General features: G+C 57.9%; 48 protein-coding genes and 4 pseudogenes (2 of these 52 only partly in view). 37 read left to right on the top strand and 15 right to left on the bottom strand.

What is annotated here, in order from left to right; genetic code table 11:
* The 14 genes and pseudogenes from ACJBF3_RS02450 to ACJBF3_RS02385 form a co-directional block, all read left to right on the top strand.
* Positions 1-302 (top strand): annotated as a pseudogene (locus ACJBF3_RS02450) (DMSO/selenate family reductase complex A subunit); it begins 2077 nt to the left of the window's first position.
* Positions 299-928 (top strand): DMSO/selenate family reductase complex B subunit, encoded by a 630-nt coding sequence (locus ACJBF3_RS02445; protein ID WP_045326037.1) that lies wholly within the window; start codon positions 299-301, stop codon positions 926-928. Before ACJBF3_RS02450 ends, ACJBF3_RS02445 begins: the two are co-directional and overlap by 4 nt.
* Positions 921-1697 carry a DmsC/YnfH family molybdoenzyme membrane anchor subunit gene (locus tag ACJBF3_RS02440; RefSeq protein ID WP_045326034.1) on the top strand — a complete coding sequence of 259 codons (777 nt, stop codon included), beginning with the start codon at positions 921-923 and terminating at the stop codon, positions 1695-1697. Before ACJBF3_RS02445 ends, ACJBF3_RS02440 begins: the two co-directional genes overlap by 8 nt.
* Complete coding sequence (locus ACJBF3_RS02435; RefSeq protein ID WP_045326032.1) at positions 1697-2572, top strand: 4Fe-4S binding protein; 876 nt, start codon at positions 1697-1699, stop codon at positions 2570-2572. The genes ACJBF3_RS02440 and ACJBF3_RS02435 overlap by 1 nt, the downstream gene beginning before the upstream one ends.
* 121 nt (positions 2573-2693) lie before the next feature.
* Positions 2694-3125, top strand: coding sequence for a nucleoside-diphosphate kinase (gene ndk / locus ACJBF3_RS02430; protein WP_045326029.1), 432 nt, complete (start codon positions 2694-2696; stop codon positions 3123-3125).
* 169 nt (positions 3126-3294) lie between these two features.
* A complete protein-coding gene (locus ACJBF3_RS02425) occupies positions 3295-4461 on the top strand; it encodes a bifunctional tRNA (adenosine(37)-C2)-methyltransferase TrmG/ribosomal RNA large subunit methyltransferase RlmN (protein WP_014171168.1) in 1167 nt (388 codons plus the stop codon).
* 293 nt (positions 4462-4754) lie between these two features.
* Positions 4755-5771: a cytoskeleton protein RodZ gene (rodZ, locus tag ACJBF3_RS02420; RefSeq protein ID WP_045326027.1), complete on the top strand. Its 1017-nt coding sequence runs from the start codon at positions 4755-4757 to the stop codon at positions 5769-5771.
* A gap of 26 nt (positions 5772-5797) precedes the next feature.
* The gene (gene ispG, locus ACJBF3_RS02415; RefSeq protein ID WP_023308814.1) at positions 5798-6916 is read left to right on the top strand and encodes a flavodoxin-dependent (E)-4-hydroxy-3-methylbut-2-enyl-diphosphate synthase; all 1119 of its coding nucleotides are present in this window, start codon (positions 5798-5800) and stop codon (positions 6914-6916) included.
* 80 nt (positions 6917-6996) lie between these two features.
* Complete coding sequence (hisS, locus tag ACJBF3_RS02410; RefSeq protein ID WP_045326022.1) at positions 6997-8271, top strand: histidine--tRNA ligase; 1275 nt, start codon at positions 6997-6999, stop codon at positions 8269-8271.
* 13 nt (positions 8272-8284) lie between these two features.
* Positions 8285-8905, top strand: a complete 621-nt coding sequence (locus tag ACJBF3_RS02405; RefSeq protein ID WP_045326020.1) for a YfgM family protein — start codon at positions 8285-8287, stop codon at positions 8903-8905.
* 10 nt (positions 8906-8915) lie between these two features.
* Positions 8916-10094 (top strand): outer membrane protein assembly factor BamB, encoded by a 1179-nt coding sequence (gene bamB, locus ACJBF3_RS02400; RefSeq protein ID WP_045326015.1) that lies wholly within the window; start codon positions 8916-8918, stop codon positions 10092-10094.
* 112 nt (positions 10095-10206) lie between these two features.
* On the top strand, positions 10207-11679 hold the full coding sequence (gene der / locus ACJBF3_RS02395; RefSeq protein ID WP_023308811.1) for a ribosome biogenesis GTPase Der: 1473 nt from the start codon (positions 10207-10209) through the stop codon (positions 11677-11679).
* A gap of 299 nt (positions 11680-11978) precedes the next feature.
* Positions 11979-13520, top strand: coding sequence for a peptide MFS transporter (locus tag ACJBF3_RS02390; protein ID WP_045326012.1), 1542 nt, complete (start codon positions 11979-11981; stop codon positions 13518-13520).
* Positions 13521-13578: 58 nt separating this feature from the next.
* The gene (locus ACJBF3_RS02385; protein ID WP_045326011.1) at positions 13579-13800 is read left to right on the top strand and encodes a zinc ribbon domain-containing protein; all 222 of its coding nucleotides are present in this window, start codon (positions 13579-13581) and stop codon (positions 13798-13800) included.
* On the opposite strand, the gene ACJBF3_RS02380 is transcribed toward ACJBF3_RS02385, so the two are convergent.
* From ACJBF3_RS02380 to xseA, 3 genes are read right to left on the bottom strand one after another with little or no spacing between them, the layout of a single operon-like run.
* Positions 13797-14147, bottom strand: coding sequence for a protealysin inhibitor emfourin (locus ACJBF3_RS02380; protein ID WP_045326008.1), 351 nt, complete (start codon positions 14145-14147; stop codon positions 13797-13799). The two genes, ACJBF3_RS02385 and ACJBF3_RS02380, sit on opposite strands and share 4 nt — an antisense overlap.
* A complete protein-coding gene (locus ACJBF3_RS02375) occupies positions 14148-15167 on the bottom strand; it encodes a M4 family metallopeptidase (protein ID WP_047716106.1) in 1020 nt (339 codons plus the stop codon). It abuts the gene before it with no gap.
* A gap of 57 nt (positions 15168-15224) precedes the next feature.
* Complete coding sequence (gene xseA / locus ACJBF3_RS02370; RefSeq protein WP_045326004.1) at positions 15225-16598, bottom strand: exodeoxyribonuclease VII large subunit; 1374 nt, start codon at positions 16596-16598, stop codon at positions 15225-15227.
* 159 nt (positions 16599-16757) lie between these two features.
* Between xseA and guaB the strand changes: the two genes are divergently transcribed.
* Entirely contained in the window at positions 16758-18224 is a 1467-nt protein-coding gene (gene guaB / locus ACJBF3_RS02365) for an IMP dehydrogenase (RefSeq protein WP_008502128.1), read from the top strand.
* A gap of 68 nt (positions 18225-18292) precedes the next feature.
* A complete protein-coding gene (guaA, locus tag ACJBF3_RS02360; RefSeq protein WP_045326002.1) occupies positions 18293-19870 on the top strand; it encodes a glutamine-hydrolyzing GMP synthase in 1578 nt (525 codons plus the stop codon).
* Positions 19871-20016: 146 nt separating this feature from the next.
* Here guaA and ACJBF3_RS02355 read toward each other — a convergent pair whose 3' ends face one another.
* On the bottom strand, positions 20017-20235 hold the full coding sequence (locus tag ACJBF3_RS02355) for a hypothetical protein (protein ID WP_045325990.1): 219 nt from the start codon (positions 20233-20235) through the stop codon (positions 20017-20019).
* An 815-nt stretch (positions 20236-21050) separates the two neighbouring features.
* Between ACJBF3_RS02355 and ACJBF3_RS02350 the strand changes: the two genes are divergently transcribed.
* The 5 genes and pseudogenes from ACJBF3_RS02350 to ACJBF3_RS02330 all read left to right on the top strand — a co-directional run bounded on the left by ACJBF3_RS02350 (position 21051) and on the right by ACJBF3_RS02330 (position 25892).
* Complete coding sequence (locus tag ACJBF3_RS02350) at positions 21051-21401, top strand: hypothetical protein (RefSeq protein ID WP_406544670.1); 351 nt, start codon at positions 21051-21053, stop codon at positions 21399-21401.
* A 155-nt stretch (positions 21402-21556) separates the two neighbouring features.
* Positions 21557-22810, top strand: a pseudogene (locus tag ACJBF3_RS02345) (HlyD family secretion protein).
* Positions 22810-24990 (top strand): peptidase domain-containing ABC transporter, encoded by a 2181-nt coding sequence (locus ACJBF3_RS02340; protein ID WP_080351123.1) that lies wholly within the window; start codon positions 22810-22812, stop codon positions 24988-24990. The pseudogene ACJBF3_RS02345 and the gene ACJBF3_RS02340 overlap by 1 nt, the downstream one beginning before the upstream one ends.
* A 140-nt stretch (positions 24991-25130) precedes the next feature.
* Positions 25131-25292 (top strand): annotated as a pseudogene (locus ACJBF3_RS02335) (IS21 family transposase); the annotation flags it as partial.
* A gap of 219 nt (positions 25293-25511) precedes the next feature.
* Positions 25512-25892 carry a DUF1641 domain-containing protein gene (locus tag ACJBF3_RS02330; RefSeq protein ID WP_045325988.1) on the top strand — a complete coding sequence of 127 codons (381 nt, stop codon included), beginning with the start codon at positions 25512-25514 and terminating at the stop codon, positions 25890-25892.
* Positions 25893-25974: 82 nt separating this feature from the next.
* Here the strand turns inward: ACJBF3_RS02330 and ACJBF3_RS02325 are convergent, their stop codons facing one another.
* Positions 25975-26808 (bottom strand): MurR/RpiR family transcriptional regulator, encoded by an 834-nt coding sequence (locus ACJBF3_RS02325; protein WP_045325987.1) that lies wholly within the window; start codon positions 26806-26808, stop codon positions 25975-25977.
* Positions 26809-27100: 292 nt separating this feature from the next.
* On the opposite strand from ACJBF3_RS02325, the gene ACJBF3_RS02320 reads away from it, so the two are divergent.
* From ACJBF3_RS02320 to iolB, 10 genes are all read left to right on the top strand, one after another.
* Positions 27101-28606, top strand: coding sequence for a CoA-acylating methylmalonate-semialdehyde dehydrogenase (locus ACJBF3_RS02320; protein ID WP_045325986.1), 1506 nt, complete (start codon positions 27101-27103; stop codon positions 28604-28606).
* Positions 28607-28617: 11 nt separating this feature from the next.
* Positions 28618-30543, top strand: coding sequence for a 3D-(3,5/4)-trihydroxycyclohexane-1,2-dione acylhydrolase (decyclizing) (iolD, locus tag ACJBF3_RS02315; RefSeq protein WP_045325985.1), 1926 nt, complete (start codon positions 28618-28620; stop codon positions 30541-30543).
* Between the two features lie 301 nt (positions 30544-30844).
* Positions 30845-31831, top strand: a complete 987-nt coding sequence (gene iolG / locus ACJBF3_RS02310; RefSeq protein ID WP_045325983.1) for an inositol 2-dehydrogenase — start codon at positions 30845-30847, stop codon at positions 31829-31831.
* A 31-nt stretch (positions 31832-31862) separates the two neighbouring features.
* Complete coding sequence (locus tag ACJBF3_RS02305; RefSeq protein WP_045325982.1) at positions 31863-32792, top strand: sugar ABC transporter substrate-binding protein; 930 nt, start codon at positions 31863-31865, stop codon at positions 32790-32792.
* A 48-nt stretch (positions 32793-32840) separates the two neighbouring features.
* Positions 32841-34388, top strand: coding sequence for a sugar ABC transporter ATP-binding protein (locus tag ACJBF3_RS02300; RefSeq protein WP_045325981.1), 1548 nt, complete (start codon positions 32841-32843; stop codon positions 34386-34388).
* Positions 34389-34399: 11 nt separating this feature from the next.
* Positions 34400-35428 carry an ABC transporter permease gene (locus ACJBF3_RS02295; RefSeq protein ID WP_045325980.1) on the top strand — a complete coding sequence of 343 codons (1029 nt, stop codon included), beginning with the start codon at positions 34400-34402 and terminating at the stop codon, positions 35426-35428.
* Positions 35429-35436: 8 nt separating this feature from the next.
* Positions 35437-36570, top strand: a complete 1134-nt coding sequence (locus ACJBF3_RS02290) for a Gfo/Idh/MocA family protein (protein WP_045325979.1) — start codon at positions 35437-35439, stop codon at positions 36568-36570.
* A gap of 12 nt (positions 36571-36582) precedes the next feature.
* Positions 36583-38487, top strand: coding sequence for a 5-dehydro-2-deoxygluconokinase (gene iolC, locus ACJBF3_RS02285; protein ID WP_045325977.1), 1905 nt, complete (start codon positions 36583-36585; stop codon positions 38485-38487).
* An 11-nt stretch (positions 38488-38498) separates the two neighbouring features.
* Entirely contained in the window at positions 38499-39389 is an 891-nt protein-coding gene (gene iolE / locus ACJBF3_RS02280) for a myo-inosose-2 dehydratase (protein ID WP_045326131.1), read from the top strand.
* Positions 39390-39399: 10 nt separating this feature from the next.
* Positions 39400-40263 (top strand): 5-deoxy-glucuronate isomerase, encoded by an 864-nt coding sequence (gene iolB, locus ACJBF3_RS02275; protein WP_045325975.1) that lies wholly within the window; start codon positions 39400-39402, stop codon positions 40261-40263.
* Here the strand turns inward: iolB and ACJBF3_RS02270 are convergent.
* Positions 40190-41404 carry an MFS transporter gene (locus tag ACJBF3_RS02270; RefSeq protein WP_045325974.1) on the bottom strand — a complete coding sequence of 405 codons (1215 nt, stop codon included), beginning with the start codon at positions 41402-41404 and terminating at the stop codon, positions 40190-40192. The genes iolB and ACJBF3_RS02270 overlap by 74 nt on opposite strands.
* Before the next feature lie 114 nt (positions 41405-41518).
* On the opposite strand from ACJBF3_RS02270, the gene ACJBF3_RS02265 reads away from it, so the two are divergent.
* Positions 41519-41962, top strand: a complete 444-nt coding sequence (locus tag ACJBF3_RS02265) for a helix-turn-helix domain-containing protein (RefSeq protein WP_045325972.1) — start codon at positions 41519-41521, stop codon at positions 41960-41962.
* A 13-nt stretch (positions 41963-41975) separates the two neighbouring features.
* On the opposite strand, the gene ACJBF3_RS02260 is transcribed toward ACJBF3_RS02265, so the two are convergent.
* The 4 genes and pseudogenes from ACJBF3_RS02260 to ACJBF3_RS02245 form a co-directional block, all read right to left on the bottom strand.
* Positions 41976-42719, bottom strand: a complete 744-nt coding sequence (locus ACJBF3_RS02260) for an alpha/beta fold hydrolase (protein WP_045325969.1) — start codon at positions 42717-42719, stop codon at positions 41976-41978.
* An 11-nt stretch (positions 42720-42730) separates the two neighbouring features.
* Positions 42731-43198: a DUF6130 family protein gene (locus tag ACJBF3_RS02255; protein WP_045325967.1), complete on the bottom strand. Its 468-nt coding sequence runs from the start codon at positions 43196-43198 to the stop codon at positions 42731-42733.
* Positions 43199-43249: 51 nt separating this feature from the next.
* Positions 43250-43468 (bottom strand): annotated as a pseudogene (locus ACJBF3_RS02250) (MFS transporter); the annotation flags it as partial.
* Between the two features lie 27 nt (positions 43469-43495).
* A complete protein-coding gene (locus ACJBF3_RS02245) occupies positions 43496-43684 on the bottom strand; it encodes a YfgG family protein (protein WP_052672178.1) in 189 nt (62 codons plus the stop codon).
* Between the two features lie 352 nt (positions 43685-44036).
* Between ACJBF3_RS02245 and ACJBF3_RS02240 the strand changes: the two genes are divergently transcribed.
* Positions 44037-46277, top strand: coding sequence for an EAL domain-containing protein (locus ACJBF3_RS02240; protein WP_045325964.1), 2241 nt, complete (start codon positions 44037-44039; stop codon positions 46275-46277).
* A 4-nt stretch (positions 46278-46281) separates the two neighbouring features.
* Here ACJBF3_RS02240 and ppx read toward each other — a convergent pair whose 3' ends face one another.
* The 4 genes from ppx to purM form a co-directional block, all read right to left on the bottom strand.
* Positions 46282-47820: an exopolyphosphatase gene (gene ppx, locus ACJBF3_RS02235; RefSeq protein WP_045325963.1), complete on the bottom strand. Its 1539-nt coding sequence runs from the start codon at positions 47818-47820 to the stop codon at positions 46282-46284.
* 3 nt (positions 47821-47823) lie between these two features.
* The gene (ppk1, locus tag ACJBF3_RS02230) at positions 47824-49884 is read right to left on the bottom strand and encodes a polyphosphate kinase 1 (RefSeq protein WP_045325961.1); all 2061 of its coding nucleotides are present in this window, start codon (positions 49882-49884) and stop codon (positions 47824-47826) included.
* Positions 49885-50088: 204 nt separating this feature from the next.
* Positions 50089-50730 carry a phosphoribosylglycinamide formyltransferase gene (gene purN / locus ACJBF3_RS02225; protein ID WP_045325960.1) on the bottom strand — a complete coding sequence of 214 codons (642 nt, stop codon included), beginning with the start codon at positions 50728-50730 and terminating at the stop codon, positions 50089-50091.
* Positions 50727-51764, bottom strand: coding sequence for a phosphoribosylformylglycinamidine cyclo-ligase (gene purM / locus ACJBF3_RS02220; protein WP_047716102.1), 1038 nt, complete (start codon positions 51762-51764; stop codon positions 50727-50729). Before purM ends, purN begins: the two co-directional genes overlap by 4 nt.
* Before the next feature lie 266 nt (positions 51765-52030).
* Here purM and ACJBF3_RS02215 point away from each other — a divergent pair, with 266 nt between their 5' ends.
* The 4 genes from ACJBF3_RS02215 (at position 52031) to ACJBF3_RS02200 (ending at position 56476) form a co-directional block, all read left to right on the top strand.
* Complete coding sequence (locus ACJBF3_RS02215; protein ID WP_045325955.1) at positions 52031-53461, top strand: 6-phospho-beta-glucosidase; 1431 nt, start codon at positions 52031-52033, stop codon at positions 53459-53461.
* Between the two features lie 216 nt (positions 53462-53677).
* Positions 53678-54304: a uracil phosphoribosyltransferase gene (gene upp / locus ACJBF3_RS02210; protein WP_045325953.1), complete on the top strand. Its 627-nt coding sequence runs from the start codon at positions 53678-53680 to the stop codon at positions 54302-54304.
* 86 nt (positions 54305-54390) lie between these two features.
* Positions 54391-55680, top strand: coding sequence for a uracil permease (uraA, locus tag ACJBF3_RS02205; RefSeq protein ID WP_045325951.1), 1290 nt, complete (start codon positions 54391-54393; stop codon positions 55678-55680).
* Positions 55681-55774: 94 nt separating this feature from the next.
* Positions 55775-56476: a DnaA inactivator Hda gene (locus ACJBF3_RS02200; protein ID WP_166792068.1), complete on the top strand. Its 702-nt coding sequence runs from the start codon at positions 55775-55777 to the stop codon at positions 56474-56476.
* An 81-nt stretch (positions 56477-56557) separates the two neighbouring features.
* Here ACJBF3_RS02200 and ACJBF3_RS02195 read toward each other — a convergent pair whose 3' ends face one another.
* Positions 56558-57671 carry the 3' portion of a leucyl aminopeptidase family protein gene (locus ACJBF3_RS02195; RefSeq protein WP_406544686.1) on the bottom strand. It continues 305 nt past the right edge of the window, so the window shows 1114 of its 1419 coding nt (coding positions 306-1419); its start codon lies beyond the right edge, outside the window; its stop codon occupies positions 56558-56560.

Here is a 57671-nt window from a genome sequence, read left to right as displayed (position 1 = left end):
GGTTAATTGAAGCACAGCAGCAAAAGCTGTGGATTAACCCTCGGGACGCGCAAAAGCGCGGCATTGCGCAGGGAGATATCGTCCGTATCCATAACGCACGCGGCATTTGTGAAATTCCGGCGGAGGTTACGCCGCGCATCATTCCTGGGGTGGTCGCCATGCAGGCAGGCGCCTGGTGGCAGCCGGACGAGAGGGGGATTGATAAAGGCGGCTGCGCGAACGTGCTCAGCTCGGCCCGGATCACAGCCCTGGCGAAAGGGAATTCACATCAAACCATGCTGGTGGAGGTAGCAAAAGCATGAGTCAGTTTAAACACTACGCGCCAGTGAGCGACAAGCAGCTGGGCTTTTATATCGACTCGTCACGCTGCTCAGGGTGTAAAGCCTGTCAGGTAGCGTGTAAAGACAAAAATAATCTGGAGCCAGGACGTCGTTTTCGCCGCGTGTATGAAGTTCACGGCGGCAGCTTCATTTCGACCGGGCAGGGCGGCGTGAGCAACAACGTTTTTGCCTACACCCTCTCCATCTCCTGTAACCACTGCGCCGATCCGATCTGCACGAAAAACTGCCCGACGACCGCCATGCACAAGCGGCCGGGAGACGGCATCGTGCGTGTTGATACGGACAAATGCGTCGGCTGTGGCTACTGCGCCTGGTCGTGTCCGTACGGCGCGCCACAGCTCAACGAACAGACCGGGCAGATGTCAAAATGTGATTTCTGCGTGGATCTGCAGGCGAAGGGGGAACAGCCGGTCTGCGTGGCAACCTGTCCGCTGGAGGCGATCAAGTTTGGTCCCGTTGATGAACTGCGGGCGAAATACGGTGCGGTTTGTGATGTGAAAGGATTGCCTGATTCCTCCATCACTAAACCGAATCTGGTGATTACGCCGCATCAGGGTGCAGAGAAAGAGGGGAAGCATCATGCATGAGTTACCGCTGCTGATTTTTACGCTGTTCCTGCAGGGATCGGTCGGCGTGACGCTCTGGCTGGCAGTTGGCGCAGCGGGTGCTCCACAGCGCAGCGTGTTGGCTGCCGCCGTGGGGGCGTTTGTCCTGGCCAGCGTCGGGCTGCTTTCCTCGGCGATGCATATGGGCTACCCGCTTAATGCTCTGAACGCGCTGCGTCATGTGTCCAGCTCCTGGCTCAGCCGTGAAATCGTCTTTGCCAGCCTCTTCCTGGCGGCCGTCGGCCTTGCGATCCTGCTGCTGCTCGCGAAGAAGCCCGGCTGGAAGCCGCTCCTGGCGGTCGCCGGCCTGGTCGGGCTGGTGGATGTGTTCTGCATGGCGCAAATCTACATGCATGCCTCCGTCGTGACGTGGCAGCATATCAATACGCTGGTGTTGTTTCTCGGCTCGGTGGGCATTATCGGATCGGCTTTGATGGCGGTGAGGGGCCAAAACCGCAGCGCGGTGGTGATTGTCGCTCTGCTGGTGCTGGCGCGCCTGCTGATGCAGCCCCTCTGGCTGGCCGACATCCATGCGGCTGATACCGGCGCTGTGACCTTCCCTCACGCTCCGCTGCAGATGCTTGAACAGCTGCGCACGGTGCACCTTATCGGCGACTGCGTCTCAGTCCTGGGAATGCTCTGCTTTGCCGCGGGTGGGCTGAGGTCAACGCGGGGGACGATGCTGGCGGGAAGCGCGCTGCTGATTGTCGGCGAAGTCATGCTGCGTTTCGTCTTCTTCAGTATCGGCTGATGGTGAATCAAGCCTCTCTTCCGGCGATGGACGTGACGCATGCATGCGTCCGTCGCCGCTTTCGACACGTCTCCTGTCGTGCCTGTGCGGATGCGTGCCCCATGCAGGTGTTCTCGTTTACGGATGCCGGCGTGCGGGTTGATGAAAGCCGCTGTATTGAATGCGGTGACTGCCTGTTTGTCTGCCCTGCAGAGGCGATAGTCGGCATCGCGCCGCAAAAACGCTGTCGTCAGGGAGATACCCTCGTGGGGCCATTTACCCGGCGCGCGCCCGCGCTTAACGAACTTCTCCTCTGGCACACGGTGCAGGGCATTCGCGCTATCAGTCTTGAAGCAGAGCAGTCGTCCGCCTGGATGGCGGAGCTCGCCGGGCTTAACCTTGTCCTCCGTCGACGCGGTGAAGCGGCCTGGAATTTCCGGCCCTGGGTTAAAAAAGAGATCGATTCCGCGCGGCGCGCGCTGATTCATATTCCGCAAGAGGATGTGACGGCCTGTTCGGTGCAGCCGGGCGTGCGGATGCTGCGCAAAGCGTTCGCGAGCGTCAGTGAAGCGGACATCGCGCTCGACGGCGAAAGATGCGTTCTGTGCGGTGCCTGCTGGCGAAGCTGTCCGGAAAATGCCATTCGCTTTGAGCAGGACGCGCTGGTTATTGAGGCTGCACGCTGTACCGGATGCGGCGGATGCGAGGCGGTATGTCAGCACCGCGCGCTGAAGGTGATGAAAAAAGAAGCTCCGGCCAGCGTCATCGTTCACCGGGCGCATGCGGCAACCTGCAGCGCATGCCATCGTCCATTCTGGTCATTTCAACGTGAAGAAAAGCAGTGCGCGCTGTGTGTGCGTCACTTGCACGGCATGCGAAACCCGGACTGTTGCTAATCTTCGTCTCATTTTAAAAAAATGTTATGCAGAACCATAGGCAATGGCGCTATTGCTCATTATAATCCGCGCCACACCATACTCAGGTATGCAAAACAACAGAACATTGACAGAGGTTATCATGGCTATTGAACGTACTTTTTCCATCATCAAGCCAAACGCGGTGGCAAAAAACGTTATTGGCAGCATCTTCTCGCGCTTTGAATCAGCAGGGTTCAAAATTGTTGGCACCAAAATGCTGCACCTGACCGTTGAGCAGGCTCGCGGCTTCTACGCTGAGCACGAAGGTCGTCCATTCTTTGACGGCCTGGTGGAGTTCATGACCTCCGGTCCTATCGTGGTCTCCGTGCTGGAAGGCGAAAACGCAGTACAGCGTCACCGCGACCTGCTGGGTGCAACCAACCCGGACAACGCGCTGGCCGGTACCCTGCGCGCTGACTACGCGGACAGCTTCACCGAGAACGGCACCCACGGTTCTGACTCCGTTGAATCTGCTGCACGCGAAATCGCTTTCTTCTTCGCAGAAGGCGAAGTGTGTCCACGTACCCGTTAATTTAACGGTTTCGTTTACACATTATTTTCGTAAATGCCGCGTCCAGACGTGGCATCCCTGCGTCAGACTTTGTACAATGCAACGCCCCGGACGAGCAGACCGCTTTCCGGGGCGTTTCTATTCAACCCTCCATGGGCCATAACGTGTAACAACGAGGCCGGTAAATATTATGTCTGAATTAGTGAATACCTCCGAAGTCGCCATTCCTGCGGTTCCCAATAAAAATGGAAAAATCAACCTGCTGGATCTGAACCGTCAGCAGATGCGCGAGTTCTTTAAAGAGATGGGCGAAAAGCCGTTTCGTGCCGATCAGGTCATGAAGTGGATGTACCATTACTGCAGCGACAATTTTGATGACATGACTGACATCAACAAGGTCCTGCGCAACAAGCTTAAAGAAGTGGCTGAAATCCGCGCGCCGGAAGTGGTGGAAGAGCAGCGCTCGGCAGATGGCACCATCAAATGGGCGATTGCCGTAGGCGATCAGCGCGTTGAAACCGTCTACATCCCGGAAGAAGACCGCGCCACGCTGTGCGTCTCCTCTCAGGTTGGCTGTGCGCTGGAGTGCAAATTCTGCTCTACCGCGCAGCAGGGCTTTAACCGTAACCTGCGCGTATCCGAAATTATCGGCCAGGTCTGGCGCGCCGCGAAAATCGTGGGTGCGGCAAAAGTGACCGGCACGCGTCCTATCACCAACGTGGTGATGATGGGAATGGGTGAACCGCTGCTGAACCTGACCAACGTCGTTCCGGCGATGGAAATCATGCTGGATGACTTTGGCTTTGGTCTGTCCAAGCGTCGCGTCACGCTGTCGACGTCGGGCGTTGTGCCTGCGCTGGACAAGCTTGGCGACATGATTGACGTCGCGCTGGCGATCTCCCTGCACGCGCCAAACGACGAAATTCGTGACGAAATTGTGCCGATCAACAAAAAGTACAATATCGAAACCTTCCTCGCTGCCGTGCGCCGCTATCTGGAGAAATCCAACGCCAACCAGGGCCGCGTCACCATCGAGTACGTGATGCTTGACCACGTCAACGACGGCACCGAGCATGCGCACCAGCTGGCTGAACTGCTGAAAGATACGCCGTGCAAAATCAACCTGATCCCGTGGAACCCGTTCCCGGGCGCGCCGTATGGCCGTAGCTCAAACAGCCGTATCGACCGCTTCTCGAAGGTGCTGATGGAGTATGGTTTCACCACCATCGTGCGTAAAACCCGCGGTGATGATATTGATGCCGCATGCGGTCAGCTGGCAGGTGATGTCATTGACCGTACCAAGCGCACCCTGCGTAAGCGCATGCAGGGCGAGACGATCGCGGTTAAAGCTGTTTGATTCTTATGCACTCACGGCGCATTATCTGCGCCGTGAGTGCATAACCTTACTGAATAATCAGTCAGAATCGTGATGACTGATCAATAATTACGGTGCGTTTCATCCGACTTTCGGGCAGTATGTAACGACGTAACAACAGTTTAGCCGTACGGGCAGGGCTGTACTGTCATCTCCGGGCTGACAGTCTTATACTCTCTGTTCGAGGCTAACTGACCAGAAGTTTCGCGGTGCGGGTGGCATTGTGACTCACCGGCGCCTGAACCCTTTTTTTCACGTACCAGTAGTTGTAGCGAATGAATACTGAAGCCACTCACGACCAACATGAAGCACTCTCCACTGGCGTTCGTCTTCGCAACGCCCGTGAACAACTCGGACTCAGCCAGCAAGCCGTTGCGGAACGCTTGTGCCTGAAGGTTTCCACGGTTCGCGATATTGAAGAAGATAAGGCGCCTGCCGATCTGGCTTCAACATTTCTGCGCGGTTATATCCGCTCTTACGCAAAACTGGTTCACATCCCCGAAAACGAATTACTGCCAATGATGGAGAAGCAGGCCCCGGTCCGTGCAGCAAAAGTTGCGCCGATGCAGACCTTCTCCCTGGGGAAACGTCGTAAAAAACGTGATGGCTGGCTGATGAGCTTTACCTGGCTGGTGCTGTTTGTCGTGGTCGGTCTGACCGGCGCATGGTGGTGGCAAAACCACAAGGCGCAGCAGGAAGAGATCACCACCATGGCCGATCAATCCTCCGCCGAGCTCAACCAGGCCGGTAATGACAACGCCCAGAGCGTGCCGCTGAATACCGACGGTGCGGCGTCCTCCAGCGAGCCACAGACCGCCGCGCCAGACGCGTCGGCGAACGGTGCAGCGCAGGCTCCGGCAGCAACGGCTAACACCGCTGCACCTCAGTCTCAGGATCAAAACGCGGTGGTTTCTCCTTCTCAGGCGAATGTGGATACTGCGGCGAACGCGCCTGCTACCACCCAGCCTGCAGATAATAGCGCTGCGACTCTGCCAACCAGTCCGGCAGGAACGGCGACAACAGCCGCCGATCCTAACGCGCTGGTGATGAACTTCAGCGCCGACTGCTGGCTGGAAGTGACTGACGCAACAGGTAAAAAACTGTTCAGCGGCCTGCAGCGTAAAGATGGCACGTTAAACCTAACCGGCCAGGCTCCTTATAAACTTAAAATCGGCGCTCCGGCAGCGGTACAGATCCAGTATCAAGGAAAACCTGTCGACCTGAGCCGCTTTATCAGAACTAACCAGGTTGCGCGTCTTACCGTTAATGCCGAACAATCAGCAGCACAGTAACAGACGGGCAAAGCGGGAGATTTTTCATGCATAACCAGGCTCCGATTCAACGTAGAAAATCGAAACGGATTTACGTTGGGAATGTGCCAATCGGCGATGGGGCACCTATCGCCGTTCAGTCGATGACCAACACGCGCACCACGGATGTGGAAGCGACGGTTAATCAAATCAAAGCATTAGAACGTGTAGGCGCGGACATTGTTCGCGTTTCCGTCCCGACCATGGATGCCGCTGAGGCGTTCAAACTGATTAAACAGCAGGTCAGCGTTCCGCTGGTGGCTGATATCCACTTCGACTACCGCATCGCACTGAAAGTGGCCGAATACGGCGTCGATTGCCTGCGCATTAACCCGGGCAACATCGGTAACGAAGAGCGTATCCGCATGGTGGTGGACTGCGCCCGCGACAAGAATATTCCAATCCGTATCGGCGTTAACGCCGGTTCCCTGGAAAAAGATCTGCAGGAAAAGTACGGCGAGCCAACGCCCCAGGCGCTGCTTGAATCTGCTATGCGCCATGTCGATCATCTGGATCGTCTTAACTTTGATCAGTTTAAGGTCAGCGTAAAAGCGTCAGACGTATTTCTCGCGGTTGAATCTTATCGCCTGCTGGCAAAACAGATCGACCAGCCGCTGCACCTCGGGATCACCGAAGCGGGCGGCCTGCGCAGCGGCTCTGTAAAATCCGCGATCGGTCTGGGGCTGCTGCTCTCTGAAGGGATCGGCGACACCCTGCGCGTTTCGCTGGCGGCCGATCCGGTCGAAGAGATCAAGGTCGGTTTCGATATTCTGAAGTCACTGCGTATTCGCGCGCGCGGGATCAACTTTATTGCCTGCCCAACCTGCTCGCGTCAGGAGTTTGACGTGATCGGTACGGTGAATGCCCTGGAGCAGCGTCTGGAAGACATTATTACCCCGATGGACGTCTCCATCATCGGCTGCGTGGTAAACGGTCCGGGTGAAGCTCTGGTCTCAACGCTGGGCGTCACCGGCGGTAACAAGAAAAGTGGTCTCTATGAAGATGGCGTTCGTAAAGATCGTCTGGATAATAGCGACATGATCGACCAGCTTGAAGCCCGCATCCGCGCCAAGGCCGCGATGATGGACGAGACACAGCGTATCAGCGTTCAGCAGGTTGAAAAATAACGTGATGGGAAGCCGTGAGCTTCCCATGTATGATTGAACCCATTCTTTGGGTTTTTTTTGTATATAGAAAGAGAATAAACGTGGCAAAAAACATTCAAGCCATCCGCGGCATGAACGATTATCTGCCTGGCGAAACCGCCATCTGGCAGCGCATTGAAGGCACGCTCAAGCAGGTGCTCGGCAGCTACGGTTACAGCGAAATCCGTTTGCCGATTGTAGAGCAGACCCCGTTATTCAAACGCGCGATTGGTGAAGTTACCGACGTGGTTGAAAAAGAGATGTACACCTTCGAGGACCGCAACGGCGACAGCCTGACCCTGCGCCCGGAAGGTACGGCGGGCTGCGTACGCGCCGGCATCGAACATGGTCTTCTGTACAATCAGGAGCAGCGCCTGTGGTATATCGGCCCGATGTTCCGCCACGAACGTCCTCAGAAAGGGCGTTATCGCCAGTTCAACCAGCTGGGTGTGGAAGTCTTTGGTCTGCAGGGCCCGGACATCGACGCCGAGCTGATTATGCTGACCGCCCGCTGGTGGCGCGCGCTCGGTATCGCTGATCACGTTTCCCTGGAACTGAACTCTATCGGCTCTCTGGAAGCGCGTGCTAACTATCGCGATGCTCTGGTGGCGTTCCTAGAACAGCATAAAGAGAAGCTGGACGAAGACTGCAAACGTCGCATGTACAGCAACCCGCTGCGCGTTCTGGATTCCAAAAACGCCGACGTTCAGGCACTGCTAAACGATGCGCCTGCGCTGGGCGACTATCTGGACGATGAGTCTCGCGAACACTTCGCGGGTCTGTGCAAGCTGCTTGAAGCGGCGGGCATCGCCTATACCGTTAACCAGCGCCTGGTGCGCGGTCTGGACTACTACAACCGTACCGTGTTTGAGTGGGTGACGAGCAGCCTCGGCTCTCAGGGCACCGTGTGCGCGGGCGGCCGTTACGATGGTCTGGTAGAGCAACTTGGCGGTCGCGCAGCGCCTGCGGTTGGCTTCGCGATGGGCCTTGAGCGACTTGTTTTGCTGGTTCAGGCAGTCAATCCGGAATTTAAAGCAGATTCCGTTGTCGATATATACCTGGTGGCCTCAGGCGCGGAAACGCAGTCTGCGGCAATGCAGCTTGCCGAACGCGTGCGCGATGCGCTGCCGGGCGTTAAGCTGATGACCAACCATGGCGGCGGCAACTTCAAAAAACAGTTTGCTCGTGCCGATAAGTGGGGCGCAAGTATCGCACTGGTGCTGGGTGAGTCCGAAGTGGCCAACGGCGAAGTGGTGGTGAAGGACCTGCGCTCTGGTGAGCAGACAACGGTAACGCAGGACGGCGTTGCGGCGCACTTGCGCACTCTATTGGGCTAAGGAGAAGGACTGCGTGGAAATTTACGAGAACGAACACGATCAGGTCGACGCGATTAAACGCTTCTTTGCTGAAAACGGCAAAGCGCTGGTTGTTGGGGTTATTTTAGGTGTCGGTGCGCTGGTGGGCTGGCGTTACTGGAACAATCATCAGGCGGATTCCGCGCGCGGCGCGTCTCTCTCCTATGAAAATACCGTGAGCGCAATTCGTGCCGATCAGCCGCAAACGCTGACGGCGGCAGAGAAATTTGCGGCTGACAACAAAAATACCTACGGTGCACTGGCGGCGCTGGAAGTGGCTCAGCAGTACGTTGATAAGAACGAACTGGATAAAGCCGCTGCTCAGCTCTCTCAGAGCCTTGCTGCGGCCAGCGATGAAAACCTGAAAGCGGTAATCAATCTGCGCCTGGCACGTATTCAGGTTCAGCAGAAAAAAGCTGACGATGCGCTGAAAACGCTCGATACCATCAAAGGCGAAGGTTTTGCTGCCATCGTTGCCGATCTGCGCGGTGAAGCACTGCTGAGCAAAGGTGACAAAGCGGGCGCGCGTAAAGCGTGGCAAGCCGGCGTAGAGAGCAATGCTTCACCTGCGCTGAGCGAAATGATGCAGATGAAAATAAATAATTTGTCCGTCTGAGAGGGACCCGATGCAATTGCGTAAATTACTTCTGCCAGGACTGCTTTCTGTTACGTTATTGAGTGGTTGTTCACTGTTCAGTGGCGAAGAAGACGTTGTGAAAATGTCCCCGCTGCCAACGGTTGAAAACCAGTTTACCCCCTCCACCGCGTGGGATGTCTCCGTGGGCAATGGGATTGGTGATTTCTATTCCAACCTTCATCCGGCCTATGCAGACAGCGTTGTGTATGCCGCTGACCGCAAAGGTACCGTAAAAGCGGTGAACGCGGATGACGGAAAAGAAGTATGGTCCGTTAACCTGGCGGAAAAAGACGGCTGGTTCTCGCGTAAATCTGCACTGCTGTCGGGCGGTCTGACCGTTGCCGGTGGTCATGTCTACGTAGGCAGCGAAAAAGCGCAGGTATATGCGCTTAACAGCAGCGACGGCTCCATTGCCTGGCAAACAACCGTGGCGGGTGAATCTCTGTCGCGTCCGGTAGTAAGCGACGGCCTGGTGCTGATTCATACCAGCAACGGCCAGCTGCAGGCGCTGAACGAAGCGGACGGCCTGGTGAAATGGACCGTTAACCTGGACATGCCTGCGCTCTCTCTGCGCGGCGAATCCGCACCGGCTACCGCGTTTGGTGCTGCCATTGTGGGCGGTGACAACGGTCGCGTAAGCGCCGTGCTGATGCAGCAGGGCCAGATGATCTGGCAGCAGCGTATCTCTCAGGCCACAGGCTCAACGGAAATTGACCGTCTGAGCGACGTGGACACAACGCCGGTCATCGTTAACGGTGTGGTTTACGCGCTGGCCTATAACGGCAACCTGACCGCGCTGGATCTGCGCAGCGGCCAGATCATGTGGAAACGTGAGCTGGGCTCGGTGAATGATTTCGTCGTGGAAGGTAACCGTATCTATATGGTTGACCAGAACGACCGTCTGCTGGCGCTGAGCACCGAAGGTGGCGTGACGCTGTGGACGCAAAGCGATCTGCTGCACCGCCTGCTGACCGCACCGGCGCTGTACAACGGTAGCCTGGTGGTCGGTGACAGCGAAGGGTATATGCACTGGATCGATCCGGAGAATGGCCGCTTTGTTGCACAGCAAAAAGTCGACAGCTCTGGTTTCCTGACCGATCCGGTTGTGGCCGACGGCAAACTGCTGATTCAGGCAAAAGACGGCACGCTGTACGCGATCACGCGTTAATTACCCGGCGGTTGTAGTATACTAAACGGCTCCTGTTCACTCAGGAGCCGTTTTGACATTTTTAAAAACGCCGCGAAAGCGACGTTATTTTGAATTTTATGAGGCTTCAAACATGGTACCTGTGGTCGCGCTTGTCGGGCGCCCTAACGTTGGAAAATCCACTCTTTTTAACCGTTTAACACGCACCCGTGATGCGCTGGTTGCGGATTTCCCGGGGCTGACGCGTGACCGTAAGTACGGTCGTGCAGAGGTGGAAGGACGCGAGTTCATCTGTATTGATACCGGTGGTATTGACGGCACAGAAGACGGCGTGGAAACCCGCATGGCGGAACAGTCGCTGCTGGCGATTGAAGAAGCAGATGTGGTGCTGTTTATGGTGGATGCGCGCGCTGGCCTGATGCCGGCGGACTCCGCTATCGCAAAACACCTGCGTTCACGCGAAAAGCCGACCTTCCTGGTGGCGAACAAAACCGACGGCATTGATGCCGATCAGGCCGTCGCGGACTTCTGGTCCCTGGGCCTGGGTGAAATCTACCCGATTGCGGCATCGCACGGCCGCGGAGTGACCAGCCTGCTGGAAACCGTTCTGCTGCCGTGGGTTGACGAAGTGAACCCGCCGGAAGAGGTGGACGAAGACGCTGAATACTGGGCGCAGTTCGAAGACGGAGAAGAGGGCGAAGAAGAGCCTGAAGACGACTTCAACCCGCAGGATCTGCCGATCAAGCTGGCTATCGTGGGTCGTCCAAACGTAGGTAAGTCTACGCTTACTAACCGTATTCTGGGTGAAGAGCGCGTGGTCGTTTACGACATGCCGGGCACCACCCGCGACAGCATCTACATCCCGATGCAGCGCGATGAGCGTGAGTATGTCCTTATCGACACCGCCGGGGTGCGTAAGCGCGGAAAAATCACCGATGTGGTGGAAAAATTCTCCGTTATCAAAACCCTGCAGGCGATCGAAGATGCCAACGTCGTGCTGCTGGTTATCGACGCACGCGAAGGGATCTCCGATCAGGACCTCTCTCTGCTCGGCTTTATCCTCAATAGTGGGCGCTCGCTGGTTATCGTGGTCAACAAATGGGATGGCCTGAGCAACGAAGTGCGTGAGCAGGTGAAAGAGACCCTCGACTTCCGTCTGGGCTTTATCGATTTTGCCCGCGTGCACTTTATCTCTGCGCTGCACGGCAGCGGCGTGGGTAACCTGTTCGAATCCGTGCGTGAAGCTTACGACAGCTCCACCCGTCGTCAGAGCACCGCCATGCTGACCCGCATCATGAATATGGCAGCGGAAGACCATCAGCCGCCGCTGGTGCGCGGTCGTCGCGTGAAGCTGAAATATGCCCATGCCGGTGGCTATAACCCGCCAATCGTGGTGATCCACGGCAACCAGGTGAAAGATCTGCCGGATTCCTACAAGCGCTACCTGATGAACTACTTCCGCAAGTCGCTGGACGTGATGGGCACGCCTATCCGTATCCAGTTTAAGGAAGGGGAAAACCCGTTCGCTAACAAGCGCAACACCCTGACGCCGAACCAGATGCGTAAGCGTAAGCGCCTGATTAAGCACATTAAGAAAAGCAAATAAGCTTTTCCAGTCTCACGAAAGCCCGCGATTATCGCGGGCTTTTTTTTGCCCAATCATACCGCCGGTTTTCCCGGTGTGATGTCAATCACTATTCACTTTTAACCAAGTTTAAATCTAAGAAAGTAGACAATCGTCGAATTTTCATCTTAAAGTCCAGGGTCCGGTACTAGACAAACCTGGCGCCGGGTTATCAAATGGTTAACTCACTTTTCGCCGCATGTAAAAAATCGGCCAGATACGTAACTGGCCGGCGTACCTGCTGGTGTTTACAAGCACGACACATACCTTTCGGGAGAATTATGCAATCCTCTGTTAATCAAAAAGAGAGCCGGACGTTCTTCGGCCATCCGTATCCGCTCGGTTCGCTGTTCTTCACCGAGATGTGGGAGCGTTTCTCGTTTTACGGCATTCGCCCGTTACTGATCCTGTTTATGGCCGCCACCGTCTATGACGGCGGGATGGGCCTGGCGCGTGAAAACGCCTCCGCGATTGTCGGTATCTTTGCCGGTACCATGTACCTGGCCGCGCTGCCGGGCGGCTGGCTGGCGGATAACTGGCTCGGCCAGCAGAGAGCCGTCTGGTACGGTTCGATCCTGATTGCGCTCGGTCACCTGTCGATTGCGCTCTCGGCTATCATGGGCGACGACCTGTTCTTTATCGGCCTGATGTTTATCGTGCTCGGCTCCGGGCTGTTCAAGACCTGTATCTCGGTCATGGTAGGTACCCTGTATAAAAAAGGCGACGCGCGTCGTGACGGCGGTTTCTCGCTGTTCTATATGGGCATCAACATGGGCTCGTTCATCGCGCCGCTGATTTCCGGCTGGCTGATTAAAACTCACGGCTGGCACTGGGGCTTTGGCATTGGCGGCATCGGGATGCTGGTGGCGCTGATCATCTTCCGCGTGTTTGCCGTTCCGGCAATGAAGCGCTATGACGGCGAAGTCGGCCTCGACTCCACCTGGAACAGCCCGGTGGTGAAGCGTAACGGCGTGGGCGTGTGGCTGCTGGCGCTGGCGGCAGGCGTGGCAACGATCGTGACGCTGATTGCGCAGGGCGTGATTGTGATTAACCCGGTCGCGGTAGCCAGCGTGCTGGTCTACGTCATTGCGGCGTCCGTTGCCCTCTACTTTATTTATCTGTTTGTTTTTGCGGGCCTGAATCGTAAAGAGCGCGCCAGGCTGCTGGTCTGCTTTATTCTGCTGATCTCCGCGGCGTTCTTCTGGTCCGCGTTCGAACAGAAGCCAACCTCGTTCAACCTGTTTGCCAACGACTACACTAACCGCACGATCGGCGATTTCGAAATCCCGGCGGTGTGGTTCCAGTCCATCAACGCCCTGTTCATCATCCTTCTGGCACCGGTGTTCAGCTGGGCGTGGCCGAAGCTGGCGAGCATGAACATTCGCCCGAGCAGCATCACCAAGTTTGTTATCGGTATTCTGTGTGCGGCGGCGGGCTTTGGCCTGATGATGCTGGCGGCGCAGAACGTGCTGAGCAGCGGTGGGGCGGGCGTGTCGCCGTTCTGGCTGGTAGGCAGTATCCTGATGCTAACGCTCGGCGAACTGTGTCTCAGCCCGATTGGCCTGGCGACCATGACGCTGCTGGCGCCGGAGAGAATGCGCGGCCAGATGATGGGTCTGTGGTTCTGCGCGAGCGCGCTGGGTAACCTGGCGGCAGGGCTGATTGGCGGCCACGTGAAGGCCGACCAGCTGGATATGCTGCCGGATCTCTTTGCGCGCTGCTCCATCGCGCTGCTGATTTGTGCCGCGGTGCTGATCGTCCTCATTGTTCCGGTGCGCCGCATGCTGGAAAATGCGCAGACTAAACCGGCAGCTGAAGCCTGATCGTATTCAGCCTACCGGGGCGCTTTTCCTGCCCCGGTAAAATTCAACAGGAGAGTGTATGTCGATAACCTGCCCGGATTGCCAGGCTACGCTTGAGCCCCTGAACGGGGTAGCACACTGCGAGCGCTGCAATAAAGATATTGCGCTTGAAGCCCGTTGCCCGGAGTGCCATCAGCCGCTCCAGGTTTTAAAAGCCTGCGGGGCGGTGGACTATTTCTGCCAAAACGGCCACGGCTTGATCTCTAAAAAACGCGTGGAGTTTGTTCCGGTCGAAGGTTAATCGCACACGCAGCCTTCGCCTTTCTTCCACAGCTCGACCAGCGACTCGGGGGCTTCCTGCTCCGGCACCAGCACGATGATATCGGCGTAGTGCGCCTGATTTTGTCCGGTCCAGATAATCTGGATGCGGAAATAGCGCTGGTCGCCGCTGCCGGGTGACGCGGCTTGCCCGGGCGGCTGGCCGCGTGGAAACGCCTGCTCCAGGATGCTCACCAGGCGCTGGCGCTGGGCCTCATTGAGCGAGGCGAGCGCGATGGTGCGCTGCCCGCTCAGCTTGGGAATAAAAGCGACGCCGCCTTCCCGGGCCAGTTCAACCACGGCGTCATCCGTCAGTTCCGGAACCTGCATTTACAACACTCCCACCTGTTCCCAGGCTTGTTTAATGGCCGCCCCAACGTCGCCGCCGGAGCGCTTCTCTCCGTGCGCGATCGTCAGTTTTGCGAAGGCCTCAAAATCCGCATCCTGCGCCAGATTGCGATCGCAAACCGTGTCGTACCAGGCATAACCCGCTTTTTCCCACGCGTAGCCGCCAATCGCCGTCGCGGCCAGGTAGAATGCCCGGTTAGGGATGCCGGAGTTCAGATGCACGCCGCCGTTATCCTCGCGCGTTTTAATGAAATCCTTCATGTGCGCAGGCTGTGGGTCTTTGCCGAGCAGCGGATCATTGTAGGCGGTACCCGGTTCAGACATGGAGCGCAGCCCTTTGCCGTTGATCCCTTTCGCCAGCAGCCCTTCACCAATCAGCCAGTCCGCCTTATCGGCGGTTTGCTTGAGATGGTACTGTTTCACCAGCGAGCCAAACACGTCAGAGAGAGACTCGTTCAGCGCGCCGGACTGCTCAAAGTAGATGAGCCCGGCTTCGGTCTCGGTCACGCCATGGCTCAGCTCGTGCGCTACCACGTCGATGGCGATGGTAAAGCGGTTAAATATTTCCCCGTCGCCGTCGCCGAACACCATCTGCTGACCGTTCCAGAAGGCGTTCTGATATTCCCTGCCGTAGTGCACGGTGCCGGTTAAAATAAGCCCTTTATTATCGAGCGAATCGCGCTGATATTCTTTCCAGAAGAAATCGTGGGTAACCCCTAAATAATCGTAGGCTTCATCGACCGCCACATCGCCATTCGACGGCTGGCCTTCATAACGCACCTGCGTACCCGGCAGCTCCTGGGTTTGCTTCGCATCGTAGATATCACGCTCCAGCTGTCCGGCTTTATTCACGTGCGGCGCGGCGGGTTTGCCCGGCATATGGGCCATCAGCGTCTGGACATGGGTTAAGGTCTGGCGGGCACAGCGCTGCTGCGGCTCGGAACCGCTTTCGATAATACGACGCAGAATATACGGGGGAATAACGCTATAAAGATGGGTCATGCTGCTCTCCTTATTAAAAAAGGAATAGCAGCAGTATAGTAAGTAACCGGCGAAGAATTATCCGGTTTTACGCTGGCGCGTCTTTTTCACCGGTTTTATTGATTTCACTTCGCTTTCGACCCAGCCGTCTGAAAGACGCGTCGTCAGCACATCGCCGGTATTGACCTGTTTGGTTTGCTTGAGCACCTTGCCGTCCGTTGCCGTCGTCACGCTATAGCCGCGCGCCAGCGTGGAAAGAGGGCTGACCGCTTCAAGATGGGTCACCGCATTGCCAAAGCGTTCGCGGGTGGCGCTGAGACGGGCACGCAGGTTTTCCGCCAGACGGTACTCCAGCTGCTGGAGCCGCGTTTGCGCGCGATAAATTTTCGGCTGCGGGTTCTGCTGGTTCAGGCGCTGATTTACGCGCTGCTGGCGCGATACCGCGCGCTTGAGCTGCGCGTCCATCGCAAAATTCATGCGCTGGCGCAGACGCTCCAGCACCGTCTGCTGACGCGCCAGGCGCAGCTGCGGGTGCTGCTGCTGCAGACGATGATGCAGCTGGGTAAAGCGCCGGGTCCGGTTGGCGAGGTAGTAGTCCATCGCCATCTCAAGACGCTGCTGGCCGCTCTGGATTTGACGCAGCAGCTCCAGCTGGTTGCGGCTGACCACTTCCGCCGCAGCGGACGGCGTAGGGGCACGCAGATCCGCGACAAAATCGGCTATCGTCACGTCCGTTTCGTGCCCGACGGCGCTCACCACGGGGATTAGGCTGGCAAAGATTGCCCGCGCCACGCGCTCGTCGTTAAAGCTCCAGAGATCTTCCAGCGAGCCGCCGCCGCGCCCGACGATGAGGACGTCGCACTCCTGACGGGCGTTCGCCAGCTCAATGGCTCGCACAATCTGGCCCGGCGCATCGTCGCCCTGAACGGCGGTCGGGTAGATAATGACGGGCAGGGAAGGGTCGCGACGCTTCAGCACGTGCAGAATATCGTGCAGCGCAGCACCGGTTTTCGAGGTGATGACGCCCACGCAGTGGGCAGGCGAGGGCAGCGGCTTTTTGAACTGCTGGTCAAAAAGTCCCTCTTCGGAGAGCTTCGCCTTTAACTGCTCGTACTTCTGCTGCAGCAGGCCTTCGCCCGCTGGCTGCATGCTCTCGACGATAATTTGATAATCACCGCGCGGCTCGTACAGGGTAATATTGGCGCGCACCAGAACCTGCTGGCCGTGCTGCGGACGGAACGTTACGCGGCGGTTGCTGTTGCGGAACATTGCGCAGCGCACCTGGGCGGTATCGTCTTTTAGGGTAAAGTACCAGTGGCCGGAAGAGGGCTGCGTGAAGTTAGAGATCTCACCGCTGATCCAGACCTGCCCCATTTCCTGCTCAAGCAGCAAACGCACCGTCTGATTCAGGCGGCTGACGGTATAAATTGAGGGGGATTGAGAGGATAACATGTGAGCGGGATCAAATTCTAAATCAGCAAGTTATTCAGTCGATAGTAACCTGCTGAGAGGTGAGCGCAAGCATTTTTTTTAAAAAAGTGTGGATGCAATCGGTTACGCTCTGTATAATGCCACGGCAATATTTAACCACCCAGGTCAGAGATATTGCCCATGCTACGTATCGCTAAAGAAGCACTGACGTTTGACGACGTCCTCCTCGTTCCCGCTCACTCCACCGTTCTGCCGAATACTGCCGACCTCAGCACGCAGTTGACGAAAACCATTCGCCTGAACATTCCTATGCTCTCCGCGGCAATGGACACCGTGACTGAAGCGCGCCTGGCTATCGCCCTGGCACAGGAAGGCGGCATTGGCTTTATCCACAAAAACATGTCCATCGAGCGTCAGGCGGAAGAAGTTCGCCGCGTGAAGAAACATGAATCCGGCATTGTGTCTGACCCGCAGACCGTTCTGCCAACCACCACCCTGCACGAAGTGAAAGCTCTGACCGAGCGTAACGGCTTCGCCGGTTACCCGGTGGTGACCGAAGAGAACGAGCTGGTCGGCATTATTACCGGCCGTGACGTGCGTTTCGTGACCGACCTGAACCAGCCCGTCAGCGTATACATGACGCCAAAAGAGCGTCTGGTTACCGTTCGCGAAGGTGAAACCCGCGACGTTGTGCTGGCAAAAATGCACGAAAAACGCGTTGAAAAAGCGCTGGTTGTTGACAGCAACTTCCACCTGCGCGGCATGATCACCGTTAAAGATTTCCAGAAAGCAGAACGTAAACCGAACGCCTGTAAAGACGAGCATGGCCGTCTGCGCGTTGGCGCTGCGGTTGGCGCAGGTGCCGGTAACGAAGAGCGCGTTGACGCGCTGGTTGCGGCGGGCGTTGACGTCCTGCTGATTGACTCCTCTCATGGCCACTCCGAAGGCGTTCTGCAGCGTATTCGTGACACCCGTGCCAAATACCCTGACCTGCAGATCATCGGCGGTAACGTGGCCACTGGGGCAGGCGCTCGTGCGCTGGCTGACGCCGGCTGCAGCGCGGTGAAAGTGGGTATCGGTCCTGGCTCAATTTGTACTACTCGTATCGTCACCGGCGTGGGCGTTCCGCAGATCACCGCCGTGTCTGACGCGGTTGAAGCGCTGGAAGGCACCGGCATTCCGGTTATCGCCGACGGCGGTATCCGCTTCTCTGGCGACATCGCCAAAGCGATCGCCGCGGGCGCCGCTGCCGTCATGGTAGGCTCCATGCTGGCCGGTACCGAAGAATCCCCGGGTGAGATCGAACTCTACCAGGGCCGTTCTTACAAATCTTACCGCGGCATGGGCTCTCTGGGCGCGATGTCCAAAGGTTCCTCTGACCGTTACTTCCAGACCGATAACGCCGCCGACAAGCTGGTGCCGGAAGGTATCGAAGGTCGCGTTGCCTATAAAGGCCGCCTGAAAGAGATCATTCACCAGCAGATGGGCGGCCTGCGCTCATGTATGGGTCTGACCGGCTGTGGTACCATTGACCTGCTGCGTACCAAAGCGGAATTCGTACGCATCAGCGGTGCGGGTATCCAGGAGAGCCACGTTCACGACGTGACGATCACCAAAGAGTCTCCGAACTATCGTTTGGGCTCCTGATTTTCTTCGCCCGACCTTGTGTCGGGCGATTTATTTAATCTGTTTCACTTGCCTCGGAATTAGCGTCAATGACGGAAAACATTCATAAACATCGCATTCTCATCCTGGACTTCGGTTCGCAGTACACTCAGCTGGTGGCGCGTCGCGTACGTGAACTGGGCGTTTACTGTGAGCTGTGGGCGTGGGATGTCACGGAAGCACAGATTCGCGAATTCAATCCAAGCGGCATCATCCTGTCCGGCGGCCCGGAAAGCACCACCGAAGAGAACAGCCCGCGCGCGCCGCAGTACGTGTTCGAAGCGGGCGTGCCGGTATTCGGCGTCTGCTACGGTATGCAGACCATGGCAATGCAGCTGGGCGGCCACGTAGAAGGCTCTAACGAGCGCGAGTTTGGCTATGCGCAGGTAGAAGTGGTAAACGACAGCGCGCTGGTGCGCGGTATCGAAGATTCCCTGACCGCAGACGGCAAACCGCTGCTGGACGTGTGGATGAGCCATGGCGACAAAGTTACCGCCATCCCATCTGACTTCGTGACCGTTGCCAGCACCGAGAGCTGCCCGTTCGCCATCATGGCGAACGAAGAAAAACGCTTCTACGGCGTGCAGTTCCACCCGGAAGTAACCCACACCCGTCAGGGTATGCGCATGCTTGAGCGCTTCGTTCGCGACATCTGCCAGTGTGAAGCCCTGTGGACCCCGGCTAAAATCATCGACGACGCCGTGGAGCGTATCCGCCAGCAGGTAGGCGATGACAAGGTCATTCTCGGCCTTTCCGGCGGCGTGGACTCCTCCGTGACTGCGATGCTGCTGCACCGCGCCATCGGCAAAAACCTGACCTGCGTCTTCGTGGATAACGGCCTGCTGCGTCTGAATGAAGCCCAGCAGGTGATGGACATGTTTGGCGACCACTTCGGCCTGAACATCGTTCACGTGGAAGGCGAGCAGCGCTTCCTGGACGCGCTTAAAGGCGAGAACGATCCGGAAGCGAAACGTAAGATCATCGGCCGCGTGTTCGTGGAAGTGTTCGACGAAGAAGCGCTCAAGCTGGAAGACGTGAAGTGGCTGGCGCAGGGCACCATCTACCCTGACGTGATCGAGTCTGCGGCCTCCGCGACCGGTAAAGCACACGTCATCAAATCTCACCACAACGTGGGCGGCCTGCCGAAAGAGATGAAGATGGGCCTGGTTGAACCGCTGCGCGAGCTGTTCAAAGATGAAGTGCGTAAGATCGGGCTGGAACTGGGTCTGCCGTACGACATGCTCTACCGTCACCCGTTCCCGGGCCCGGGTCTGGGCGTGCGCGTGCTGGGCGAAGTGAAGAAAGAGTACTGCGACCTGCTGCGTCGCGCGGACGCTATCTTCATTGAAGAGCTGCACAAAGCTGACCTGTACAACAAGGTAAGCCAGGCGTTCACCGTGTTCCTGCCGGTTCGCTCCGTCGGCGTGATGGGCGATGGCCGTAAGTACGACTGGGTTGTTTCCCTGCGTGCGGTGGAAACCATCGACTTCATGACCGCGCACTGGGCGCACCTGCCGTATGACTTCCTGGGCCGCGTGTCTAACCGCATCATCAACGAAGTGAACGGCATTTCCCGCGTGGTGTATGACATCAGCGGTAAACCACCGGCTACGATTGAGTGGGAATGATTTCCCAACCGGAAACGTCTGGTACTAACAGGTTCTAAATTATCTCTAAGCCCGCGGATTGCGGGCTTTTTTTTGGACAAAGGCTGGCAACACCATGTCAGGTGAGTGCCAGGTGCGGGCACAATGTAAGGCTATCCATTAAATCCTTATTCGATGCGTTCCACATTTGGATGACGATCGGTTGCGGCTTCATGGAAAATGTCACTCAGCCAGCCGGCAATCTCGCCTTCAGCCATATCGTCTGGAATAGCGATGTCATAGAGTCGAGAAAACTTTCTCTCCGTCAGGTCAGCACGAAATACCAGCCACCGATCATTCTTACGTTGAACGCCAATATGCCGTCCAAAAACGTTATATATCAGCATATGCAATCTCCGATCATGCCAGTGAGTTCCTGTATCTATGATACATACGTCAGAGCAGGCCAGAGAGTAAATCGTAAATTGCGGCGCGCGGAATATACATGAAGAAGAGTATAAAACGGGGCTCAGGGCATGCAAACCATCGGAGCCGTGAAGCGGTGACGCTCGCCCTGAAAGGACGCCACTGGCTCGGTTTACATTTCATGCTGAACGGAGCGTCAGATTAGGTTGCGATCTTTACAGGTGTATTCTGAATAGTCCGCCTACAAATATAAGTAGTTGTAAAATAGATGGAGTTGAGCAGTGGTGTCTTTTAAAACTATAAGTTGTGAATAAGTATTAAACTTACAAAAGTTTACAAATATTCACTATTCATCCACTTTTAGTGCGTGCAATAGTGAGTAGAGGAAATAACGCAAAAAATGGATTTAATAGAATTCATCGGAGCTATTAGTATAACTATGTTCGCATTAGGCGGGAATGAAAAATAACGCTTTAAGTTCCTCGCTAATATTCCATTATCAGAACCTAACTCAGCCATTAATCGTATTCTTATAATAGAATGCGGGATGTTTGAATTAATAATCTTTTACGAAGGTTAAAGGTGAAAAAGTGTCATTCTTGATGCCCGCTAAAGAACGCAAAAGAAACATAAAACTATTTATTATTCTTGAGGTAATAGCAATTTTACTTTGTATCCCATTAGCTTTTCTCATAGAGAGAGTTAATAGCCTGGAGGCGTACTCTACAGAAATCATTTTATTGTATGTAGGGTTATCTATAGTCGTTGTCGATTTTATTTCAAAGGAAAGAAAAAAATGAATAATATCATAGAATTAAGTGTGGATGACATTTCAGCGGTGAGTGGTGGAGGTAACTCAGGTGACCATGAACATTGCTGGAACTCTGTTAAGAACGATGCATTGCATGGTGCCATAGCTTCTGGTTACGCCGGAATGATAGCTGGAGGTATATCAGGAATACCTGGGGGAGTTCCTGGCGTTGTAGGGGGGGGCACAACTGGTTTTGTACGTGGAGCAATAAGAGGCGCGGCTGTCGATGGCATCAAGTCTTATATGCAAAACTGCCTGAAACCTGGCGGTAGTGAGCGAGGTGGTGGCTGGCATGATACCAACCCTGGTGGTATGTCAGGGGAGTGTCGGTGGTGATTTTCTGATGTAAAAAATACTTTTCATTTAAATCATTATCCACCAAATGATTTTTTACCATATTTTATGATGCAGCGCGTGAGGTTATTATTGCTGAATCACATTGTGCTGCATTGTGTGATTATAAAATGAACTAAAAAATATAAAGATTAACAATGAAAATATTCAGGGATGAAGCGCTTAACTATCAAAAAGAGTCAGAATATGGAACCATTATATTGCCGGCATCCTTTTCGCTAACAATATTTTCTGTAGCAGCTCTCTTCATGCTCTTGAGCATATCGTTATTTGTTTATTTTGGTCACTACACCCGTAAGGCACATCTGGTGGGGATCGTTATGCCCTCATCCGGCCTGGTAAAGATTACACCGCAGTATGCCGGATATGTAACTCATCTAATGGTTTCAGAAGGCCGCCATGTTGACGCAGGCGAATCCCTTTATATTATAAGTGGTGAGCATTTTAACGGGTTGGGAACCGGTACCCTGGCGAATGAAAGTCTTTCCCTGAAAACACAATATTCCATGCTGGCCTCTCAGCAGATTCTAGAGTCGCGGGATAACCAGCAACAACAGGAAGCTGTGCGGCAGCGAATTGTCTCCCTGCAGCCACAGGTGAAAAGTGCTGAGCAACGTCTGATGCTGGCTGAACGGCAGGTCCAGCTGACCACCGCAGTCATGGGACGCTATAAAAAACTGGCCGGTACGCATTACGTTTCGGATATCGAATTCCAGCAGAAACAAATCGATGACTCTGCGGCACAGCAAAACGCAGAGGATCAGCGTCAGGCGCTTTTGCAGTTGAATACCACAATAAAAGCGGCTGAAGACGAGCTAAATCACCTAATCGTCCAGGGAGAAAGCCGGAGAGCTGAACTGGACAGACAGCTTCAGGGGATCAAACAATAGCAGGAGGAACTGGCTGGACAGGAGAAGTTCACCCTGACGTCGCCCGTATCCGGCACTGTTGCGGCAGTGCTTGTCAGACAGGGACAGTCTGTCAGAGCATCGGAGCCGGTGACGACGGTAGTGCCTGACAACGCAAGCCTGCAGATTGAACTCTACGCCACAAGTCAGCATGCCGGGTTCATTCAACCAGGGCAGCGTGTGGCTTTGCGGTTCGCAGCCTTTCCCTATCAGAAGTTTGGCGTTCAGTACGGCACTATACGTGAAATCAGCCGCACAACGCTGAGCCCATCGGATTTGCTCTCTGTTTCTCCTGTCACCTGGAAGGAGAATGAAGGGCACTATCGCGTCATAGTCGTACCGGATAAATCCTTCATCTTGGCTTATGGAAAAAAAGAAACCCTGCGTCCCGGTATGACACTCGAGGGGGATGTCAGTCTGGATACTCGTCATTTATGGGAGTGGATGACAGAACCGCTCTGGAGCCTGAAAGGAAAACTGTAGTGGGATCGCTAAACTGGACAAGCAAAAGACGGCTTCACCTGATTCGTCAGACAGAGTCAGCGGAATGTGGCCTGGCGTGCCTGGCGATGATGGCCTGCTGGCATGGTCTGCAGACGGATTTACCCACACTGCGTGAACGCTTTAGTACCAGTACTCAGGGGATGACACTTCAAAGGCTGATCGAGTGCGCAGCAGATATTAGGCTGTCTTCCCGTGCCGTCAGGTTAGAACCGGAAGATCTGAAGTCCTTATCCTTACCGTGTATTCTCCACTGGAATATGAATCATTTCGTTGTGCTCCACAGCGTTCGCGGGAGACATCTCATTATCTATGATCCCGACAAAGGAAAGGTCACACTCTCCCTGCAGGAGGCAGGAAAGCACTTCACCGGCGTTGCTTTGGAGTTGATGCCAGCCAGCGATTTCACGGTCAAGGATGAAAGAAAAAAAATACGCCTTCGCCAGCTTATAGGTAAGACGAGCGGCCTGCTTCCTGCAATATCGCGGATTATGATTTTTTCCCTGGCACTTGAAATCATGACGCTGGCAAGTCCTCTTCTCAACCAGTTGGTTATCGATGAGGTCCTTGTGGCCGCAGATCGAAGCCTGTTAACCGTCATCATCATTGCCCTGCTGCTGCTGTCACTGACTCAGATGCTGCTGTCGCTGGCCCGCCAGTGGGCAAGCATCACACTCTCCGTCAATTTTAATATGCAGTGGACCGCCAGGGTATTTCATCATCTGGTGCGTCTCCCTTTATCCTGGTTCGATGCACGCAGTAAGGGGAGTATTAATGCACGTTTTGATGCAGTAAATGCTATCCAACAGGCGCTGACCTCGCAGTTACTGGAAGGTATTCTTGATGTGCTGCTTGTGGTAACCGCCCTCTTCATGATGTTGCTGTACAGTCCTGAAATGACGGTGATCGCGGTGCTGGCTGCCGCCATTTACGGTGTACTGAGAGCGTTGTGGTATCCATCCCTGCGGCAGTCGGCGGAAGATGCCTGGGATGCCGGTGCAAGGGAGTCCGGGCATTTTCTTGAAACCCTCAACGGAATCCTGAGCCTGAGAATAAACGGTGTCACCGCACACCGCGAAGCCGCCTGGCTGAATTTAAATGTAGTCCGCAGAAATACACAGCTACGCCAGAACCGCCTGCTGATGTGCTATGACATTGCACATACACTGACCGGCAGTCTGGTATCGGCGGTTATTTTATGGAAAGGTGCCGATGAGGTGCTGCACGGTACCTTTACCGTCGGGATGCTGGTTGCCTATTTGTCTTACCAGATGCGTTTTTCTTCGAGCATCAGCAGTCTGACGGATAAGTTTTTTGCCTGGCGTATGCTTGATGTTTATAACGAGCGTCTGGCTGATATTGTGCTCACTCCGACAGAAGGCCATCTGCAGCAACCCGTTCAGGAGGGTGGCAGCATATCTACCGTTTCCTCTGTATTCCAGGACAGAGAGTCCGAAACTGCCGATGTTTCGTTATCACTTACACATATAATCTTCAGCCATAAGGGTAGCAATAAGCCTCTACTCCGCGGCGTATCGCTGACGTTGCACCCGGGCGAAGTGGTCGCCATTACGGGTAAATCCGGATGTGGCAAATCGACGCTGGTAAAGCTTATCTTAGGGATTTATATCCCTGATGAAGGAACGATCAGAACATTTGGCATACCGCATACCCATCCGGATTATTTCCGGATACGCCGGCGCATTGGTACCGTACTACAGGATGACCACCTGTTCCGGGGCTCCATAGCAGATAACATCATCTTTTTCAGTGAGGACCGCAATCCTGAAAGAATGATCCACTGTGCCCGCCTTGCGATGATTGACAGCGATATCATGGCAATGCCGATGGGATATCAGACATTGATCGGGGAAACCGGTGGAGGACTATCTGGAGGCCAGAAGCAGCGTATTCTGCTGGCAAGGGCGCTGTACAAGAAACCGGGATTTTTGTTACTGGATGAAGCGACGAGCCATCTTGATATTGAGAGTGAAATACTGATAAGCCAGACGCTACGTCAACTGGGTATATCTGTCCTGCTCATCGCCCATCGCCCCGAAACCATTGCATCTGCAGACCGGGTCCTTTATCTGTCCGAGGGAACTTTTAAGGAACTGAAGCACCAGCGCTTAATCGATGATGAGCAGGTTTATGCATCTTAATGACGCATGATAGGCCAAAAATACCTTTACGTTCTATGCTGTTAGCGCCAGTGATATAGGACTGTAATTCACCATTTGAATTGTCCGCTCCACCTGACATGTTGTTTCCTTGAGGTTCTCACACCAGAAAGTACATCGACATGCTGAGCAGAGAAGACTTTTACATGATAAAGCAAATGCGTAAGCAAAGTGCGAACATTGTCGATATTGCAACCCAGGTTGGTTGCTCTGAGCGTATAGTCAGGCGGTACCTTAATTACCCTGAACCATCAGCTAGAAAAACGCGCCACAAAATGGCCAAAAGCGCAACGCTAATAAGTGATGATGAAATGGCGGAATGCGGACAGTAGAAATAATTAAATATCGGACATTAAAAATGGCGAAAAGGGGGCGCGGATTTTCGACATGGTACATGTGATGATCAGATGCGTTCTGCCGGACCCGAAAGACCGGGTCAGGGCTTTTCCGGTGACTCTTTATACTCGTGGACTGTATTGGGGCGTTGTGAGGGGGATGTTCTGATGAGTGACCAGGAACAGTTACTAAAGAGCCTTGCCCCGCTTATGGCGGGCAATCGTCTGAATAATCTGGTTGATCAGCTTGCCGTCGTCGCAGACCTGCTGGAAATGGCCGATAACGCGATGGTCGAAAAACTGGCTGGCGTTTTTGACGATGTCGTGACCGTCGGCTGGGAAGGGGGGAACCGCGCTACGCATGGCGTGGGGGAGCAGGTTAACCGGGAAGGGGATATTTCGCTTCGTCAGGTGTTTACTATCCTCAACGACCCTGATACCCGCCGCGGCATCATGCTTTTGCTGCGCGTGTTACAGATTACGGGGCAGCGTCTAAATGCCCTCGCTTCGGTCAGCTATCCTGAGTGTCCTGAGATCGAAAACCGCTAAGAGCGGGCGGATGTTCACCGGAAACGGTGATTATGCCGGGTAGCGGGTTTATGTTACCCGGCCTGTTGAGCGTTACCGTAGGCTATTTCTCCCCGCTCCCCAACCTATACGCCAGCGCCACCACCAGCGACTGCACCAGGCACAGCGTCGCCGACTGAGACCGGAACGCGTCCACCTGCGCCTCTTTCACCACAAAGCAGAGATCGCTGAACGTCGCCAGCGGGCTGATCTGGCTGTCCGTAATCACAATCTGCCGCGCGCCGACGCTGGCGGCGGTTTCGCTGACCATCACCGTCTCTTCCGCGTACGGCGAGAAGCTTATCGACACCACAATGTCGCGTGCCTTAATGCGGCTGATCTGCTCGCGCAGCATCCCGCCCATGCCGTCGAGAAGGATAGGGCGGCACTCCAGATGGCTCAGTGCATAGGTAAGGTACGCGGCAACGCTAAAGGAGCGGCGCAGTCCGGCGATGTAGATGGTGTCGGCGTCGGCCAGCAGCTGTACCGCACGCTCCAGCATTTCGGGCTCGGCGCGGGCGGCAAGCTGCTGCAGCGCCTGCGCGTTCGAGCGGGCAAACTCCTGCAGGATATCGAGCGGCGTTTCCGGCACGGCCTCGCTCTCCATTTCGCGGAACAGCCGGGCGCGGTCGCTGTAGCTGGCGGTCTCCTCTACCAGGTTCATGCGAAACAGCTGTTTCATTTCGTTGAAGCCGGTGAAGTCGAAGGCGTTAGCAAAGCGGATCAGCGTCGAGGGCGGCACGTCGGCGCGCTCGGCAATAACGGCAACCGTATCGAAGGCCACGCTGTTGGTGTTGTCCAGCACGTAGCGTGAGACCTGCTGCAGCCTCTTGCTCAGGCTATCGTAGCGATCGCGGATTTGCTGCTGCAGTTCGTTCAGGCTGGTTGCTGTGCTCATGTTATCCCCCAAATACAGTCTTATGATTCTAAACGCAAAACCGCGTCTTTTAAATGTCGGCCATCCATCTGGCAGCAAAAATGAAACAGAAGCTTCAGCCATTTCCTCGCCCGAAATTCCTTAATAGCGCACGTGGCGTCAGTGGTGCTGGCTGTTAACATAAAAATCCATCCTTGATCACAATAATCATCATTTATTTTATTTCAACTTAAAATGGAATATTTGTTTCATATATAGTGTCCAGTACACAGCGTTCAGGTCACAGTCACGTATCAACAGCGAGAGGTTAAGGATGGAGACGGTAGCGAATTTTATTCACGGCGAATGTGTCACCGGTTCAGGCCAGCGCGTTCAGGCGATCTTCAACCCGGCCACCGGCAAGCAGATCCGCCAGGTGGTGATGAGTACGGCGCAGGAAACGGAGCAGGCGATTGCCGCCGCGCAGCAGGCGTTTCCCGCGTGGGCACGCCAGGCTCCGCTTAAGCGCGCGCGCGTGATGTTCCACTTCAAGGCGCTGCTGGAAGAGAATATGGCGCGCCTGGCCCGCCTCATCAGTGAGGAGCACGGCAAGGTCTTTTCCGACGCGGTGGGTGAACTGACCCGCGGCCTGGAAGTGGTGGAGTTTGCCTGCGGTATTCCGCATCTGCAAAAGGGCGAACACTCGGCGAACGTCGGCACGGGCGTCGACAGCCACTCGCTGATGCAGCCGCTCGGCGTCTGCGTTGGGATCACGCCGTTTAACTTTCCGGCGATGGTGCCGATGTGGATGTTCCCGATTGCGCTGGCGACCGGCAACACCTTCGTGCTGAAACCGTCGGAAAAAGATCCTTCTCTCGCGCTCGCGCTGGCGCAGCTGCTGAAAGAGGCTGGCCTGCCGGACGGCGTCTTCAACGTGGTGCAGGGCGATAAGGAGTCCGTTGACGTGCTCCTGACCGACCCGCGCGTGCAGGCGGTGAGCTTTGTCGGCTCCACGCCGATTGCGGAATACATCTACCAGACCGCGTCCGCCCACGGGAAGCGCTGTCAGGCGCTGGGCGGGGCGAAAAACCACTGCATCCTGATGCCGGACGCCGACATGGAGATGGCGGCCAACGCCATTATGGGGGCTGGCTTCGGCGCGGCGGGAGAGCGCTGCATGGCGCTTTCGGTGGTGGTGGCGGTAGGGGATAACACCGCCGATGACCTCTGCGCCCGGCTGGAAAAACAGATTGCCGCGCTGCGCGTCGGGCCGGGTCTGGACCAGACGCCGGAAAACGAAATGGGGCCGCTCATCTCGTCCGCCCACCGCAGCAAGGTGCTGGGCTACATCGACAGCGGGGAAGCGCAGGGGGCGACGCTTCGCGTGGACGGACGCGGCTTCAGCGTGAAGGGCCACGAGCAGGGCTACTTCGTCGGGCCGACGCTGTTCGATAACGTCACCCCGGAGATGACCATCTATAAAGAAGAGATTTTTGGTCCGGTGCTTTCTGTGGTGCGCGTAGCAGATTACGCCAGCGCGGTGGACCTGATTAACCGCCATGAATATGGTAATGGCTCGGCCATTTTCACCCGTGACGGCGGCTGCGCGCGCCGCTTCTGCGAGGAGGTGCAGGCGGGCATGGTGGGCGTCAACGTGCCGATCCCGGTGCCGATGGCGTTCCACAGCTTTGGCGGCTGGAAGCGCTCCATCTTCGGGGCGCTCAACGTCCACGGCAGCGACGGCGTGCGCTTCTACACCCGAATGAAAACCATCACCGCGCGCTGGCCGGAAATGCAGCAGGAGACAGGCGCTGCGTTCTCCATGCCAACGCTGGGCTGACAGGAGGTTTTATGCAAACCGAACGAATGACCATGGCCCAGGCGCTGGTCCGGTTCCTGAATCAACAGTACGTCAGCGTGGACGGCAACGAAACGCCCTTCGTGGAGGGCGTGGCGACTATTTTCGGGCACGGCAACGTGCTGGGCATCGGCCAGGCGCTGGAGCAGGATCCGGGCCATCTGCAGGTGATGCAGGGCTGCAACGAGCAGGGCATTGCCCATATGGCAACGGGATTTGCCAAACAGCACCGCCGTCAGCGCATCTTTGCCGTCACCTCGTCCGTCGGGCCGGGGGCGGCCAATATGGTGACCGCCGCGGCCACCGCCACGGCTAACCGCATCCCGCTGCTGTTGCTGCCGGGCGATATCTATGCCAGCCGCCAGCCGGACCCGGTGCTGCAGCAGATCGAGCAGTATCACGATCTCAGCATCAGCACCAACGACTGCTTCCGTCCGGTCTCCCGCTACTGGGACCGCATCAATCGTCCCGAGCAGCTGATGAGCGCCATGCTCAGCGCGATGCGAACGCTTACTGACCCGGCAGATACCGGTGCGGTGACGATTTGCCTGCCGCAGGACGTGCAGGGCGAGGCCTGGGACTATCCGCTGAGCTTTTTCGCGCGTCGCGTGCACCACATCGAGCGTCGTCCGCCCGATCCGCAGCGTCTGGCGCAGGCGCGGGCGCTGATCGCCCGCAAGCGTCGTCCGCTGGTGGTGTGCGGCGGGGGCGTGCGCTACTCCGGCGCGCATGAGGCGTTTCGCGACTTCGTCGAGACGCTGCATCTACCGTTCGCCGAAACCCAGGCCGGGAAGGGGGCGCTGGTAAGTGACCACCCACTTAACTTGGGCGGCGTGGGGGTAACGGGCGGGCTGGCGGCCAACCAGCTCGCGCCGCAGGCCGATCTGGTGATTGGCATCGGCACGCGCCTGACCGACTTTACTACCGGCTCTAAGGCGCTCTTCTCTCATCCGGACGTCGAATTCCTGCTGCTGAACGTGGCCGAGTTCGACGCCCTGAAGCTGGACGCCACGGCGCTGATTGCCGATGCCCAGACCGGGCTGCAGGCCTTAACCCACGCGCTCGGGGATTATCGCAGCGGCTGGGGAGAGGCCATCGCCCAGGCGAAATCCGCCTGGCACGACGAGTGCCGCCGCCTGTGGGATCGCCAGTGGCGTCCGGGCGACGCGCCCGAAGTGGCGGGGCACATGGACGCGCGGCTGGCAGAATACGGCGAGACGCTCAACACCCGCCTGACCCAGACGCGGGTGCTGGGGCTGATCAACCAGCATATTGAAGAAAGCGCCATTGTGGTGGGCGCGGCCGGTTCGCTGCCGGGGGATTTACAGCGCCTCTGGCAGGTTAAAACGCCGGACAGCTATCACCTGGAGTACGGCTACTCCTGCATGGGCTACGAGATTGCGGCGGCCCTCGGCGCGAAGCTCGCCAGGCCCGAGCTGCCGGTGTACGCCATGGTGGGGGATGGCTCCTACATGATGCTGCACTCGGAGCTGCAAACCGCGGTGCAGGAGGGCATTAAGGTCACCGTTCTGCTGTTTGATAACGCCAGCTTCGGCTGCATTAACAACCTGCAGATGGGGCACGGCATGGGCAGTTTTGGCACGGAAAACCGCCATCGCAACCCGGAAACAGGGCGGCTCGACGGGCCGCTGGTGAAGGTCGATTTTGCGCAAAACGCGGAGAGCTACGGCTGCCGCGCGTGGCGGGTACACGATGAGCAAAGCCTGCTGGCGGCGCTGGAGGCGTCGCGGGCGCATCCGGGCCCGACGCTGCTGGACATCAAGGTGCTGCCGAAGACCATGACCCACGATTACGCCTCCTGGTGGCGAACCGGCGATGCGCAGGTGGCAGAGTCGTCTGCCGTGCGTGAAGCCGCGGCGCACGCTCAGGCGCAGGTGAAAAAAGCCCGTCAGTACTAAGATTTTCCGCCGTAACGAAATTTTCATTTCATTTTCCCCTCACCCTAACCCTCTCCCCATCGGGGAGAGGGGATTGTGTGGTGCACTCTTTTCTCCCTCGCCCCTTTGGGGAGAGGGCCGGGGTGAGGGGAGCTGCTGTATGTCCTCCCATGTTGTGAGATTGATAACAAAATTTATCTCAATCATCTCAAAAGTGTTAACCTGCACTCAAAAACATAATTTTCACTATTTATAAAAATGAAATAAATGTTTTATTTATAGGGTCGTTAGTTCACAGCATTCACCAACACCGGGAGCCGTTATGTTTAACATTGCTTTACTGGGCGCTGGCCGAATTGGCCAGGTACATGCAGCTAACATCGCCAGCCACGGCGCGACCACGCTCTGGTCCGTGGTTGACCCGAATCAGGAATTTGCCACCCGTCTCGCCGCGCAGTACCAGGCCCGCCAGCAGAGCCTGGAGGAGGCAATGACCGACCCTAACGTTCACGCCGTGCTGATCGCCTCCGCCACCGATACCCACGCGGACCTGATTGAAATGGCCGCCCGCCACGGCAAGGCCATCTTTTGTGAAAAGCCGGTACATCTCGACCTCGCCCGCGTGCGCGACTGCCTGAAGGTGGTCAAAGAGTACGACGTGCCGCTGTTCATTGGCTTTAACCGCCGCTTTGACCCTCAGTTCCGCCGCGTGAAAACCGACGCGCAGGCCGGGCGCATCGGCAAGCCAGAATCACTGCTGATTATCTCCCGCGACCCGTCCCCGCCGCCTGCGGAGTACGTGCGCGTCTCCGGCGGCATGTTCCGCGATATGACCATTCACGACTTTGATATGGCGCGCTTCATCATGGGCGAAGAGCCGGTGTCGGTGTATGCCCAGGGCAGCAACCTGGTGGATCCGGCGATTGGCGAGGCGGGGGACATCGACACCGCGTTTATCGTTCTGAAATATGCCTCCGGCGCGATGGCGACCATCGTCAACAGCCGCCGTTCATCTTACGGCTACGACCAGCGCCTGGAGCTGCACGGCTCCGAAGGGCTGCTGTGCGCGGGCAACATTCTGGAAAACCAGGTGCAGCACTACGGCAAACAGGGCTGCACCAGCGCGCTGCCGGAACACTTCTTCCTGCAGCGCTACAAATCCGCTTACGCCGCGGAATGGGAACACTTTGTTGCGGTCCTGCGCGGCGAAGCGGTGCCTGACTGCAGCGGCGATGATGGTGAACGTGCGCTGTACCTTGCGGATAAAGCGCTGGAGTCACTGCGCAGCCAGCGCGAGATCGTCCTCTAAACACAACCACCCTACACAGAGAGACATAATAATGAAAAAACTGATCGTAGCCGCCCTCATCGCCATGACGTCCGGGGCCGCCCTCGCCGAAAACGAGCAAATTGTTTTCAGTACGCCAAACCTGGCCATGCCGTTTGAAGTTCACATGCAGCGCACGGCGGTGAAAGCCGCGAAAGAGATGGGCGTAAAGCTTCAGGTGCTGGACGGGCAGGGCAGCTCGCCGAAGCAGGTAGCGGACCTGGAAAACGCCATCACCCGCGGGGCGCAGGGCTTTATCGTCTCCCCGAACGACGTTAACGCGGTCTCCAGCGCGGTGGATGAAATTCAGGATGCGAAGCTGCCGGTGGTCACCCTTGACCGCTCCGTCGACAGCCAAAAGAAAGTCCCGCACTTTGGCGCCAACAACTACAAGGGCGGCCAGGCGGTTGGCGATTTTGTGAAAACTAAATTCCCCAACGGTGCCGACATCATTCTGCTGACCGGCCAGCCGGGCTCCTCTTCCAACATCGAACGCACCAAAGGGATCCGCGACAGCCTGAAGGCGGGCGGGGATAAGTACAAGATCGTCGCCGATCAGACCGGCAACTGGATGCGTTCGGAAGGGATGCGCATCGTGGAAAGCGTGCTGCCCTCGCTGCCGAAGCGTCCGCAGGTGATCCTCTCCGCCAACGACGATATGGCGCTGGGGGCGATTGAAGCCCTGCAGAGCCAGGGCGTGAAGCCGGGCGAAATCCTCGTGACCGGCTTTGACGCGGTGCCGGAAGCGCTGGCCCGCGTGCGCGACGGCTGGCTGGCGGTAACGGCGGACCAGCGTCCGGGCTTTGCGGTGCAGACGGCGATGAGCCAGCTGGTGGCCAACGTGCGCGAGAAGAAAGCCATCACCGGGGCCGACTACCCGCCGACGCTGATCACCAAAGAGAACCTGCAGCAGGCCGAGCGTATCGGTGAGGCCGGTAACTGATAAGTCCCGAGCCGCCTCTGGCGGCTCATCATGAGGAGGAGCAGACCGATGTCGCAACCCTTACTGAAAGTGACCGACCTGGCGAAAAGCTTTTCCGGCGTCTGGGCGCTGAGCAGCGCTCAGCTAACCGTCGGCGCGGGCGAGATCCACGCCCTGCTGGGGGAAAACGGGGCGGGAAAATCCACGCTGCTGAAGGCGCTCGCGGGCGCGCAGCCGCAAACCCGCGGGGATATCTGGTTCAACGGCGAAACGCTGCCGGTGGATGACTCCCCGGTGGAACGGCAGAACAAGGGCATCATCACCATCTACCAGGAATTCAACCTGCTGCCCAACATGACCGTCGCGGAAAACATGTTTCTCGGGCGCGAGCCGCGTAAACGTAACCTGATCGTTGACGAAAGGGCGGTTAACCAGGAGGCGCAGGTCATTCTTGATTACCTGCAGCTGAACGTTGCGCCGACCACGCCGGTTGCCCGCCTGAGCGTTGCCCAGCAGCAGATGGTGGAGATTGCCCGGGCGCTGACCCTCAACGCCCGGCTAATCATTATGGACGAACCCTCCGCCGCGCTGAGCGACAGCGAGGTGGAAAGCCTGCACCGCGTGGTGCGCGAGCTTAAAAACCGCGGCGTGAGCATTATTTACGTCACCCACCGCCTGCACGAAGTTTTCCAGCTTTGCGACCGCTTCACCGTTTTCCAGGACGGCCGCTTCACCGGCACCGGCGCGGTGGCGGAGACCAACGTCGAACAGCTGATCCGCCTGATGGTCGGTCGCGACGTGGCCTTTAACCGTCGCCCCGCCAGCGAAACGCATCATGAGGATAAACCCGTCCGCCTGGCGGTGAAGGGGCTGAGCCGCGAAAAGCCGCCGCTGGATCCGCACGGCATTGCCCTGCACGACATCAGCTTCCACGTCCACGCCGGGGAAGTGTTAGGCATTGCCGGGCTGGTGGGCGCCGGGCGCACCGAGGTGGCGCGCTGCCTGTTTGGCGCGGACGCCTTTACCTCCGGGAGCTTTGCGCTGGACGGCGTGCCGTACCAGCCGCGCGACCCGCTCTACGCCCTCGATCAGGGCCTGGCGCTGGTGCCGGAAGACCGCAAAAAAGAGGGGGCGGTGCTGGGGCTGTCGATTCGCGACAACCTGTCGCTCTCCTGCCTCTCCTCGCTGCTGCAGTGGCGCTGGTTCGTGAACACCCGCAAAGAGGACGATCTGATCGAGTCCTACCGCAAGGCGCTGCAGATCAAAATGGTCAACAGCGCGCAGGAGGTGCGCAAGCTCTCCGGCGGCAACCAGCAAAAGGTGATCCTCGCGCGCTGCATGGCGCTCAACCCGCGGGTGCTGATCGTCGATGAGCCGACGCGCGGCATCGACGTGGGGACCAAATCGGAAGTGCACCAGGTGCTCTTTGACATGGCGAAAAAGGGCGTGGCGGTGATCGTGATCTCCTCCGATCTGCCGGAGGTGATGGCGGTGTCCGACCGGATCATCACCCTCAGCGAAGGGCGGGTGACCGGCGAGATCCACGGTGACGACGCTAATGAAGAACGGCTGATGACGATGATGGCCATCAACCACAACGCCCTGAACGCGGCATAACGGAGTTTCTCATGACGCAGATGATTACTAAAACGCAGGCCCCGGTCAAACGCGCCGGACGCATCGATCCCATCGCCTTCTTCGAGCGCTTCGGGGTCCTGATTTTCATGATCCTGCTGCTGATCTTCTTCCAGTCGCAGAACAGCAACTTTTTCTCTGAGCGTAATATTTTCAACATCCTGACCGAAGTTTCCATCTACGGGATCATGGCCGTGGGGATGACCTTTGTCATCCTGACCGCCGGGATTGACCTCTCCGTGGGCTCCATTCTGGCGGTGTGCGCCATGACCGCGGCGTACGTGATCAAGGGCGATAACTTCACCACCGTCGACCCGAACGCCTGGGGCGGCATGAGCTGGCTGATTGGGCTGGGGATTTGTCTGGCGATGGGCACGGCGATTGGCTTCCTGCACGGCCTGGGCGTGACCCGCCTGCGCCTGCCGCCGTTCATCGTCACCCTCGGCGGGATGACCATCTGGCGCGGCCTGACGCTGGTGATCAACGACGGCGCGCCGATCGCCGGTTTCGATCAGGGCTACCGCTGGTGGGGGCGCGGGGAGCTGCTCGGCATCTCCATTCCGATCTGGATTTTCGCCATCGTTGCCCTCGGCGGCTATCTGGCGCTGCATAAAACCCGCTGGGGCCGCTTCGTCTACGCCATCGGCGGTAACCCGGAGGCGGCGCGCCTGGCGGGGGTGAACGTCAAGCGCGTGCTGGTCAGCGTCTACGTGCTGATTGGCTGCCTGGCGGGGCTGGCGGGCTTCATTCTGAGCGCGCGTCTGGGAAGCGCCGAGGCGGTGGCCGGGATCTCCTTCGAGCTGCGCGTCATCGCCTCGGTGGTGATCGGCGGCACCTCGCTGATGGGCGGCTACGGGCGCATCGGCGGCACCATTATCGGCTCCATCATCATGGGTATTCTGATTAACGGCCTGGTGCTGATGAACGTCTCGGCCTACTACCAGCAGATTATCACCGGATTAATTATCGTTCTGGCGGTGGCGTTTGACACCTACGCCAAGAGCCGTCGCGGCGCACTGTGAGGATAGCGATGAAAGAGGTTCGTATTGGATTAATTGGCACCGGGTATATCGGCAAGGCGCACGCCATCGCCTATGCCCAGGCCCCGACGGTGTTCAACCTGCGCGGCAGGCTGGTGCGCGAGATGGTGGCGGAAGTCACGCCGGAGCTGGCGGCAGCGCGCGCGCAGGCGTTTGGCTTCAACCGCTCCACCGGTGACTGGCGGGCGCTGGTGGCTGACCCGACCATTGACGTGGTGGATATTTGTTCGCCCAACCACCTGCATAAAGAGATGGCGCTGGAGGCGATCCGCCACGGCAAGCACGTTTACTCGGAGAAGCCGCTGGCGCTGAACGCCCACGACGCGCGTGAGATGGTCGACGCCGCGAAGCGGGCAGGGGTGAAAACGCTGGTGGGGTTCAACTACATGAAGAACCCGACCGCGCAGCTGGCGAAGGAGATTATCGCGCGCGGCGAGATTGGCGAAGTGATCCACTTCTACGGCACCCACAACGAAGACTATATGGCCGACCCGCTGTCGCCCATTCACTGGCACTGCTTTAAGGAGACCGCCGGGCTGGGGGCGCTGGGCGATCTCGCGGCGCATATCGTCAATATGGCCCAGTACCTGGTGGGGGAGATTGAGCAGGTCTGCGGCGATCTGAAGATCGTGGTCCCGGCGCGCCCCGCGAAGGCCGGATCGTCGGAGATGATTGCCGTCGAAAACGAGGATCAGGCCCACGCGATGGTGCGCTTCGCGGGTGGGGCGCAGGGCGTGATTGAAACCTCCCGCGTCGCCTGCGGCCGCAAGATGGGGCTGTCGTACGTCATTACCGGCACGAAAGGCGCCATCAGCTTCACCCAGGAGCGCATGGCCGAGCTGAAGCTCTATCTGCATGACGATCCGGTGAACCGTCAGGGGTTCCGCACGCTGCTCGTCGGCCCGTCGCACCCGGACTACGCCGCGTTCTGCATGGGCGCGGGCCACGGGATTGGCTTTAACGATCAAAAAACGGTCGAGGTGCGCGACCTGGTGGACGGGATTGCCGCCGACGCGCCGATGTGGCCGGACTTCGAGGCGGGCTGGAAGGTGTCGCGCGTGCTGGACGCGATCGCGCTCTCGCACCGGGAAGGCCGCTGGCTGAACGTGAACGACATTGTCTGAAGAGGGTTCAACGTGGAAAAGCAGTTTGATGTGATATGCATGGGCCGCGTGGCGGTAGACCTCTACAGCCAGCAGATTGGCGCCCGTCTGGAGGACGCGTCGAGCTTCGCCAAATACCTCGGCGGGTCGTCCGGCAACGTGGCGTACGGCACCGCGCGTCAGGGCCTGCGCTCCTCGATGCTGGCGCGCGTCGGCGATGAACATATGGGCCGCTTCCTGCGGGAAGAGCTTAACCAGGTAGGCTGCGATACCAGCCATCTGATTACCGATAAAGACCGCCTTACGGCTCTGGTGCTGCTCGGCATTAAAGACCGGGACACCTTTCCGCTGATTTTTTATCGCGATAACTGTGCGGACATGGCGATTACCGCCCGCGATGTGGACGAAAGCTACATTGCCTCCGCACGGTGTCTTGCCATCACCGGGACTCATCTTTCTCATCCGCAAACCCGCGAGGCGGTGCTGACGGCGCTGGGCTATGCCCGCCGTCACGGCGTGCGCACGGTGCTGGACATTGACTACCGTCCGGTGCTGTGGGGGCTGACCTCGCTGGGCGACGGGGAAACGCGCTTTATCGCCGCCGATAAGGTCACCCGCGAGCTGCAGGAGGTGCTGCACCTCTTCGACGTCATCGTCGGCACCGAGGAGGAGTTCCACATTACGGGCGGCAGCACCGATACGCTGACGGCGCTGGGGCAGGTGCGTGCCGTGAGTCAGGCCGCGCTGGTCTGCAAGCGCGGGGCGCTCGGCTGCTCGGTCTTTACCGACGCCATTCCGCCCCGGCTGGACGACGGCCTGACGGTGACCGGCGTGCGCGTGGAGGTGCTGAACGTCCTCGGCGCGGGGGACGCGTTTATGTCCGGCCTGCTGCGCGGCTACCTGAACGACGAGGGCTGGGAGCAGGCGTGCCGCTACGCCAACGCCTGCGGCGCGCTGGTGGTGTCGCGCCACGGCTGCGCCCCGGCGATGCCGAGCAAGATCGAGCTGGATGATTATCTTTCCCGCGCTGCGGATGTGCCGCGACCGGATCTCGACCCGCGTCTGAACCATCTCCACCGGGTGACCACCCGTCGCCGCGAGTGGCCGGAGCTGTGCGTGATGGCCTTCGACCACCGCAGCCAGCTTGAGGATATGGCGATGCAGTGCGGCGCGTCGCTGAAGCGCATTCCGGCGCTGAAGCAGCTGATCCTGCAGGCCAGCCGCGAGGCGGCGAGCCGCGCCGGTCTGGAGGGCAAAGCCGGCCTGCTGTGCGACGGCACCTTTGGTCAGGACGCGCTGAACGCTATCACCGGGGAAGGATGGTGGATTGGTCGCCCCATCGAGCTGCCGGGATCCCGACCGCTGGAAATGGAGCACGGCAACATCGGCACCCAGCTTATCGGCTGGCCGCAGGAGCACGTGGTGAAGTGCCTGGTCTTTTTCCATCCGGAAGATGCCCACGGCCTGCGCCTGGAGCAGGAGCAGAAAATCGCCGAGGTGTACCACGCCTGCTGCCAGTCCGGGCACGAGCTGCTGCTGGAGGTGATCCTGCCCGCGACCATGCCGCGCAGCGACGAACTTTACCTGCGCGCCATCTCCCGCTTTTACAACCTGGGCATTTACCCCGACTGGTGGAAGCTGCCGCCGCTCTCCGCAAAGGGCTGGACGGCGCTGAGCGAGGTTATCGAACGCCGGGACCCACACTGTCGCGGGGTGGTGATCCTTGGTCTGGACGCCCCGGCGGAACAGCTGCGCGCCGACTTCCGGGCCGCCGCGGGGCAGGCGCTGGTGAAAGGCTTCGCCGTGGGGCGCACGCTGTTTGGCGACGCCTCCCGCGCGTGGCTGAAGCACGATATTGACGACGCGCAGCTGGTGGCGCGCATTCGGGACAACTACCTGCAGCTTATCGCCTGGTGGCGCGAGCGCGGAGACGCATAATGGAGACGACGATGAATGTACAACTGGGCATTAACCCGCTGACGTGGACGAATGACGATCTGCCTTCCCTCGGCGCGGAGACGTCGCTGGAGACCTGTCTGAGCGAAGGTAAAGAGGCCGGTTTTGCCGGTTTCGAGCTGGGCAATAAATTCCCGCGAGAAGCGCGCCTGCTCGGCCCGATTTTACAGCGCCACGACCTGCAGCTGGTCTCTGGCTGGTACTCCGGCCGCCTGCTGGAGCGCAGCGTGGAGGAGGAAATTGCCGCCGTGCAGTCCCACCTGACGCTGCTGCGCGAGCTGGGGGCGAAGGTGCTGGTCTTTGCGGAGGTGAGCGGCTGCATTCACGGCGAGCAGCAGACCCCGGTGCATCTGCGCCCGCGCTTCCCGCAGGAACGCTGGAAGGCGTACGGCGAAAAGCTCACCGAATTTGCCCGCTATACCCAGCAGCAGGGGGTGCAGATTGCCTACCATCACCATATGGGCACGGTGATTGAGTCCGCTGAGGACGTGGACAACCTGATGACCCATACCGGCGAAGAGGTCGGATTGCTGCTGGATACCGGCCATCTGACCTTTGCCGGGGCCGATCCGCTGGCGGTGGCCCAGCGCTGGGCGTCGCGTATCAACCACGTTCACTGCAAAGACGTGCGTGCCGACGTGCTGGCGGACGTGAAAAACCGCAAAACCAGCTTCCTCGATGCGGTGCTGAGCGGCGTGTTTACCGTGCCGGGCGACGGCTGCGTCGATTATCCGCCGATCGTGCGGCTGCTGAAGGCGCAGGATTATCGCGGCTGGCTGGTGGTGGAGGCGGAGCAGGATCCGGCGATTGCCCATCCGCTGACCTACGCCCGTCTGGGGTACAACAACCTGAGCCGCCTGGCGCGCGACGCCGGACTGATTTGAGGAGGGGGACATGTCACGTCTGTTATCACGCTGGCAACAGCCGAACGCGGAGGGGCGGACCCAGTCCGTCACGCCGGAAAGCGCGGGGTGGGGGTACGTCGGCTTTGCGGCGCATGAGCTGCAGGAGGGGCAGACGCTGACGCTGCCCGCCGTCAGCGAGGAGCGCTGCCTGGTGCTGGTCGCCGGGCGGGCTTCCATCCGCACGCCTTCCGCGGAGTTTAACGACATCGGTGAGCGGATGAGCCCCTTCGAGCGCATCAAGCCGTGGGCGGTGTACGTTACCCCGCAGGAGACGGTGCAGGTGAAGGCGCTGACCAGGCTGGAGCTGGCGGTCTGCGCCGCGCCGGGCAAGGGTACGCATCCGACGCGGCTGATTGCGCCGCAGGATATCGACGGCGAGGCGCGCGGCAAGGGCAATAACCGGCGCTACGTGCATAACATTCTGCCGGAGGATAAACCTGCCGACAGCCTGCTGGTGGTGGAGGTCTGGACCAACGAAGGCTGCACCAGCTCGTACCCGAGCCACAAGCACGACACGGACAATCCGCCGAGTGAGACCTATCTGGAGGAGACCTACTACCATCGACTCAACCCGGAGCAGGGGTTCTGCATGCAGCGCGTCTACACCGACGACAGAACGCTGGATGAGTGTATGGCGGTCTATAACCGTGACGTGGTCATGGTGCCGAAGGGCTACCACCCGGTAGCGACAATGGCCGGGTATGACAGCTATTACCTCAACGTGATGGCGGGCCCGGTGCGCAAATGGATGTTTACCTGGGAAGAGGATCACGCGTGGATTAATCGGGATTATCCCGCGGACAGCGGTGGCAAGCGCGGGTTAGCCACCAGAACACCAGCGCCAGCAGGCTGACCGAGGCGCCAAGCAGACAGACGCCAGGCCAGCCGGCAAAGGCGTACGTCATCGTCGAGCTGAGCGCACCCAACCCGCTGCCGACGGCATAAAAAAGCATGTACAGGCCGACCAGTCGGCTGTGCGCCTCGGGACGGGTGCGAAAAATCATGCTTTGATTAGTGACGTGCAGCGCCTGACCGCCCAAATCGAGCAATATGATGCCGATAAGCAAAATCCCGAGTGAATGGTCCATGAGCGACAACGGCCACCAGGCTAACAGCAGGAGAGCCAGCGCCGCCGCGCTGGTGCGTTGGGCATATCCCCGATCGGCCCAGCGTCCTGCCCGACCCGCTGCCAGCGCGCCTACCGCGCCGACCAGCCCAAACGCGCCAATCGCGGTGTGCGAGAAGTTATACGGCGGTGCGCTCAGCGGCAGCACCAGCGCGCTCCAGAAAATGTTGAACGTTGCAAACATCAGCAGCGCCAGCACGCCGCGTATCTGCAGCACTTTTTCCTGTCGCAACAGCGTGAGCATCGAGCCAATCAGCCGCGGGTAGCTCATCGTGGCAGTGACGGCCGGCAGGGCGGGGAGCTTCCACCACAGCGGTAACGCAATCATGAGCATCAGCGCGGCAGCACAAAGATAAACCCCGCGCCAGCCGGTGATATCGCCGATCCCACCGGCAAAGACGCGCGCGAGCAGCAGACCGACGAACACGCCGCCTTGCGCTGCGCCGATGACGCGTCCCTGTTCATGGGGCGATGCGGCGCTGGCGGCATAGGCGATCAGCCCCTGCGTCATTGCCGTACCGAGCATTCCGGTTGCAAGCATACCGATAAGCAGAGCGGAGGCGGACTGTGCCATGCTGACGGAAACCAGCGCGGCGACCAGGGCAATCAGCTGGATTGCCATCAGTCGTCGGCGATCCACTTTGTCACCCAGCGGAACCACAAGCAAAAGGGCTAACGCGCAGCCAATTTGCGTCGCGGTCACCACGCCACCCACGGCCGCATGGCTGATGCCGAAATCGTTCGCCAGCGCGTCAAGTAAAGGCTGGGCGTAATAGACGTTTGCCACGCTTAGGCCGCTGGCAATGGCGAAGAGCCAGACCATGCCGCGCGGCATGGTGGCTGAAGGAAGGGCGGATGTCAGTGACATGTTCAAAATCCTCGCCTTTGATAACCTGGTTTTAAAATGAAACTGGTTGAATGCTAGGCTATGTAGTTTTAAAATGCAACTAGTTTGGGCTGCCCTTTACGAGGATAACGAGTAATGACCCAGAAGAAGGAAAGAGAGGAATATTGTCCCGTTGCCCGCAGCGTTGATTTGATCGGCGATCGCTGGTCGCTTCTTATTGTGCGAAATGCGTTTGATGGCATGACGCGCTTTGGGGATTTTCAGCGCAGCCTGGGTGTAGCACGCAACATTCTTTCAGACCGGCTTCGCAAGCTGGTTGAGGCGGACATCCTGACGTTACAGGGAGCATCAGACGGTACGGCTTATCAGGAATATGTCTTGACCGACAAAGGTGAAGGGCTTTTTCCTGTGGTCGTGGCGCTGCGTCAGTGGGGGGAGCAGAATCTCTTTGCGCAGGGCGAGCGCCACTCGCTGCTGGTCGACAGGCGGACGGGCAAGCCTGTTCCCTTTATGGCGCCAGCAGCGCATGACGGTACCGCGCTGCTGCCTGGGGATACGGAAGTGCAGAAAGTTGAATAAGCCGCCGCGGTCGTTAATTGCTCCTGACCGCCTGCTCAATCGTCCGGGCGATGGCTTCCGGCTGGCTCACCATCGACACGTGGCTTGCCGCCACCTCGGCGGTTTTCGCATGGATCGTCTTCGCGATCGCACGTTCAAGTGCGGGGTTGATCATTCGGTCATTCGTGCTGACCACATACCAGCTCGGTTTATCATGCCACGCCGCGTGGGCGACCTTTTCACCAAACGCCTCGGCCTTAATGGGCCCCTGCGTGGCTGCAGTGGTGTTTTGAATGTCTGGCTTCACGTCAGGCGCGAAGTCCTTTCTGACGGCTCCTGTCGGCAGGTATAAATAGCCGTCCGCCGTTTTGGCAATGCCCGCGCTGCCCGGCGGCGCAGGGAAGCTTCCCGCCAGGTCCGCCGTCGACTGGCCGGAGTCCGGCGCGAATGCCGCCACGTACACCAGCGATTTTACCCGCGCATCGTTACCCGCCTCGCTAATCACGGTGCCGCCCCAGGAGTGGCCTACCAGCACCACGTCACCCTGCGCGCGGGCGATGGCCCGCTTTGTGGCTGCAACGTCATCCTTAAGCGAGGTGAGCGGTAGCTGGACGGCAATGACCTCTGCGTGCTGCTTCTGCAGCAGGGTAATGACCTTATTCCAGCTGCTGCCGTCGGCAAATGCGCCGTGTACCAGCACGACGCTGGTTTTACTCTGCGCAAAGGCGCTGGCGGAAAGCGCCAGCAGGCCTGCCGTGACTACAGACAGTGCTTTCATCTTCAGACTCCTTAAAAATGGTGGACCGCCGCGTGGGGCGGTACGGTGAATTCAACGGTTTTATGGTCGAGCGGCTTATGCGTCGGGTCGGCCAGAATAATGGTCACCTTGTGTTTCCCTGCGGGCAGACCCACCAGGATCACCGGCTCTCCGCTGGCGTCAGCCCAGTGCCACGGCGCGTCATCCACCACCACGTGAATGTGCCCGATGCGCGGGGTGACCTTGAGCGCGTCGGGCCCGAACACCGGCTCGATGCGCAGGTTTTCGGCACGGTACTGGATAAACACCGCGCCTTTGCTCAGCGGCCCGGCAAGCGGCGGATCGACGATCAGTTTTGCAGGCGGCTGCGGCTGCGCCAGCGGGGCAACGGCGGCGGGGCCGTTAACGTCAGCGGCGCTCAGATTGTCCAGCGGTGTGGCCTGGACACGTGCTACAGATGTCAGGACAAGCAGGGGGAAAAGTAAATAGCGACGAATCATTGCTCTCTCTCCTCATCGGTTCTCGATGGCGACAGGGAAAGAAAACCATTTTTATGTATCGGAGATATTTGCCGGTGGGGGCGTTTTGTACCCGTTTGTCACCGTGGCCCGCGGGATACAGTGCGATACACTTTGCCTTCCGGGACGGCGCACAATGGCTATCGCCAGCGTCAGCCCCGTTGAAACCCACATTGCACCCGCGATCCCCAGCGTTTTATTCAGCCACGCATAGGCAAACGGTGAGGCTGCCGCCATCAGCTGGCCGGTGATGCGGCTCGTGCAACATCCTTCGGCGGTTTAGCGGTCAGCGGCGTCGACGCTCAGGCTGGACTGCTGAGACTGGGTTTTATCCTGATGGTGATACCAGGCGCCAATGGAAGAGTAAACGAAGCGGCCAAAGAAAAACAGGAAGCTGATGAGCAGTATGATGCGGGTCATTCGGGTGTTAAATCGATGTCGTTTGCGCATACGCGTGACCTGACTCACTCTGTTTTTCCTGGGTAAGCCCTTTTGGGCGATGAGGATATTAAGGCACAGCGGGAAGAGGGGGTCAATTCTGTCGTGTGTAAATAACCGTCAATGTTTACATTAACTAATGTTATTAAAATTAATTAACGCATTTACCATATTGATAATATGAAGAAAATTATTCCCAAAAAAACGCCCTGAAAAGTTATTTGCGGCAAGTAGTTTGATTTATGTCAACGGATTCCCGCCCCTGATATTTAAAATCCTTCCTCCACACTGTTTGCCCGGCATGCCGCCGGGTGGCGCGTAGGTCAGGTTGGATGCCTGTCTTTATTTCCCTCTGGAGCGAAAGGGGTTTAACCGGGCATCTATGAATATTCTTGCTTTCCTGAAAAACAATCAAAACCGCTGGTGGGCATTGCCGCTTATTATTCCGGTGGTTTTACTTCCCGCGCTGAGCGTCGCGAATACGTATACGCAGCTGGGCGACGGCATTGTGGCACTCTATTACCTACCGCTCTCATTTTTGCTTTCGCTGATGATGTTCTTTGGCCTGGAAGCGCTGCCCGGGATCGTATTGTCGCTCTTCATTCGCTATTACCCGTCGGTCGGGATGTTTGAAACCCTCGCCGGTGTGCTGCATTTTATCGTTCCTTTAGTGCTCAGCTGGGGCGGATACCGGGTGTTTGCCCCCAGACGCAATATGACGGCGTACGGCGACGTCCGGCTGATGGCGCAGCGCATCTTCTGGCAGGCCTTTTGTCCCGCGACGCTGTTTCTGGTGCTGTTTCAGTTTGCGGTCTATTTGGGGGTCTATGAGAGCCGCCAGAGCCTTGCGGGACTCAACCCCCTTAATATTCGCACGCTGATTAACTATCAGACGCTGCTGGTCAGCGGGCTGACGGGCGTGCCCCTGAGCTATCTGCTGAACCGCCTGATTCGTCATCCGCGCTACGTCAAAAGTCTTCTCTCGCAGATCCGCGCCCAGATAGACAAAAAGGTGACGGTCGCCGAGTTTTTGCTGTGGGCGATTGCGCTTGGCGGGCTGCTTTCGCTGCTGTTGCTTCCGATGAATGAAAACAGCTCCATATTCACCACCAACTACACCCTGTCGCTGCTGATGCCGGTGATGCTCTGGGGCGCGATGCGCTTTGGCTATAAGCTGATTTCGCTGATCTGGACGCCGGTGCTGCTGGTGTCTATTCACTATTTTTACCGCTATATCCCCATGAACCCGGGGTACGACATTCAGCTGGCGATCACCTCGTCCAGCTACCTGGTCTTCTCGTTTGTGGTGATTTATATGTCGATGCTGGCGACGCGCCAGCGCGCGGTGAATAAACGCTCCCGCAGGCTGGCGCTGCTCGACCCGATTGTTCATATGCCTAACCTGCGGGCGCTGTCGCGCGATCTGGCAAAAAACCCGTGGTCGGCGCTCTGCCTGCTGCGCATTCCGGAGCTGGAAATTCTGGGCCGAAACTACGGCGTGCTGCTGCGTATTTTGTACAAACAGCAGCTGGCGCAGTGGGTGAACGGCACGCTCCAGCCCAATGAGCAGGTGTATCATCTGACCGGATATGACCTGGCGGTGCGGCTCAACGCGGAGTCGCACCAGCAGCGGATTGATACTCTCGACGAGCATATTAAGCAGTTTCGCTTTGTCTGGGACGGCATGCCGCTGCAGCCGCAGGTTGGCGTGAGCTATTGCTATGTCCGTTCTCCGGTTAACCATCTTTATCTGGTGCTGGGCGAGCTGGGGGTGGTGGCCGATCTGTCGCTCTCCTCCAACCATCCGGAAAATCTTCAGCAGCGTGGGGCCGTCCATTTGCAGCGCAGCCTGAAGGATAAGGTCGCGATGATGAGCCGCCTGCAAAAGGCGCTCGATAACGACGAATTTACCCTGCTGGTTCAACCCGTTTGCGGCCTGCGTGGCGATCGCTATCACGAAGTCCTGCTGCGGATGCCGGATGCGAAGGGGCAATTGCTCTCTCCTGACCAGTTCCTGCCCGTCGCGCAGGAGTTTGGCCTCTCCTCGCGGGTAGATTTGTGGGTGCTGGAGCATACGCTGCGCTTCCTGGCCGCGCATCGCGAAAGCCTTCCCGCCCAGCGATTCGCCATTAATCTGGCGCCTTCAACCGTGTGCCGGGTGCCGTTCCCGCTTGAAGTGAGTCGCCTGCTGGCGAAATACGCGATTGAGCCGTGGCAGCTGATTTTTGAGGTGACGGAGTGCAGCACGTTCGGCAGCGGCGAGCAGGCGCTACACATCCTCCAGCAGCTGCAGAAAATGGGGGTACGTATTGCGATTGATGATTTTGGCACCGGGTATGCCAGCTATGCGCGGCTGAAAAGCGTGGATGCCGACATTCTCAAGATCGACGGCAGCTTTATTCGCAATATCGTCAACAACAGCCTGGATTACCAGATTGTGGCGTCTATCTGCCATCTGGCGCGCATGAAGAAGATGCTGGTGGTGGCGGAGTACGTCGAGACGGAAGAGATACGTAGCGCGGTTCACGCGCTAGGCATCGATTATCTGCAGGGCTATCTGATCGGCAGACCGGCACCGCTGGCGTCACTATTGGAAACCGAGGCGTCCACCGCGGACGCCTGAGCCGTCAGGCGGCGACGTCAGCGCTCTCTTCTTCGATTTTGAGCAGCCAGCCGGTGACCGCTTCCCAGTACTGCTGCTCTTTTTCCAGGTCCAGCAGGACCAGCGCGTTCTGGCTGAACCAGTCGTGCGGGAAGCTCAGCGTCCAGTGATGGTCGTCGGTTTTAAGCTTCAGCGTCGGCGGCGTGGTGGTGGCCTGACGCTGGTTATTGAGCAGCACGCCCAGGCGCAGCAGCTGAATTAAAGGCAGGAACTGCTTCTTCTTGAACAGCGTGAAGCGCGGCAGATCGTCAAGCTTGATGGCCTTGCGGTGATAGCGCACCAGGGTCGCCATCATGGTCTGCTGCTCCTGGTTGAAGCCAGGCAGATCGCTGTTTTGCAGAATGTAGGCCGAATGGCGATGCATGCCGCTGTGGTTGATGTTCAGCCCCACCTCGTGCAGCATCGCGGCCCATTTCAGCAGCGCCGCAAGCTGCGGATGCGCGAGCTTCGGATTTTGCTCTTCCCACTGTTCGTACATCTGCACCGTGGTGTCCAGCACGCGCTTCGCCTGCTCGCGGTCGATGTTGTACTGGTTGGCCAGGCTTTGCGCGGTGCGGCTGCGAATGTCCTGATGGCGGAAGCGGCCTTCCATCTCATACAGCACCCCTTCACGCAGCGCGCCGTCTGACAAACGCAGCTCTTTAATGGCGAGGGCGTCAAACACGCCGCAGAGAATAGCCAGCCCCGGTACGAAGACCGCCTGACGCTCGTCGGAAAGACCCGGCAGGCTTAGGGCGTCAAAACTTTTATGCTTCAGCACTTCTTCGGTCAGCAGCGTCAGGCGTTCGGGCGTGATAAAGCCGTCTTTTTCACCCATCGCCAGCAGCACCTCATGCGCCGCTTTGATGGTGCCAGACGCGCCCAGCGCCACGTTCCAGCCCTGGATGCGGTACTGCCAGGCCAGGTTTTCCAGCTTCTGAACGGCGGCCATACGCGCGCGCTGGAAGTTCTCGCGGGTGATGGTGCCGCCCGGGAAGTACATCTGGGCGAAGCTGACGCAGCCCATACGGCGGCTTTCCACCAGGCGCGGCTCAAAGTCTTCGCCGATCACCAGCTCCGTAGAGCCGCCGCCGATGTCGATCACCAGCTTGCGTCCTTTTTCCGGCTGGGTGTGCTCAACGCCCATAAAAATCAGACGCGCTTCCTCGTTGCCGGAGATGATCTCAATCGGGTAGGGGATCACCTTTTCGGCCCGCTTGAGAAACTCCGGCGCGTTCAGCGCCTGACGCAGGGTGTGGGTACCCACGATGCAGACGCTGGAGGGCGAGAAGCCCTGCAGGCGCTCAGCAAACAGCGACAGGCAGTTTAACCCACGCTCCATCGCCTCTTCGCTGAGCATGCTGCGTTCATCAAGGCCATCCGCCAGGTGTACGCGCTGCTTCAGACGACCGATGATCTGCAGCGCGCCATCCACCTCACGGGCGATGACCATGTGGAAACTGTTAGAGCCAAGATCGACCGCGGCGAATTCCTGCGGGCGTGGGGTATTATCATTTATCGGCATAGGTTAATCGGGTTGCTCGAGTGATTTGATATAGTCGTAAATCGCCAGCTGTGACCGCACTTTGCGGCGGTTGCCGCGCGGCACATAGCGGTTACTGAGTTCTTTGTCGATATAGCGTGCTTTCACGGTATCGCTGAACAGAATCTCGATGATGTCGAGGATCTGCTGCTTCAGGCGCGGATCCAGCAGCGGTGCCGCGACTTCAATTCGGTAGTCGATATTGCGCGTCATCCAGTCTGCCGAAGAGAGGTAGACCTGCTTATCACCCGCATTATCAAAAATATAGACCCGATCGTGTTCCAGGTAGCGGTCAACGATGCTGATCACGCGAATATTGTCGCTGATGCCTTCCAGTTCCGGGATCAGCGAGCACATGCCGCGGATCAGCAGGTTAACCGGCACGCCGGAGCTGGAGGCCGCATACAGGCGATCCACCAGGCCTTTATCGACCAGGTTGTTAAGCTTCAGCGTAATGCCGGACGACAAGCCTTTCTGGGCATTGGCGATCTCTTTATCGATCATATCGTACAGCAGACGGCGCGAGTTCTGCGGCGAGACCAGCAGATAGTCAAAGCTTACCGGGCGGTACGGGTTCTCGATAAAGTTAAAGACCCGGCGCACCTCGTTGGTGATGCGGGCATCGGCGGTCAAGAGCGAGTAGTCGGTATAAATTCGCGCGGTTTTCTCGTTAAAGTTCCCGGTGCCGATGTGGGCGTAACGCACCACGTCGTCACCCTCTTTACGGGAGATAAGGAACAGCTTGGCGTGAATTTTCAGCCCCGGCGCGGAGAAGATGACGTGCACGCCCGCTTCCGTCAGACGGCGGGCCCAGTGAATGTTCGCCTCTTCGTCGAAGCGCGCCTGTAGCTCAACCACCACCGTGACCTTTTTGGCGTTGTGCGCCGCATGGATCATCGCGTCGATGATGCGGGAATCTTTTGCCACGCGGTAGATGTTGATTTTGATCGCCAGCACGCTCGGGTCGAACGAGGCCTGACGCAGCAGCTCCAGCACGTGTTCAAAGGTGTGATACGGGTAGTAAAGCAGCACGTCGCGCTCGCGAATGGCGTCAAATCCGTTGCGGAATTTATCGAACCACAGGTGGCGCAGGCGCGGCAGCGGCTTGTTCACCAGGTTGGCTTTGCCGACGTTCGGGAAGCCAATAAAGTCTTTAAAGTTGTGGTAACGGCCACCCGGCACGATGGAGTCATAGCGCGAAATGGTCAGCTTCTCGCGCAGCATCTCCACCATGGCGTCCGGCATATCGCGCTGATAAACAAAGCGCACCGGCTCGGCCGTCAGGCGCTGCTTCAGGCTGGAGGACATCAGCTCCATCAGGCTGGCTTCCATCTCGTGCACCAGGTCATATTCGGCGTCACGGGTCATTTTCATCGAGTAGGCGTTGAGCGCATCGTAATCGAAGAAGCCTTTGAAGATGTCGTCCAGACAGTAGCGCAGGATGTTATCCAGCAGGATCATCGGCTTGCGTCTGCGCGGCGTTTCCGGCGGCAGGTTCACAAAGCGCGGCACCTTGTCGGATGGGATCTCCAGCAGCGCGTAACGGATAGATTCACCGCGAATAATTTCTACCGCCAGGTAGGTGTAATCATCCTTCAGGAACTGCACCAGATCGGTTTCGCGGTTGATCAGAATCGGGGTAATGTGCTGGCGCAGATAGTGTTTGAAGTAGTGGCGCAGCCAGTTTTGTTGGTTAACGGAGAGCTGGCGTTCGTTAATCAGGAAGATTTGATTGCGCGCCATCTCCAGCAGCAGTTCGTTATACAGGCCGTCAAATTCCTGATCGGCTTTCAGCACGCGGGACTGGATTTTGCCCAGCAGATGCCGCGAGTGCGAGTTTAAGCCCTGTTCTTCGCTGATGATGATGCGTCTTTTCAGCTCGGCGAAGCGAACCTTGTAGAACTCATCCAGGTTGTTGGAATAGATGCCCAAAAAACGCATGCGCTCAATCAGCGGGTTACTTTTGTCTGCCGCTTCCTGGAGTACACGTTCGTTAAATGCTAACCAGCTTAGCTCTTTCTCGATATATAACTTTTCCTGACCCATTACAGCTCACACTCCAGTTCAATCACAGGACGTGGTAAATCCGTCTCGTCCTTATTATGGCGAGCATTTCCACGATATGTCCAACAGTGCCAGAAAAGTATGACAGTTATTTTTTTGTTGGGGATGTTAGGGGGGTGGGGGAGGCAATATCGGGTAATGCAATGAGATAGGTCGGGTAAGCGTAGCGCCACCCGACACAACAAACTACTCTTCCGCCGCATAACCCTGCGGAGGTAACTTAACGCCGTCCAGCCAGGCTGCGCCATCGCGCATCTCGAGACGCCCGTCGACAAACCAGCTCACCACCAGCGGGTAAATGGCGTGTTCCTGGGCCTGCACGCGCCCGGTCACGTCTTCTTCGCTATCGCCGCCAAAGACCGGAACTTTAGCCTGCAGGATCACCGGACCGCCGTCCAGCTCGTCGGTGACGAAATGCACGGAGGTGCCGTGCTCCTCATCGCCGTTTTCCAGCACCTGACGGTGCGTGTGCAGGCCGGGATATTTTGGCAACAGGGAAGGGTGAATATTCAGCAGACGTCCGGCGAAGTGTTCGACAAACGCCGGGCTGAGAATACGCATATAGCCTGCCAGCACGACCACGTCCGGCGCGTAGGCATCAATCTCCTGAACCAGCTCGCGGTCAAAGGCTTCACGCCCGGCGAACTGGCTGGCCTCCAGCGCGTGCGCGGGAATATTCGCTTCCCGCGCGCGCTCAAGGCCGAACGCGTCGGCCTTGTTGCTGAACACTGCCCGAATGGTGCCGTTGATTTTCTTCTGTTTGCAGGCGTCAATTATCGCCTGCAAGTTGCTTCCGTTGCCGGAAATGAGCACCACGATGTTTTTCATTCAATGACCACACGCTCTTCGGAATCGGAGGCTTTAATCGTACCGATTTTCCACGCGTTTTCACCTTTCTCCGTCAGCAGCTTAACCGCTTTATCCGCTTCGCTTGCCGGCAGGGCGATAACCATGCCCACGCCGCAGTTAAAGGTGCGGTACATTTCGTGGGAGCTGACGTTGCCTGCGGTCTGCAGCCAGTTAAAGACGGCTGGCCACTGCCATGAGGATTCGTCGATCACCGCCTGGGTGTTGTCCGGCAGGACGCGCGGAATGTTTTCCCAGAAGCCGCCGCCGGTCAGGTGGGCGATAGCGTGAACGTCGACGTTCTTGATAAGCTCAAGCACGTTTTTCACGTAGATGCGGGTTGGGGCCAGCAGATGGTCAGCCAGCGGTTTGCCTTCCAGCTCGGTAGTTTGTGGGTCGCAGCCGCTCACTTCGAGGATTTTACGCACCAGGGAGTAGCCGTTGGAGTGCGGGCCGCTGGAGGCCAGCGCGATCAGCACATCGCCATCGGCCACTTTGCTGCCGTCGATAATTTCTGATTTTTCTACTACGCCGACGCAGAAGCCCGCGACGTCATAATCTTCGCCGTGATACATACCCGGCATTTCCGCGGTTTCACCCCCGACCAGCGCACAGCCAGATTGCAGACAGCCTTCGGCGATACCGTTAATCACGCTGGCAGCGGTATCCACGTCCAGCTTGCCGGTCGCGTAGTAATCGAGGAAGAACAGCGGCTCTGCGCCCTGTACCACCAGGTCATTTACGCACATCGCGACCAGATCGATACCGATCGTGTCGTGACGTTTTAAATCCATCGCCAGGCGAAGTTTGGTGCCTACACCGTCAGTTCCCGAGACCAGAACAGGTTCACGATATTTTTGCGGCAGCGCGCACAGTGCGCCGAAGCCACCCAGACCACCCATCACTTCAGGGCGGCGGGTTTTTTTCACCACACCTTTGATTCGGTCAACCAGCGCATTACCTGCGTCAATATCAACACCGGCATCTTTGTAGCTGAGAGAAGTTTTGTTGGTCACGGCTTAAATCCCCACGCGATTGCATAGCTAGTAAGAAAAATCGGCGCAATTCTAACAGTCCAGGCAAACGTTTGCGAGCCTATTCTGGACGTGGGGATCTTTTTTTCTTTGTCCCTTCTGAATGCGGCCAAACTTGACTCTGTTCACGAAAATGAAACCGGTTTCTGTTTTCTACTTGCAACGGCTTATCCCTTTGCACATCATCGAACTGAAACCGGTTTCTGTAATTGTTTTTGCAGAAAATAACGCAGAATGAGGGAAAGCGAATGTCAGGATTTAAAGCAGATTTTCTGTGGGGCGGTGCGGTTGCGGCGCATCAGCTGGAAGGCGGCTGGAAAGAGGGCGGCAAGGGCGTCAGCGTCGCCGACGTCATGACGGCCGGCGCGCACGGCGTGCCGCGTGAAATCACCAACGGCGTGCTGGAAGGGAAAAATTATCCTAACCACGAAGCCATCGATTTCTACCATCGCTATAAAGAAGACATCAAACTCTTTGCCGAGATGGGGTTTAAATGCTTCCGCACCTCAATTGCCTGGACGCGCATTTTCCCGAATGGGGACGAGCATGAGCCTAACGAGGCGGGCCTGAAATTCTATGACGATCTGTTCGACGAGTGCCTGAAGCACGGCATCGAACCGGTTATTACCCTGTCTCACTTCGAAATGCCTTTCCACCTGGTGACGGAATACGGCGGCTGGCGCAACCGCAAGCTGATCGACTTCTTCGTCCGTTTCGCAAAAGTGGTGTTCCAGCGCTACCAGCATAAGGTGAAGTACTGGATGACCTTCAACGAGATCAACAACCAGGCCAACTTCCACGAGGACTTCGCGCCGTTCACCAACTCCGGGCTGAAGTACGCGCCGGGTGAAGACCGTGAGCCGGTGATGTTCCAGGCCGCGCACTACGAGCTGGTGGCCAGCGCCCTGGCGGTGAAGGCGGGGCGCGAGATTAACCCGTCTCTGCAGATCGGCTGCATGATCGCCATGTGCCCAATCTACCCGCTGACCTGCGCGCCGGACGACATGATGATGGCGATGAACGCCATGCACCGCCGCTACTGGTTCACCGACGTGCACGTGCGCGGCAAGTACCCGCAGCATCTGCTCAACTACTTTGAACGTCGTGGCTTCGTGCTGGATATCACCGAAGAAGATAAAGCGGCGCTGACGCAGGGCTGCGTGGATTACATCGGCTTTAGCTACTACATGTCGTTTGCCACCAAGGCCACGGCGGACAACCCGCAGCTGGATTACGACGAGAGCAAGAGCCTGGTCTCTAACCCGTACGTGCAGAAATCCGACTGGGGCTGGCAGATTGACCCGGTGGGGCTGCGCTACTCCCTGAACTGGTTCTGGGATCACTACCAGCTGCCGCTGTTCATCGTTGAGAACGGCTTTGGCGCGATTGACGTGCAGGAGAGCGACGGCACGGTGAACGACCAGTACCGCATCGACTACCTGTCTGCGCACATCCGCGAGATGAAAAAAGCGGTAGTGGAGGATGGCGTAGACCTGATGGGCTACACCCCATGGGGCTGCATCGACCTCGTGTCTGCCGGAACGGGCGAAATGAAAAAACGCTACGGCTTTATCTTTGTGGATAAAGACAATGAAGGGAACGGCACGCTGAACCGCAGCAAGAAGAAGTCGTTCGACTGGTATAAGCAGGTGATCGCCAGCAACGGCGAGCAGCTATAATTGCCCGGTGGCGCTGCGCTTACCGGGCCTACGGGATGTGTAGGCCGGGTAAGCGGTAGCGCCACCCGGCAAAACCCCGCGCCCAAGCCGGAGCCCAGCCTCCGGCTTTTTTGTTTTTGATTGACGTACATCAAGCAACATGGGTATGGCGCAATCCGAAAAAAGCGGTATAATCCCGCGATTTTTTTGCGGATGCCACCTCAGAGGAGAAAGAGAATGAAGATTGTGGAAGTGAAACACCCACTCGTTAAACACAAGTTGGGCCTGATGCGTGAGCATGACATCAGCACGAAGCGTTTTCGCGAACTGGCCTCTGAAGTCGGCAGCCTGCTGACCTACGAAGCGACCTCCGATCTGGAAACAGAAAAAGTCACCATCGAAGGCTGGAACGGCCCGGTGCAGGTTGAGCAGATCAAAGGTAAGAAAATTACCGTGGTGCCAATCCTGCGTGCCGGCCTCGGCATGATGGAAGGCGTGCTGGAGCACGTGCCAAGCGCGCGCATCAGCGTGGTCGGTATCTACCGTGACGAAGAAACCCTCGAGCCGGTGCCTTACTTCCAGAAACTGGTGTCTAACATCGACGAACGTATGGCGCTGGTGGTTGACCCAATGCTGGCGACCGGCGGTTCGATGATCGCCACCATCGACCTGCTGAAAAAAGCGGGCTGCAGCAGCATTAAGGTGCTGGTCCTGGTTGCGGCACCGGAAGGGATCGCGGCGCTGGAAAAAGCGCATCCGGACGTTGAGCTGTATACCGCCTCTATCGACCAGGGCCTGAACGAGCACGGGTACATCATCCCGGGGCTCGGCGATGCCGGCGATAAGATCTTTGGTACGAAATAATCGAATAACGATAAATAAGCCGACTTTGATAGTCGGCTTTTTTTTGAATAAAACACCAACAACGATACTACACAGAGGAAAACACTATGACGCGCCGTGCTATCGGGGTGAGTGAAAGACCGCCGCTTTTACAGACTATCCCGCTTAGTTTGCAGCACCTGTTCGCCATGTTTGGCGCAACCGTGCTGGTGCCAATCCTGTTCCACATTAACCCGGCTACCGTGCTGCTGTTCAATGGCATCGGTACGCTGCTGTACCTCTTCATCTGTAAAGGCAAAATCCCGGCGTATCTCGGGTCGAGCTTCGCCTTTATCTCTCCGGTACTGTTGCTGCTGCCGCTGGGTTATGAGGTCGCGCTGGGGGGCTTTATCATGTGTGGCGTGCTGTTCTGCCTGGTCTCCTTCATCGTGAAGAAAGCCGGTACCGGCTGGCTGGACGTGATGTTCCCGCCTGCGGCGATGGGCGCCATCGTTGCCGTCATCGGCCTGGAACTGGCGGGCGTGGCGGCGAACATGGCCGGTCTGCTGCCTGCTGACGGCCAGTCACCGGATTCCAAAACCATTATCATTTCGCTGGTCACGCTGGGCGTGACGGTGTTTGGCTCCGTGCTGTTCCGCGGCTTCATGGCGATTATACCGATCCTCATCGGCGTGCTGGCGGGCTATGCGCTCTCCTTCGCGATGGGCGTGGTGGACACTACGCCGATTGCCCAGGCGCACTGGTTCGCTCTGCCAACCTTCTATCAGCCGCGCTTCGAGTGGTTCGCCATCTTCACCATTCTGCCTGCGGCGCTGGTGGTGATTGCGGAGCACGTCGGCCACCTCGTGGTGACGGCGAACATCGTTAAGCGCGATTTAATCCGCGACCCGGGCCTGCACCGCTCCATGTTCGCTAACGGCTTCTCCACCATCATCTCCGGCTTCTTTGGCTCCACGCCAAACACCACCTACGGCGAGAACATTGGCGTGATGGCGATCACCCGCGTCTACAGTACCTGGGTTATCGGCGGCGCGGCGATCATCGCCATTCTGCTCTCCTGCGTCGGCAAGCTGGCGGCAGCGATTCAGATCATCCCGGTGCCGGTGATGGGCGGCGTGTCTCTGCTGCTGTATGGGGTGATCGGTGCCTCCGGTATTCGCGTGCTGATTGAATCTAAAGTGGATTACAGCAAAGCGCAGAACCTGATCCTGACCTCGGTGATCCTGATTATCGGCGTGAGCGGCGCGAAGGTACACATCGGCGCGGCCGAGCTGAAGGGCATGGCGTTGGCGACCATCGTTGGCGTGGGCCTGAGCCTGATCTTCAAGCTGATCTCGGTGATCCGCCCGGAAGAAGACATTCTGGACGCGGACGACAGCGAAAAAGCACCGCATTGATCGAAAAATCGGGCGAGGGATCGCCCGGTTCTCTCCTGGCGGGTTCCGTGTTAAACTCCATGCCGATTTTATGTCAGATCTGGTTGAGGTACTTCTGAACGGACCGGCACAGCTCTCTCTGCCACTTTATCTCCCTGACGACGAAACGTTTGCGAGTTTCTGGCCGGGTGATAACCCCTCTTTACTGGCTGCACTGCAAAACGTGCTGCGTCAGGAACACAGCGGATACATCTATATCTGGTCACGCGAAGGCGCGGGGCGCAGCCATCTGCTGCATGCCGCCTGTGCGGAACTTTCCGCGCGCGGCGATGCGGTAGGCTACGTGCCGCTCGATAAACGGACCTGGTTTGTGCCCGAAGTGCTGGAGGGAATGGAACATCTCTCGCTGGTCTGCATTGATAATATCGAATGCGTGGCGGGGGATGAGCCGTGGGAAATGGCGATCTTCAACCTCTATAACCGCATTCTGGAGTCGGGTAAAACCCGGCTGCTGATCACCGGCGATCGCCCGCCGCGCCAGCTCAATCTCGGGTTGCCGGACCTGGCGTCTCGTCTGGACTGGGGGCAAATCTACAAGCTCCAGCCGCTGTCGGATGAAGATAAGCTTCAGGCGCTACAGCTGCGCGCAAAGCAGCGCGGGTTTGAGCTGCCGGAGGACGTGGGGCGCTTCCTGCTCAAGCGTCTGGACCGGGAAATGCGCACCCTGTTTGACACGCTCGATCAGCTCGATCGCGCCTCCATTACCGCCCAGCGCAAGCTGACCATCCCGTTTGTGAAAGATATTCTCAAGCTTTAAGTTTTTTGCCCGGTGGCGGCTACGCCTTACCGGGCCTACGGGTGCTCTTTGTTGGCCGGGTAAGGCGCAGCCGTCGCCCGGCTAAAGATCTCCCATCAGGTGTTCAACCAAAAGCGGAATTGGTCTTCCTGACGCCACGCTCCTTCCCCCTTCGCGCCACAGCGCCGTACCGCTGATATCCAGATGCGCCCACGGGATTGTCGGCGGGCAGAAATGATGCAGCAGCCACGCGGCCGAGGCGCTGATCGCCGCATTGTTGGTCGGCGTATTGCACAGATCGGCAATGGCGCTGTCGGTCTGCTTTTTCAGCCGCGCGTCCAGCGGAAGGGACCACACTTCGTCACCGCTCTGTTTCCCTGCCCGCGTCAGCGCCGCGCGCAGCGGTTCATCCTGGGTCATCAGCCCGCTCAGCTCATAGCCCAGCGCTTTGACGACCGCACCGGTTAAGGTAGCCATATCAATAATGTAGCGCGCCTGCGGATTGCGCAGGCTGGCCCAGGCGATAGCATCCGCCAGCACCAGCCTGCCTTCGGCATCGGTATTGTTAATTTCAACCGTAGTGCCGTTGCAGGCCGTCGCCACCGTGCCGGGCTGCATGGCGTCCGGTCCGATGGCGTTTTCCGCCAGCGCCAGCACCCCCATTATGCGTACGGGCAGCGCCAGCTCCGCCACGGTCAGCATTAGCCCCAGCACGTTTGCCGCCCCGCACATGTCGTATTTCATGGTGTACATGCCCGCGCCTTCCTTCAGCCACAGGCCGCCGGTATCGAAGGTAATACCTTTCCCCACATAGCAGCGCGCCGGGCCGTCTTTGGCACCGTCATAATGAATCGCCAGCAGACGTGGCGGGCAGCTCGCCCCTTTGCCCACGGCGTGCAGCAGCCCGAGTCCGTGCCCGACAATCTCTTCTTCGTTCAGCACTTCACAGCGCAGAGTGGGGAAGGACTCACAAAGCTGTTGTGCCTCTTCCACCACAAACTGCGGCGTACAGCGGTCGGAGGGGATATCTGCCAGACGACGCGCCGCGACCATGCCGCGCGCGATGGCCTGCTGCTGGCGGAAAATTCCTTCCAGTTTTGCCTGCTGCTCCGGCAGGCACAGAGCCGAGATATGCGCGATACGGACGTCATCGCCGGTTTTCTTTAGCTGCAAATCGCTCAGCCGGTGATCCAGATTAAAGAGAAAACGCAGCACC

Source organism: Enterobacter sp. PP-008-ECC_S150 (assembly GCF_045257065.1).
In the GTDB taxonomy this organism is placed as follows: domain Bacteria; phylum Pseudomonadota; class Gammaproteobacteria; order Enterobacterales; family Enterobacteriaceae; genus Enterobacter; species Enterobacter chengduensis.
The sequence above is the reverse complement of the archived record's forward strand: the minus strand, read 5'-3'. Positions and strand labels throughout refer to the sequence as shown.

Bases quoted from the DNA above. Each gene is read 5' to 3' on its own strand.
- ACJBF3_RS02445 (WP_045326037.1), top strand. From the start codon at position 299: ATGAGTCAGTTTAAACACTACGCGCCAGTGAGCGACAAGCAGCTGGGC.
- ACJBF3_RS02440 (WP_045326034.1), top strand. From the start codon at position 921: ATGCATGAGTTACCGCTGCTGATTTTTACGCTGTTCCTGCAGGGATCG.
- ACJBF3_RS02435 (WP_045326032.1), top strand. From the start codon at position 1,697: ATGGTGAATCAAGCCTCTCTTCCGGCGATGGACGTGACGCATGCATGC.
- ndk (WP_045326029.1), top strand. From the start codon at position 2,694: ATGGCTATTGAACGTACTTTTTCCATCATCAAGCCAAACGCGGTGGCA.
- ACJBF3_RS02425 (WP_014171168.1), top strand. From the start codon at position 3,295: ATGTCTGAATTAGTGAATACCTCCGAAGTCGCCATTCCTGCGGTTCCC.
- rodZ (WP_045326027.1), top strand. From the start codon at position 4,755: ATGAATACTGAAGCCACTCACGACCAACATGAAGCACTCTCCACTGGC.
- ispG (WP_023308814.1), top strand. From the start codon at position 5,798: ATGCATAACCAGGCTCCGATTCAACGTAGAAAATCGAAACGGATTTAC.
- bamB (WP_045326015.1), top strand. From the start codon at position 8,916: ATGCAATTGCGTAAATTACTTCTGCCAGGACTGCTTTCTGTTACGTTA.
- der (WP_023308811.1), top strand. From the start codon at position 10,207: ATGGTACCTGTGGTCGCGCTTGTCGGGCGCCCTAACGTTGGAAAATCC.
- ACJBF3_RS02390 (WP_045326012.1), top strand. From the start codon at position 11,979: ATGCAATCCTCTGTTAATCAAAAAGAGAGCCGGACGTTCTTCGGCCAT.
- ACJBF3_RS02385 (WP_045326011.1), top strand. From the start codon at position 13,579: ATGTCGATAACCTGCCCGGATTGCCAGGCTACGCTTGAGCCCCTGAAC.
- ACJBF3_RS02380 (WP_045326008.1), bottom strand. From the start codon at position 14,147: ATGCAGGTTCCGGAACTGACGGATGACGCCGTGGTTGAACTGGCCCGG.
- ACJBF3_RS02375 (WP_047716106.1), bottom strand. From the start codon at position 15,167: ATGACCCATCTTTATAGCGTTATTCCCCCGTATATTCTGCGTCGTATT.
- xseA (WP_045326004.1), bottom strand. From the start codon at position 16,598: ATGTTATCCTCTCAATCCCCCTCAATTTATACCGTCAGCCGCCTGAAT.
- guaB (WP_008502128.1), top strand. From the start codon at position 16,758: ATGCTACGTATCGCTAAAGAAGCACTGACGTTTGACGACGTCCTCCTC.
- guaA (WP_045326002.1), top strand. From the start codon at position 18,293: ATGACGGAAAACATTCATAAACATCGCATTCTCATCCTGGACTTCGGT.
- ACJBF3_RS02355 (WP_045325990.1), bottom strand. From the start codon at position 20,235: ATGCTGATATATAACGTTTTTGGACGGCATATTGGCGTTCAACGTAAG.
- ACJBF3_RS02350 (WP_406544670.1), top strand. From the start codon at position 21,051: ATGAATAATATCATAGAATTAAGTGTGGATGACATTTCAGCGGTGAGT.
- ACJBF3_RS02330 (WP_045325988.1), top strand. From the start codon at position 25,512: ATGAGTGACCAGGAACAGTTACTAAAGAGCCTTGCCCCGCTTATGGCG.
- ACJBF3_RS02325 (WP_045325987.1), bottom strand. From the start codon at position 26,808: ATGAGCACAGCAACCAGCCTGAACGAACTGCAGCAGCAAATCCGCGAT.
- ACJBF3_RS02320 (WP_045325986.1), top strand. From the start codon at position 27,101: ATGGAGACGGTAGCGAATTTTATTCACGGCGAATGTGTCACCGGTTCA.
- iolD (WP_045325985.1), top strand. From the start codon at position 28,618: ATGCAAACCGAACGAATGACCATGGCCCAGGCGCTGGTCCGGTTCCTG.
- iolG (WP_045325983.1), top strand. From the start codon at position 30,845: ATGTTTAACATTGCTTTACTGGGCGCTGGCCGAATTGGCCAGGTACAT.
- ACJBF3_RS02305 (WP_045325982.1), top strand. From the start codon at position 31,863: ATGAAAAAACTGATCGTAGCCGCCCTCATCGCCATGACGTCCGGGGCC.
- ACJBF3_RS02300 (WP_045325981.1), top strand. From the start codon at position 32,841: ATGTCGCAACCCTTACTGAAAGTGACCGACCTGGCGAAAAGCTTTTCC.
- ACJBF3_RS02295 (WP_045325980.1), top strand. From the start codon at position 34,400: ATGACGCAGATGATTACTAAAACGCAGGCCCCGGTCAAACGCGCCGGA.
- ACJBF3_RS02290 (WP_045325979.1), top strand. From the start codon at position 35,437: ATGAAAGAGGTTCGTATTGGATTAATTGGCACCGGGTATATCGGCAAG.
- iolE (WP_045326131.1), top strand. From the start codon at position 38,499: ATGAATGTACAACTGGGCATTAACCCGCTGACGTGGACGAATGACGAT.
- iolB (WP_045325975.1), top strand. From the start codon at position 39,400: ATGTCACGTCTGTTATCACGCTGGCAACAGCCGAACGCGGAGGGGCGG.
- ACJBF3_RS02270 (WP_045325974.1), bottom strand. From the start codon at position 41,404: ATGTCACTGACATCCGCCCTTCCTTCAGCCACCATGCCGCGCGGCATG.
- ACJBF3_RS02265 (WP_045325972.1), top strand. From the start codon at position 41,519: ATGACCCAGAAGAAGGAAAGAGAGGAATATTGTCCCGTTGCCCGCAGC.
- ACJBF3_RS02260 (WP_045325969.1), bottom strand. From the start codon at position 42,719: ATGAAAGCACTGTCTGTAGTCACGGCAGGCCTGCTGGCGCTTTCCGCC.
- ACJBF3_RS02255 (WP_045325967.1), bottom strand. From the start codon at position 43,198: ATGATTCGTCGCTATTTACTTTTCCCCCTGCTTGTCCTGACATCTGTA.
- ACJBF3_RS02240 (WP_045325964.1), top strand. From the start codon at position 44,037: ATGAATATTCTTGCTTTCCTGAAAAACAATCAAAACCGCTGGTGGGCA.
- ppx (WP_045325963.1), bottom strand. From the start codon at position 47,820: ATGCCGATAAATGATAATACCCCACGCCCGCAGGAATTCGCCGCGGTC.
- ppk1 (WP_045325961.1), bottom strand. From the start codon at position 49,884: ATGGGTCAGGAAAAGTTATATATCGAGAAAGAGCTAAGCTGGTTAGCA.
- purN (WP_045325960.1), bottom strand. From the start codon at position 50,730: ATGAAAAACATCGTGGTGCTCATTTCCGGCAACGGAAGCAACTTGCAG.
- ACJBF3_RS02215 (WP_045325955.1), top strand. From the start codon at position 52,031: ATGTCAGGATTTAAAGCAGATTTTCTGTGGGGCGGTGCGGTTGCGGCG.
- upp (WP_045325953.1), top strand. From the start codon at position 53,678: ATGAAGATTGTGGAAGTGAAACACCCACTCGTTAAACACAAGTTGGGC.
- uraA (WP_045325951.1), top strand. From the start codon at position 54,391: ATGACGCGCCGTGCTATCGGGGTGAGTGAAAGACCGCCGCTTTTACAG.